Here is a 57,671-nt window from a genome sequence, read left to right as displayed (position 1 = left end):
ACGGCCTCGTCAAGGCCGCCGGCCTGCCCGACCTCGGCCACAGCGAGCAGCTCAAGCTCCTCGGCAACCAGATCCTGCCCTTCTTCGACCAGGACGGCGTCCACGAGATCTACCGCTCGTGGCGCAAGGTCCTCGACGAGTACGCCGGCGACCGCATCGGCGTCGCCGAGGCCTGGACCCCGAGCGCCGAGCGCACCGCGCTCTACCTGCGCCCCGACGAGCTGCACCAGGCCTTCAACTTCCACTACCTGGGCACCGGCTGGGACGCCGAGGCGCTGCGCGCCGCGATCGACGACTCGCTGGACGCCATGCGCCCGGTCGGCGCCCCCACCACCTGGGTGCTCTCCAACCACGACGTCGTACGCCATGTCACGCGGTACGGCGACGGCGCACAGGGCCTCGCCCGTGCCCGGGCCGCCGCGCTGCTGATGCTGGCGCTGCCCGGCTCCGCCTACATCTACCAGGGCGAGGAGCTCGGCCTGCCCGAGGTCACCGACCTGCCCGACGAGGTGCGCCAGGACCCGTCCTTCTTCAAGGAGAACGGCCAGGAGGGCCTGCGCGACGGCTGCCGGGTGCCCATCCCGTGGACCGCCGAAGGCCCCTCGTACGGCTTCGGCGACGGCGGCAGCTGGCTCCCGCAGCCCGCGACCTGGGCCGAGCTGAGCGTCGAGGCGCAGACCGGCGACCCCACGTCGACCCTGGAGCTCTACCGCGGCGCGCTCGCGCTGCGCCGCGAGATACCGGGCCTCGGCGCGGGCGAGGCGGTGGAGTGGCTGGACGCGCCCGAGGGTGTGCTCGCCTTCCGCCGGGACGGCTTCGTCTGCACGGTCAACACCACGGAGAAGGCCGTACGGCTGCCCGCGCCCGGCCGGCTCCTGCTGGCCAGCGCGCACCTCGCGTCCGAGGACGGCCCCGACGGCACTGTCGAGGTGCCCGCCGACACCGCCGCATGGTGGGCGGTGTGACCTTTCCCAGGCCGCGGGGCGCCGAACAGAGCGCCCCGCGGCTCGCGGACATCGCCGCGCAGGCCCATGTCAGCGAGGCCACGGTCAGCCGCGTCCTCAACGGCAAGGCCGGCGTGGCCGCCGCCACCCGCCACCGCGTCCTCGCCGCACTCGACGTGCTCGGCTACGAACGTCCCGTACGGCTGCGCAGACGCAGCGCCGGTCTGGTCGGTCTGGTGATCCCGGAGCTGACCAACCCCATCTTTCCGGCGTTCGCCCAGGTCATCGAGCAGAGCCTGGCCGGGCACGGCTACACCCCGGTCCTGTGCACCCAGATGCCGGGCGGCGCCACCGAGGACGAGCTCGTCGAGCAGCTGGAGGAGCGCGGTGTCACCGGCATCGTCTTCCTGTCGGGGCTGCACGCCGACACCTCCGCCGACCCCACGCGGTACGTCGAACTCGCCGCCCGCAAGGTGCCGTTCGTCCTCATCAACGGCTACAACGAGCACGTCGCCGCCCCCTTCGTCTCACCGGACGACCGGTCGGCGGCCCGGATGGCCGTACGGCACCTGGTCGAGCTGGGCCATGAACGCATCGGCCTGGCCATCGGGCCGACCCGCTACGTGCCCTCGCGCCGCAAGGCCGAGGGGTTCGTCGCGGCGCTGCACGCATCCCTCGGCATCGCCCATGACGAGGCCGAACTGCTGGTGAAACCCACCCTGTTCACGGTCGAGGGCGGCCAGGCCGCGGCCGGCGCCCTGCTCGACCAGGGCTGCACCGGCATCGTCTGCGGCAGCGACATGATGGCCCTCGGCGCGATCCGCGCGGTGCGCGCGAGGGGCCTCGACGTGCCGCGCGACGTCTCCGTCGTCGGCTTCGACGACTCGCAGCTGATCGCCTTCACCGACCCGCCGCTGACCACGGTGCGCCAGCCGGTGCAGGCGATGGCGACCGCGGCGGTCGGCGCCCTGCTCGAGGAGATCGACGGAAACCCCGTGCAGCGCACGGAGTTCGTCTTCCAGCCCGAGCTGGTGGTGCGCGGCTCGACCGGGCAGGTACGCCGGGCGTAGGCCCGGCCGTCCCGGGCGGGACAGGGGGCGCGGAAAGGGTTGACCGCCGGGCGGGGCGCTCGTACGGTCTGCAAGAAGTTTCTGCGTTGTTTCAGCAAGAACTCTCAGACGTTTCCTGAACGGGCCTTGTGGACCGGGCGAGCCGCCCCGCACAAGGCCTATCCCTCCCCCTCACTCAGGAGGCTCCTCATGGCCCGCAGAAGTGCCAGAGCCCGCCGACCACGCATCGCGCCCCTCGCCCTGGCGGCGGGGGTGCTGTGCAGTGTGATGGTGTACGCCCCACAGGCGCAGGCCGATCCCCCCGGCGACAAGGACGTCACCGCCGTCCTCTTCGAGTGGAAGTTCGACTCGGTCGCCCGGGCCTGCACCGACACCCTCGGCCCCGCCGGATACGGCTACGTCCAGGTCTCCCCGCCCCAGGAACACATCCAGGGCAGCCAGTGGTGGACCTCGTACCAGCCCGTCAGCTACAAGATCGCCGGCCGCCTCGGCGACCGCACCTCCTTCAAGAACATGGTCGACACCTGCCACGCGGCAGGGGTGAAGGTCGTCGCCGACGCCGTCATCAACCACATGGCCGCCGGGCCCGGCACCGGCACCGGCGGATCCAGCTACGACAAGTACGGCTACCCCGGCGTCTACTCCGGCGCCGACATGGACGACTGCCGCTCCCAGATCACCAACTACCAGGACCGCGGCAACGTCCAGAACTGCGAACTCGTCGGCCTCGCCGACCTCGACACCGGCGAGGCGTACGTACGCGACCGCATCGCCGCCTACCTGAACGACCTGCTCTCGCTGGGCGTCGACGGCTTCCGTATAGACGCCGCCAAGCACATGCCCGCCGCCGACCTCGCCGCCGTGAAGTCGCGCCTGAGCAACCCGTCCGTGTACTGGAAGCAGGAGGCGATATACGGCGCCGGGGAGGCGGTCTCGCCCACCGAGTACCTCGGCAACGGCGACGTCCAGGAGTTCCGGTACGCCCGCGACCTCAAGCGGGTCTTCCAGAACGAGAACCTCGCCTACCTGAAGAACTACGGCGAGGGCTGGGGCTACATGCAGTCCGCGAAGGCCGGCGTCTTCGTCGACAACCACGACACCGAGCGCGGCGGCGACACCCTCAACTACAAGAACGGCGCCGACTACACCCTCGCCAACGTCTTCATGCTGGCCTGGCCCTACGGCTCGCCCGACGTCCACTCCGGCTACGAGTGGTCCGACAAGGACGCCGGCCCGCCGAACGGCGGCACGGTCAACTCCTGCTACACCGACGGCTGGAAGTGCCAGCACGCCTGGCGGGAGATCGCCTCGATGGTCGCCCTGCGCAACGTCTCGGCCGGCCAGGCCGTCACCAACTGGTGGGACAACGGCGCGGACGCGATCGCCTTCGGCCGGGGCACGAAGGCCTACGTAGCCCTCAACCACGAGCCCTCCGCCCTGACCCGGACGTTCCAGACGTCGCTGCCGGCCGGCGACTACTGCGACGTCCAGAGCGGGCGGGGTGTGACGGTGAACGCCTCCGGCCAGTTCACGGCGACCCTGCCGGCGAACACGGCGGTCGCCCTGCACGCGGGCGCCCGTTCGTGCGGCTCGTCCACCGCGACGGGCGCCTCGTTCGCCGTCCACGCCACCACCGTCCCCGGCGAGAACATCTACGTCACCGGCGACCGTCCGGAGCTCGGCAACTGGGCCCCGGCCGCCGCCCTGAAGCTGGACCCCTCGTCCTACCCGCTCTGGAAGCTGGAGCGGTCCCTGCCCGCGGGCACGTCCTTCGCGTACAAGTACCTGCGCAAGGACACCGCGGGCCATGTGACATGGGAGTCCGGAGCCAACCGCACCGCGACCGTGCCGTCCTCCGGCACCGTCGCCCTCACCGACACCTGGCGCTCGTAGGAAGCCGGTGTCCCCCTGACGGCCGCTCCGCGCGCTCATCCCCGCTGCGCGCGGAGCGGCGACTCCCCTTCCCGTACCGGATCAGGAGAACCTCGTGACACAGCCCCCGCGCGGCCGCCGCAGAGCCGTCGCGGCCACGCTGGCCGCCGCCCTCTGCGCGGCGCTCGCGCCCGCCGTGCCGGCCGCCGCCGCCAAGCCGCCCGCCCCGCCCTCCGACCGGGCCATGGCCAAGGCCCCGACGCGGCACGACGCCAGCCGGGAGCAGTTCTACTTCGTGCTGCCCGACCGGTTCGCCAACGGCGACACCGCCAACGACCGCGGCGGACTCACCGGCAGCCGGCTCGACCACGGCCACGACCCCGCCGACAAGGGCTTCTACCAGGGCGGCGACCTCAAGGGGCTCACCCAGCGGCTCGACTACATCAAGGGCCTCGGCACCACCGCCATCTGGATGGCGCCGATCTTCAAGAACCGGCCCGTGCAGGGCACCGGCAAGGACGCCTCCGCCGGGTACCACGGCTACTGGATCACCGACTTCACCCAGGTCGACCCGCACTTCGGGACCAACAAGGACCTGGAGATTCTGATCGACAAGGCCCATGCCAAGGGCATGAAGGTCTACTTCGACGTCATCACCAACCACACCGCCGACACCGTCGACTACGCCGAGAAGGCCTACGGCTACCGCCCCAAGGGCTCCCACCCGTACCTCGACAAGGACGGCCGCCCCTTCGACGACCGCGCCGGGATCGGGAAGGTCGACGAGGACTCCTTCCCGTACACGCCGAAGGAATCCGGCGGCAAGGTCCCCGCCTGGCTCAACGACCCGACGATGTACCACAACCGCGGCGACTCCACCTGGGCCGGCGAGAGCGCCGAGTACGGAGACTTCGCCGGCCTCGACGACCTGTGGACCGAACGCCCCGAGGTCGTCGACGGCATGAAGAAGATCTACGAGAAGTGGGTCCGCGACTTCAAGATCGACGGCTTCCGGATCGACACCGTCAAACACGTCGACCTCGACTTCTGGACGCAGTGGGCCACCGCCCTCGACGCCTACGCCGCCAAGCGGGGCCGCGACGACTTCTTCATGTTCGGCGAGGTGTACTCCGCCGACACCGCCGTCACCTCCCCGTACGTCACCCGCGGCCGCCTCGACGCCACCCTCGACTTCCCCTTCCAGGACGCCGTCCGCGCCTACGTCTCGCAGGGCGCCGGCGCCGACCGTCTCGCCCGCGTCTTCGCCGACGACCACCGCTACACCACCGACAAGGCCAACGCCTACGGCCAGGTGACCTTCCTCGGCAACCACGACATGGGCCGCGTCGGCACCTTCCTCAAGCAGGACAACCCCAAGGCCGACGACGCCGAACTCCTGCGCCGCGCCCGGCTCGCCAACGAGGTGATGTTCCTCAGCCGCGGCAACCCCGTCGTCTACTACGGCGACGAGCAGGGCTTCACCGGCTCCGGCGGCGACAAGGACGCCCGCCAGACCCTCTTCGCGTCGAAGACCGCCGACTACCTCGACGACGACCAGCTCGGCACGGACCGCACGCACGCCGACGACGCCTACGACACCGGCCACCCGCTGTACCGCTCGATCGCCGCGCTCTCCAAGCTCACCCGCGAGCACCCGGCGCTGCGTGACGGCGTCCAGCAGCAGCGCCACGCCAAGGACTCCGTCCACGCCTTCTCGCGTAAGGACGCGAAGGCCGGGACCGAATACCTGGTCGCGACGAACAACGCCACCACCGACAAGACGGTGACCGTCCCCACCGACTCCGGTGACGCCGCCGCCTTCCATGTCCTGTACGGCGGTTCGGGCACCGTCCGCGCCGTCGACGGGCAGGTCACGCTCACCGTCCCCGCGCTCTCCTCGCTCGTCCTGCGCGCCACCCGGCCGCTGCCCGCGGCCACCACGGCGCCGTCCCTGACGCTCACCGCGCCCGCCGCCGGAGCCACCGGCACCGTCGAGATCTCCGCCACCCCGGCCGGCGGCCGGCTCAACCGGGTCGTCTTCGCCGCCCAGGTCGGCAACGGCAAGTGGCAGACCCTCGGCACCGCCGACCACGCGCCGTACAAGGTGACACAGCACCTCACCGCCCCGGCCGGTACGCCGCTGCGCTACAAGGCCGTCGTCATCGACAGCTCAGGCCGGACCGCGAGCGCGCACGCCACCACCACGGCGGGCCAGACCCCGCCGCCCGGCAAGCCCACCGCCGTCGAGCGCACCTACGCCGTCGTCCACTACAAGCGGCCCGCCGGCGACTACGACGGCTGGCAGCTCAAGGCCGACGGCGGCCTGACCGGACGGTTCACCGGACGGGACGCCTACGGCGCGTTCGCCTGGGTCCGCCTCCCCGAGGGCGCCTCCACCTTCTCGTACACCGTCGAGAAGGACGGCACCGCCGACGGGCCGCGGCGCACCGTCACCCTCGCCCGCACCGGCGAGGTCTGGATCGAGCAGGGCAAGGACGGCCAGGCCGACACCGCCCCCGACGGCGCCCGCCCGCCGCAGGACACCGCCAAGGCCGTCGTGCACTACCAGCGCCCCGACGGCGACTACGACGGCTGGGGCCTGCACACCTGGACCGGCGCCGCCCAGCCGACCGACTGGGCCAGGCCGCTGACGCCCGTCCGCCAGGACGCGTACGGCGTCACCTTCGAGGTGCCGCTCGCCGCCGGCGCCACCTCCCTCAGCTACATCCTCCACAAGGGCGACCAGAAGGACCTGCCCCAGGACCAGTCGCTGAGCTTCGCCAGCCACGGCCGGGAGGTCTGGCTGCTCGCCGGGCAGCCCGCCTACCTCCTGCCGCAGACCGGCGCCGCCCCCACCCTCGACCTCACCAAGTCCGAGGCCCACTTCATCGACCGCACCACCGTCGTCTGGAAGGTGAAGGCGACCGACGCCACCAGCCAGCAGCTGGTGTACGCCCCCGGCGGCGGCATCCGGGTCGTCGACGGCGCCCTGTCCGACGAAGGACAGTGGCTGCGGCTCACCCCCGCCGCCCTCACCGACGCCCAGAAGGCCAAGCACCCCCACCTCAAGGACTACCCGGCCTTCACCGTCGACCCGCGCGACCGCGACCGGGTCACGGCCGCCCTGCGCGGCCAGATCGTCGCCACCCAGCGGGCCGCCAACGGCGCCCTGCTCGCCGCCACCGGCGTCCAGATCCCCGGCGCCCTCGACGACCTGTACGCCCCCAAGGCCACCGGCGCCGCCCTCGGCCCGGTCTTCACCAAGGGACGCCCGACCCTGTCCGTCTGGGCCCCCACCGCCCGCACCGTCTCCCTCGACCTCGACGGCAAGGCCGTGCCGATGCGCCGCGACGACGCCTCCGGCGTCTGGTCGGTCACCGGCCCGGCGAGCTGGCGCGGCAAGCCCTACCGGTACAACGTCACCGTGTACGCGCCCAGCGTCCAGCGGCTCGTCACCAACCAGGTCACCGACCCCTACGCCACCGCCCTCACCACCGACTCGGCCCGCAGCCTGATCGTCGACCTGCGCGACCCCGCGCTCGCCCCCAAGGGCTGGTCCACGCTGAAGAAGCCGGCCGCCGTCCCGCTCAAGGACGCCCAGATCCAGGAGCTGCACATCCGCGACTTCTCACTCGCGGACCGCACCTCCCGGCACCCCGGCGGCTACCTCGCCTTCACCGACCGCGACTCGGCCGGGATGAAGCACCTCACCGCCCTCGCCCGCGGCGGCACCTCCTACGTCCATCTGCTGCCCGCCTTCGACATCGGCACCATCCCCGAGAAGAAGTCCGACCAGACCGCCCCGGCCTGCGACCTCAAGGTCTACGCCCCCGACTCCGACGAACAGCAGGCGTGCGTCGCGGCCGCCGCAGCCAAGGACGCCTACAACTGGGGCTACGACCCGCTGCACTACACCGTCCCCGAGGGCTCGTACGCCTCCGACCCGGACGGCACCCGCCGCACGGTCGAGTTCCGGCAGATGGTCCAGGGCCTCGGCGACGCCGGACTGCGCACGGTCATGGACGTCGTCTACAACCACACCGTCGCCAGCGGCCAGGACTCCAAGTCCGTCCTGGACCGGATCGTGCCCGGCTACTACCAGCGCCTCCTCGCCGACGGCTCCGTCGCCACCTCCACCTGCTGCGCCAACACCGCGCCCGAGCACGCCATGATGGGCAAGCTCGTCGTCGACTCGGTCGTCACCTGGGCGCGCGAGTACAAGGTGGACGGCTTCCGCTTCGACCTCATGGGCCACCACCCCAAGGCGAACATCCTCGCCGTCCGCGAGGCCCTCGACGCGCTCACCGTCGAGAAGGACGGCGTCGACGGCAAGAAGATCATCCTGTACGGGGAGGGCTGGAACTTCGGCGAGATCGCCGACGACGCCCGCTTCGTCCAGGCCACCCAGAAGAACATGGCCGGCACCGGCATCGCGACCTTCTCCGACCGGGCCCGGGACGCCGTCCGCGGCGGCGGCCCCTTCGACGAGGACCCGGGCGTCCAGGGCTTCGCCTCCGGCCTGTTCACCGACCCCGGCCCCTCCAAGGCGAACGGCACCCCGGCCGAGCAGAAGGCCCGCCTCCTGCACTACCAGGACCTGATCAAGGTCGGCCTCTCCGGCAACCTCGCCTCGTACACCTTCACCGACACCCGCGGCCGTACGGTCAAGGGCTCCGAGGTCGACTACAACGGCGCCCCGGCCGGCTACGCCGCCGCCCCCGGCGACGCACTCGCCTACGCCGACGCCCACGACAACGAAACCCTCTACGACGCGCTCGCCTTCAAACTGCCGCCCACCACGTCGCCCGCCGACCGGGCCAGGATGCAGCTGCTCGCCATGGCCACGGCCACCCTCTCCCAGGGCCCGGCGCTCTCCCAGGCCGGTTCCGACCTGCTGCGCTCCAAGTCCCTGGACCGCAACTCCTACGACAGCGGCGACTGGTTCAACGCGATCCACTGGGACTGCCGCGACGGCAACGGCTTCGGCCGGGGCCTGCCGCCGGCCCCCGACAACCGCCCCAAGTGGCCGTACGCCAAGCCGCTGCTCACCCAGACCGCGCTGACCGTCGGCTGCCCGCAGATCGACGGTACGGCCGCCGCCTACCGCGACCTGCAGAAGATCCGCACCACCGAACCGGCCTTCGGCCTCGCCACCGCCGGTGACGTGCAGTCCCAGCTGTCGTTCCCGCTCTCCGGACCGGAGGAGACCCCCGGCGTGATCACCATGATCCTCGGTGACCTCGTCGTGGTCTTCAACGCCACCCCCGAGCGGCACACCCAGCGCATCGCGGACCTCGCCGGCGCTCCGTACGCCCTGCACCCGGTGCAGGCGTCCGGCGCGGACACCACCGTCAAGTCCGCCTCCTACGAGGCGACTTCGGGCACCTTCACGGTCCCGGCGCGCACCGTGGCGGTCTTCCGCCGCGGCTGACCGGTGAGGGCGGGCCCGGCCGGGACACCCCGGCCGGGCCCGTCCCCCTTTTCACCCGAGCTCCTTCTCCAGCAGCGTCACGCCGTACCGGCTGCCGTCCGCCGCCACCTTCCCCGGCTGCTCGCCGACGACCCGGTACCCCGCGTCCTCGTAGTACGTCCGCAGCCGCGGATTGCTCGACAGGCAGTCCAGCCGGGCCAGCCGCCGCCCGCCCCGCGCGATCCGCCGCTCCGCGTGCGCCAGCAGCGCCCGCCCCGATCCGGCGGGCGCGGCCGCCCGGTCCGTCATCAGCCGGTGTACATATCCGGCCACCGGCGGCTGTGCCCCCCAGGCCGGTTCGTCGTCCCACCACAGCTCGTACGCCCCTACGGCCCGCCCCGCACCGTCGGCCGCCAGCCACAGCTCACCCTCCCGCATCCTGCGCCGGAAGTGCTCCGCGTCCTTCTCGCCCGGCTTCCACTGCGCGATGCCCATGGTCCGCATCCAGGACGCGGCCCCGTCGTACAGGTCCACGAACCTGCCGATGTCGTTCTCTTCGGCCGTCCGGAAGGTGAGTTGTGCGGTCATGACGATCACCATAAGGGTGAGCTCAGACGTCCGTACGACCGCACCGTGACCGGGAGTGCCACATGCCGCAGATCACCGTCGACTACTCCGCGTCCCTCGACGACACCTTCGACCGCCGGGGATTCGCGCTCGCCCTGCACCCGGTCGTCGGCGAGACGATCAGCACCCACATCGACAACTGCAAGTCCCGTTTCCGCCGGGCCGAGGAGACGGTCTGCGGGGACGGATCCAGCGACGACGCGGTCGTCCACGTCACCATCGCGATCATGGCGGGCCGGGCACCGGAGGCCAAGACACGCCTCGCCGAGGCCGTGGTCGCCCTCGTGCCCCGGCACCTCAAGTCGCCGGAGGGCGTACGGATCTCCGCCGAGGTACGCGACCTCGAACCCGCCTACCGCAGGCGCTGAGCCGGTACGTGCGCCCCGGCACCGGAGGTCACGGCGGGCGCCAGCGCCAGCAGCCGGCCGACCAGGTCACCGAAGGGACCGTCGGCCGGTTCGTCGGCGAGCATGGCCAGCAGGATCGACGCCATCTCCGCGTCGTACGCGGCGCTCACGGCGCCCAGCGCCGCGAAGTCGTGCACCAGCTGCAACTCCAGCTCGGCACGCGGCACCCGGCGCCCGTCCAGCCAGATCAGCGCGGTCGACTCGGCGAGCGACACCCACGACCGCACGACCAGCTCCAGCCGGGCCGGCGGGTCGGCGATCCCCAGGTGCGCGATGATCTGCTCGTACGCGGCCTGCCGCACCCCGTCGATCATCGCGTGGGTCGTCGACGAACCGACCGCCGGGCCGCCCCGCATCAGCGCCGAGAAGCCCGGACCGTGCTCCTCCACGAAGTCGAAGAAACGGCCCATCACCCTCAGCAGCCGCGCCCCGAGCGGCCCTTGGTGCGGCTCCAGGAACCGGGCGGCCAGCTCGTCGGCGGCCCGCCGCAGCGCCGCCTCGTACAGGCTCTGCTTGCCGGGGAAGTAGTGGTAGACCAGCGGCCGTGAGATCCCGGCGGCCGCGGCGATCTCGTCGATCGACACCTCGTCGGGGGAGCGGTGGCTGAACAGCTCCAGTGCCACCCCGATCAGCTGCTGCCTGCGCTCCTCGACGCCCATCCTGCGGCGTACCCCGGTCGTCATGCGAACAGCCTAACCGTCGTCCGTTACGCTCCCACGACATGAGCGCTTCTGACCAGGACACGCCGCAGGCAGCGGCCGAGGGCCTGACCCCCGGGCAGGCCCGCCGGCTGCGGATCGTCGTCGCCTCCGTGCTGCTGGTGGCCCTGGCCACGGTCCTCGCGGTACGGCTGGCCAGCCGCACCTCCGTGCTCGTCGTCGGCGTGTACGGACTGGCCATGATCCTGTGCGGTGTGGTGATCGAGCTCTCCCGCAACGGCCGTACCCGCCTGGGCACCTGGCTGCTCGCGGGCGGGCTGCTCACCGCGCTCGCCGCCGACTGGTTCCTGCTGCCGTAGGACCCATCCGGGGGGAGGGCTACAGGTCCAGGACCAGCCGGGGGCCCGTGCAGCGCGAGACGCAGATCAGCATCGAGTCGCCCCGCTCGGAGTCGGTGAGCAGCTCGTCGCGGTGGTCGATCTCGCCCTCCAGGACCCGCTGTTGGCAGGTGCCGCAGAAGCCCTGTTCGCAGGAGTACGACACATGGGGCAGCTCGGCGCGGACGGCGGCCAGCACCGACTGGTCCGCGGCGACCGCCACCGTACGTCCCGAGCGGCGCAGTTCGACCTCGAAGGCGCCGCCGGGGGCGGTGGCGCCCGGCGCGAACCGTTCGAGCCGGGGCTCCCTGCCGTCCGGGAGCGCGACGGTGACGGCGTCCATCAGGCCGTCGGGGCCGCAGCAGTACACGGCCGTCTCGGCCGGCACCCCGGCCAGGAAGGACAGATCGGGCAGGCCGTCCTCGTCCTCGGCGACGACCGTCACGCGCGTGCCGGCGCCGTCGAGTTTCCGGATCTCGTCGAGGTACGGCATCGTCGCCCGGGCGCGCCCGCAGTACAGCAGCCGCCAGTCGGCTCCGGCCGCGTCGGCCGCGCGCAGCATGGGCAGGACGGGCGTGATGCCGATGCCTCCGGCGACGAAGAGGTAGGCCGGGGCGTCGACCAGCGGGAAGCGGTTGCGCGGCCCGCGGAGTTCGACCTCGGTGCCCTCGTGGAGCTGCTCGTGCACCTCGACCGAGCCGCCGCGGCCGCCGTCCTCCGGCCCGATCAGGCGGGTGGCGACGGTGTACGCGCCGGTGTCGGCCGGGTCGCCGCAGAGCGAGTACTGCCGTACGAGCCCCGACGGCAGGACCAGGTCCACGTGCGCGCCAGGCTCCCAGGACGGCAGGCCGGTGGCCTCCAGCCGGAGCTGGACGACGCCTTCGGCGGGCGTGGTCCGCTCGGTGACCAGGGCCCGGAGGGTGGTCGTGGAGTGGCGGCCCCGGCCGGAGACGGGCTCGTCCAGGGCGGGCATCGGCCACAGCGGGGACGCCTCGATCCGGCGGCCCATGGCGCGCTTGGCGCGGGCGGCGACCAGCGCGGCCCCGGCCACCAGGACGACGGTGGTGAGTCGTTTCATCAGCGGCCTCCGTTGGCGCCGGGGGAGTTCGCGAGATAGGCGACGGCCTGTGCGGTGGAGCCCTCCTGGGAGGGGTGGTAGCCGCGGCTCAGATAGCGCGGGATGGAGCGCAGCATGTCCGGGGTGGAGGGCAGCAGACCCTGGCGCCCCTTGCGGACGAACTGCCCCACCGACGCCCGGCCGTCGGCCAGGGTCGGGTCGTTCTCCATGAAGAAGCGGGCGCCGCGCTGCCAGAAGAAGACCAGCGCGGTGAAGGCCGCCGCCCAGGTGCGCACGCGCCGCCGGTAGCCGCCGTCCAGGTGCATGAACAGCTCGAAGGCGACCGAGCGGTGCTCGACCTCCTCCGCGCCGTGCCAGCGCAGCAGGTCGAGCATGGCGGGGTCGGCGCCGCGCCGGTCGAGCTCCTCGGCGTTGAGGACCCAGTTGCCGAGGAACGCGGTGTAGTGCTCGATCGCGGCGATCAGCGCGACCCGCTCCATCAGCCACCACCGCCGGGGCCGGCCGGGCGGCAGTGTCCGGTCGCCGAGCAGCTTCTCGAAGAACCAGTCCACCTGCGCGGTGTACGGGGTGGGGTCGAGCCCCAGCTCCTTGAGGTGGGGCAGGACGTCGTCATGGGCCTGCGAGTGGACGGCCTCCTGCCCGATGAACCCGATGACGTCCTCGCGCAACCGGTCGTCGGTGATGAGCGGCAGCACCTGCTTGTAGACGTGGATGAACCAGCGTTCGCCCGCGGGGAGCAGCAGATGGAGCACGTTGATCGTGTGCGTGGTGAACGGGTCGCCGGGAACCCAGTGGAGCGGGGTCTCCTGCCAGTCGAAGGAGACCTTCCGGGCCTTGAGGGGTATGTGCTCCGACGCCCCCGGTGCAGGCTGCGTATTAGACATGGCGTCAATGTACTGACGGGTAAGCACGTGCGACAGGGGCGTGCACGGGGAATTTCGGCCAGGGCCCCCGAGCCGGGCCCCGAAGCCAGGGCCCGCGACCCAGGGCCCCGGTGTCGCGGGCCGGGTGTTGCGGTCGGGCGTCAGCGCAGAGCGCCCACCTGGGTGCCGTCCTGTGTGCGGCCCGTCAGCTGGGCCCGGGCGCCCGGCGTGGTCCTGGCTGCCAGCAGGCGGCCCTCCGCGTGCGCCCGGACGCCGCCCGAGGTGTCCAGCGACGTGATGGAGGGGCCGCCGGCGGCCAGGACGTACCACTGGCCGCCCCGCGCCTTCCACAACACCCCCGCCAGCACCCGCGGATCACGCGGCCCGCAGACCGGTGACTCCTCCGCCTTCGCCGCCACCGCGCCCGGCGCCCCCGGCTCCGCGGACGGCGCCTGGAACTGGGCCAGCACCCGCACGCCCGTACCCCGCCAGGTCTCCGCGCGCGTACACAGCCACACCGCACTGCCGCCGCCCTCCGGCAGCCGCTGCCGCGCGAACTGCCAGGAGTTCACCGCCCGCACCCCGTGCCCCCGGACCGACGGCAGCAGACACGCCGTCCGCGCCCACGCGGCCCGCGCCGCCTCGGACGCCACCTCGCCGGGCGCCGCCGGGGGACCCCAGGTGAGCCGGGCCGGAGTCAGCTCACCCAGGTCCGTAAGGAGCCGCACCGCCACCCCGTCGCCGACCTCCAGCACGTCCCAGGACCGGCAGTGCCGGGCCTGCGCCGGGCTCGGCACCGGATCGGTCACCCCGTGCGCGTCCCGCCGCAGCGGCCTCGGCGCCCCGTCCGGTACGAGCAGATCCCGTACCCCGGCCGTCCGTACCCAAGGCGCCGTCAGATAGCGGACGTTGCCCGCCGCCCGCCCCACCACCAGCGCCCCGGACGCGGCCATGTCCGCGCCGTCCGTCCGCGCGAAGTCCAGCACCGCGCCACCCGCCCCCTCCACCGGCTCCGCATAGCGCACCACCCGCAGACCGTCGTGGAACAGCACCACCCGCGCCGCGTCGACCCGCCCCGCGAACAGCAGCTGCGGCGCCCCCATCGGCGGACCCGGCGGGGTGCCCGGCGTCGCCGACGCCAGCACCGTACGGCCCGGCCGCGCCCACACCGCGAGCGCCCGCCGCAGCAGTGCACTGTCACCGGTCAGGTCACCCCGCACCGGCCACACCGTGAAATCCGTCCGCGCCGAGCGCTGCCACACCGCCGGAGCCACCCGCCGCAGCCGCCCCGGGTCGAGCGCCGCCTCCGACGCCGGATTGCGCGCGTACGACGGCGCCGCCGCCCCGCCTGGCCCCCAGCCCTCACCCGGCAGCCCCAGCAGCGCCCCGCACACGGCCACCGCCGCCGCGGCCGCCACCGCCGCCCGGGCGTGCTGCCGCCGCCGCATCAGATCCGGCGGCCGCGCCTGCAGCGAACACGGATCGAACTCCGCCGAGCCGAGCAGCGCGTACATCGCCCCGACCCCGTCCGCCTCCGCCAGCGCCGCGTCCGGCTCCGCCACCCCCGCGACGGCCAGCACCCGCCGTACCTCCGCATCGCCCTGCCGCTCCAGGCCACGCAGCACATACGCCGCCCGCCCCGCCCCCGAGAGCGCCGACAGCCGCTGGTCGAGGGCGAGTTCGTCGGCGCCGCCCGCCCTCGGGAACACCCTCAGCCCCCACACCATCGGCAGCAGCGGCGGGAACTGCGCCCGGCTCGGCCAGGCGAGCCGCCGCAGCGGGCGCCCCGCCAGCAGCGCCTGCCGCAGCACCTCCCCGCGGACGTATGCGTACCCCGGATCGACCGCGTCCTCCGGGCGGCCCGGCCCGGGCGCGCCGGGCCCGCCGCCGCCCGTGCGCCGCCGGGGCAGCGACCGCTGGACCACCGCGTGCGCGGTCACCACCCGCCGGTTGCGCCCGAGCGAGGGGGGAAGCACGAGATACGCGATCCGCACCAGCCGTGGATAGTGCTCGACCAGCGCCGCTTCGGCCTGCTCGACATCGATGGGCGCGGTCGTGGGGGAGGGGGCGAGTTCCTGGTTCTCCTGGGTGCTCACATTCAGCAGAACGAGCGAATCATGCGATGGTCACCTCGCTGCTCGGGCTACGCGGACGCCGTGACGAGCCGTTCGCGGATACGCTCCACCACCTCGTCCGCGACGCCCAGCCCCTCCCGTACGTACTTCTCCATCGACCCGTGCCGCACCGCCACCTCGTCCAGCGCCGCCGCCAGATAGGCAGGCACCACCCCGACCAGTGACAGTGCGAGGTCAGGATCTCCGCCCTGCGCCGCGAACCCCTTGATGAGCGGCGCGAACGCCTCCCGCACCGCCGGATTCACCGAGAGGTACTCGGCCAGGACGGTCTCCTCGTCCGCGCCCAGCAGCGTCAGCACGATCGTCGCGGCCCAGCCGGTCCGGTCCTTGCCCGCCGTACAGTGGAACAGCAGCGGGGTCGAGCCGGGATCGCCGAGCTCGGTGAGGAACGCCCCGTACGACAGCCGCGCCGACTCCGCCGTGACGAAGGCCCGGTAGGTCCGCTCGAACACGGCATGCGCCCGGCCGCCGCCCAGCTCCTGCTCGGCGAGGGCGGGCTCGGCGAGCAGCGTCTTCAGCTTGGCGGCCGGCGGCAGCCCGCTGGTCGCCAGCCAGTCCGCCAGCACGTCGGCGACGAGGAGCCGGCCGCCCAGGGGCACATGGTCGGGACGCTCGGCCCGCTCGGCGGCCGTACGGAAGTCGACGACGGTACGGATGCCGAGACCGGCCACCGCCGGGTCGGCCGCCGGGTCCAGCCGGTCCAGCCGCGCCGACCGGAAGACGAGCCCGGATCGGACCGCGCGCCCGCCCGGCAGGGGAGTGGAGCCCAGGTCGCGCAGATTGGCGACGGTGGTGGCGGGGATGGCGGGCATGGGCGACTCCAGGAGAAAACGGGTGTTTCAGTGCAAACCGTAACCGAGGGGGAGGTCTCCCCAGAGGTTCGTACGACTCCTGGCGTTCGCCAGCGGTCCGTGTGACCGAAGGGGCAGGATGGGCACATGCGTACGGAGCGAACCGTGGCGGCGGCCGTCCTTGCCGCCCTCATGCTGGTGACCGGTTGTGACAGCGCGCCCGAGGCGCCCGAGGAGGCCACCGGCACCCTGGAGGAGCTCGCCGCGAAGGCGGAGTGCGAGCCCAACATCCAGACCGACGCCGAAGAGCTCCGGCAGGCCAACTGCCGTACCGCAGACGGGAACTACATTCTGACCACGTTCGCGACCGACCGCGGTCAGCGGGAGTGGATCAACGAGTCGAAGGACTACGGCGGTTCCTATCTGGTCGGCCGTAAGTGGGTCGTGGCCGGCGAGGCCAAGGTCGTGACAGCGGTGCGCGGCCGGCTCGGCGGAACGGTCGAGACCGCCCCGCCGCACCAGCCGCACCGGCCGGACGCGTCGCACAGCGGTGCCCCGCACGGTGAGACGCCGAAGGGTCACACGTCACACGGTGCGGGGCAGCACTGAGGTTCAGGCGCAGCGACGCCCGTCGTTGATGCAGCTCACCACCCTCTTCATGAGCCGGCTGTCGAAGACGTTGATGAAGTCGCCGTGATCGGTGATCGGCTTGTGGAGCTGCTCGGGAAAGGAGTCGACGGCGAACCGGGGCCCTCCGGCGGAGGGCGGCGGCACGTCGTAGACGATCCGCTGGACCAGCTGCGGAATGGCCCGGAAGCCGTTCGGGCACCGCCCGGCGGCGTCGGCGAAGGCGACATGGGTGCGGTGGTTGGCGCTGTCGGTGTTCCGCCCGTCCCAGCAGCTCTGGAACTTGAAGGTGCGCACCACCTGGCTGCCCTGCGGGCAGATCGGATATTTGTCCTTCAGCTGCCGGTTCTCGAATCCGGTGCAGCTCCAGGACGCGTTCGCGTTCGCGTCGCCGTTGGTGAACGCCTTGGCGTCACCGGTGATGATCCGCAGGAAACGCGGCATGGCCGTCACCTTCGAGACCGGGCTGCCGACGAAATTCAGGGTGACCTGCGAGGGCGTCTGGATCTCTCCGACGTTCTGGTCCTTTCCGCCGCCGTCGGCATTGGCGTCGTTCTCGTTCTGCCCGTTCTGCAGCCGGAGCACGGGCCAGTAGTAGGTGGATTTGTCGCCCTGATTACGGCAGGTGGTGCGGCCGCGGGCGAGATCGTCGTCGCTGGCGAAGGCGTCGTTGGCCTGGTTGCCGACATAGTCGTGCATATGGTGGGCGCCGTTGCTCACGCCGGGCGCGACGATGACATTGTCCGGATTGAACTTTCCGTTCTCGTTCCGTCCGCAATTGGTGATGAAAGTGCCCCGCGAAGCGCCGCCGCGCTGCCGGGGATTGCTGACATTGGGCTGTACGTTCCGGATGTCGACGAAGTCGGAGGCGACGGGCCCGTTGCCCGCCTGACCCTGACCCTGACCTTGGCCCTGGCCCTGGTCCTGGTCCTGGCCTTGGCCCTGGTCCTGGCCCTGGCCCTGGCCTTGGTCCTGGCCCTGGCCCTGGTTCAGGGTCTGGTTGGCCTCGTCGTCGGCGCGCAGGGTGCAGGGCGCCATGGCCTCAAGACCCTGCGGGCGCGGCGCCTCCCGGTCGATCATGGCCACGATCCGCTGGAGAATGACCAGCCGTTCGTTTCTCAAGGGCGCCAGGATCTGCTGCTCGCCGTAGGCGGGGTCCTGCGCGATCCGCTGCTTGTTCTCGGCGAATCGCTGATAGGCGGTGGTGATCTGGGTGTCGAGCGTGGCGAGTTCACGGTCCACCTCGCCCCGCACGCCCTGGGGAACCTGCGGCAGCCCGTTGGCGACCTCGGGGCAGTCGATCGTGGACATCAGCTGCTGCTGGGTCTGCCGCTGTCCCTGCTGCTGCCATGGGCCGGACCAGCCTTCGCCCGCGGATGCGTAGACATTCACGGCCACCAGCCCACCCCCGCCCAGAATCAGTGCGGCGGAGGCGACGATCGCGCGGCCGGCCAGCGTCGAACGTTTTCGTGTGCGTCCCATGGAACTCCAATCCCGGGGAGGGAAGTAGCGCTCCGTTCCATACGGATGGGACGCGTGATGCGTTCAGCCTCGATCGAGAAAAGCGAGAACGGCCAGGACACGGCGATTGTCGTCGTCCGACACCTCAAGCCCCAGCTTCGCGAAAATGTTCGAGGTGTGTTTGGCGATGGCCCGTTCCGTGACGACGAGTTGCCCCGCGATGGCCGTATTGGACCGGCCCTGGGCCATCAGTTCCAGGACCTCCCTTTCGCGGGGGGTGAGACCGCCGAGCGGCTTGTCCTGCGAACGCCGCGACAGCAGCTGGGAAATCACCTGCGGATCCATCGCGGTCCCGCCCGCCGCCACCCGCCGTACCGCGTCCACGAACTGGTCCGCGTCGAAGACCCGGTCCTTGAGCAGATAGCCGACGCCACCGTTGCCGTCCGCGAGGAGCTCACGCGCGTACAACTGCTCGACATGCTGGGACAGGACGAGCACGGGCAGCCCGGGCCGCGCCCGGCGGGCGGCGAGCGCGCACTGCAGCCCCTCGTCCGTGTGCGACGGCGGCAGCCGCACGTCCACGACCGCGACGTCCGGCTCCAGCTCGGCGAGCGCCTTGGACAGTTCCGGCCCCGACTCCACGGCGGCGAGGATCTCGCAGCCGTACGCCTGGAGGAGCCGCACCAGCCCGTCGCGCAGCAGGAAGAGGTCTTCGGCTAGGACAACGCGCAAGGGATCTCCATGGTGACCATGGTGGGACCGCCCGCGGGGCTGCTGACGGCCAGGACACCGTCGAATGTACCGAGCCTGCGTTCGATCCCACTGAGGCCCGAACCGCCGCCGACCGCCGCCTCGCCCCGGCCGTTGTCACCGACCGACACGCGCAGCGCCCCCGCCGCGTACGACATGTCCACCCAGATCGCGTCCGCCTGCGCGTGCTTGACCGCGTTGGTCAGCAGCTCGCTGACCGCGAAGTACGCCGCCGACTCCACCGGCGCCTCGGCCCGTACGGCGCCCTCGGGCAGGTCCACGTCCACCTGCACCGGCACCGGCAGGCGCAGCGCCAACGCCCGTACCGCGTCGGGAAGTCCGCGCTCGGCGAGCACCGGCGGATGGATCCCGCGGACCAGGTCGCGCAGCTCGGTCAGCGCCTCCGCGGAGTTCTGCCGGGCCATCGAGATCAGCTGCTTCGCCTGGGCCGGGTCCTTCTCGATCAGCGCCTCGATCGTGCTCAGATGCATGCCCATGGCGACCAGCCGGGCCTGCGCCCCGTCGTGCAGGTCCCGCTCGATCCGGCGCAGCTCGGCGGCCGAGGTGTCCACCGCGTCGTGCCGGGTCTCGGTCAGCCGGTCGATCCGCTCGGAGAGTTCCGCCTCCAGCGGCCGGTCAAGCAGCGCCTTGGCGAGGGCGAAGTGCCCGCGGAGCAATGTGCTGTTGTACCGCAGCCCCACGGCGAGAATCACAAGACCGAGCGCCAGCGCCGCGAGAGCGCTCGCCTGGCTGTCGACGGGCACGAAGCCGTACCAGTTCGGATCCTCGGTGAACACCCGCCACAGGCCCGCCGCGAGCACCGCCCCCTCCACGGGGTAGAGCACGAGCACCGCCGGCAGCAGCGCGACGAGATACCCCGCGGTCATGTCGACCGGCAGCCAGCGCAGGTCCCGCCAGGTCGCCGGGTCCTTCAGCAGCAGCAGACACCGCTCGACGTGCCCGGCGATCCCGCCGCGCCCGTCGGCGGGCAGTGGCCGGTATGTGCGCGCGATCCTGATGTCCGTCCACCGCCCGGCCAGCAGCCGCCGCCGGTCGGCATGGGCCCGGACGGCGGCCAGCACCAGCGGGGTGGTGAGCACCCCCACCCCGAGGGGGACCAGCGCGATCGAGACGACACTGAAGCAGAACAGCACGGTCGACGCCACGATGCAGAGGAAGGAGAGCGCGAACCCCCGTACGGCGGAGATCAGTTGGCCGCGCAGATACTCTGCCGGTCTGGTCATGGTCGCGAATCTCTCCCCCTGTGTGGACACCACCGTGCACGGTCACATTGCTCCCGGCCGGTGCTCTCCATCCATGATCGCCGTCGGCGACCGCACGGGTCACGGGGTTTCCCACCCGGCCAGGGGTGTATCTGGCACCACCCTGCCCCCCGCCGAGCCGCGCGGGGCCGTCACGCCCCGGGAGCGCCGCCCCTGTGACAGGGGCGGTGACAGGAGTGCCGCCCCCGTCACCGCCCCAGCAGCTTCGCCTCCACCTCCGGGGAGAGTCCGACCGACGGCCGGTCCGGCCGCTGCGGCGCCACCCCGCCCAGCGACACCAGCCACGCCCAGGTCTCGGCGACCGTCTCCGCCACCGGCCGGCACCGCAGCCCGGCCGCGACCGCCTTGGACACGTCCCCGGCGTGCATCGCGTCGTGCATCTCGCCCGGCGGAAGCCACACCGGCAGGTCGCTCCACGGCTCCACCCCCGCCGCGAGGATCGCCTCCGGCTCGGTCCAGCGCAGCTCCGCCGCCGAGCCCGTGACCTCCGCACAGCTCTCCAGGAGCTCGCCCATGGTGGCGTGGCCGGGCGGGCACACCACGTTGTACGGTCCGGACAGCTCGGCCTCGGCCGCGTCGAGCGTCCACTCGGCGAGGTCTCTTACGTCCACGTACTGCACCGCGAGCTCACGCGGGCCCGGAGCGAGGACGGGACCGCCGCGCGCTATCCGGTTCAGCCACCAGGGCAGCCGGCCCACGTTCTCGTACGCCCCGATGATGAGCCCCGCCCGCACCAGCAGCGTGCGGTCCGCGCCGAACGCGTCGAGGGCCGCGAGCTCGCCGCCCCGCTTGGCCTCCGCGTACGGCACGTCCCCCGCGTCCATGGACCCCTCGACCAGCGGGCCGTCCTCGTCGAGACCGGCGGCCACCGGCCACGCGTACACGGACCTGCTCGACATGTACACATAGCGCCCGACCCGGTCCGCGAGCAGCCGCGCCGCGTCCCGTACCGCCGAGGGCGCCGCCGACCAGGTGTCGACGACGACGTCCCAGCTGCCCTCGGCGAGCGCCGCGAGCCCGTCCGGCGCCGTCCGGTCGCCTGTCAGCGTCCGCACCCCGGCCGGCGGCTCATGACGGCCCCGGTGGAAGACCGTCACCTCCCAGCCACGGGCCAGCGCCGCGTCCACCACCGCGCGCCCCACGAATTCCGTCCCACCCAGCATCAGAAGTCTCATGAGGCGACTGTGCCCCCATGGGGCCGCGCGGTGGCGGGATTTGGCTGTCAGGGGAATCGCCAGGAGCGGAAAGATCGCCAAGGTGGTGCGGGGGAGGTGCGGGAGAGGTGCGGGGGAGATACGTGTACGGCACCGGAGGGGCCGGGGCTCCCGTGGCCGGAACCGCAGTGGCACGATGTGCGCACCATGACGGATACCCGCTCGCCGATACGCGCCCTGCGAGCCGCACTTTTCGCGGCGGTGTGCGTCATATTGGCCGCGATGGGGCATTCGTCCATGTCTGGGCATGAGATCCCGCCCGGCGCGCTCCTCCTCGCCTTCGCCGTCACCTGCGCCCTGGCCTGGCTCGCCTCCGGCCGCCGCCGCGGCACCCTACCCATCGCCACCGGCCTCCTCGCCGTACAGAGCGCACTCCACCTGATCTTCTCCAGCGGCCAGAGCCACGCCGCCATGCCCGACCACCACCCGGCCGCGACGCACGCGAACCCGGCCATGGACCCCTCCATGACGATGGAGATGTCCCCGGACGCGCACCTGGCGGCGATGGCGGGCCACGGCTCCACCGGCATGCTCGCCGCCCACGTCCTGGCCGCCGCCGTCTGCGGCCTGTGGCTCGCCCGCGGCGAGGCCGCGTTCTTCACCCTCGCCCACGCCGTCGCCCGGTCCGCCTTCACCCCGCTGCGACTGCTGCTCACGGCCGTCCGCCCGCCCGCCGCCCCCCGGCCGCCGCGCCCCCGTACCCGTACCGTCCGACGCCACCAGGGCGTCGTCCTCGCTCACACCCTCTCCCGCCGCGGCCCGCCCGTCCCCTCCGTCACCCACGCCACGGTCCTCGGAGCGCACGTCTGACCTCTGGGGGCCTCTTTCCCCATGTCTACGCCGACACCTAGGACCACCATGGCCATCGACGACCCCGTACGGGCAGCCGACACCAGGACCGAGACGGAACAGGAGGCCGCCGAGGCGGCCCGGACCGGCCGGCCCTCCACCTGGAGCGCCCTGCGCCCGCTCCTGCTGCGCCTCCACTTCTACGCGGGCCTGCTCATCGCCCCGCTGCTGCTCATAGCCGCCACGAGCGGCCTCCTCTACGCCCTCTCCTTCCAGGCCGAGAAGATCATCTACAGCCATGAGCTGGAGGTGCCCGTCGGCGACCGCGCCCTGCCCCTCTCCGAGCAGGTCGAGGCCGCCCGCAAGGCCAACCCCGACGGCACCGTGACCGCCGTCTGGCCCTCCGCCGAGGACGGCGCCACCACCCGCGTCCTGATGGCCGACCCCGACGTCGAGGAGGGCAAGTCCCTCGCCGTCTTCGTCGACCCGTACACCGCCGAGGTACGCGGCCGACTCCCCAGCTACGGCAGCTCCGGCGCCCTGCCGCTGCGCACCTGGCTCGACGAACTCCACCGCGACCTGCACCTCGGTGACCTCGGCCGCAACTACAGCGAGCTCGCCGCCAGCTGGCTGTGGGTCGTCGCCCTGGGCGGCCTGCTCCTGTGGCTCGGCCGCAGGCGCTCGGCCACGCGCCGCCTCTTCGTCCCCGAGCGCGGCCCCAAGTCCCGCCGCCGCACCCTCTCCTGGCACGGCACCGTCGGCCTGTGGTCGGTGGCCGGTCTCCTCATCCTCTCCGCGACCGGCCTGACCTGGTCGAAGTACGCGGGCGAGAACATCGACGCGGTCCGCGGCCAGCTCGGCGGCGCCACCCCCACGGTCTCGGCGAGCATCGGCGGGGACACCGGCGCCTCCGAGCACGAGGGCCACGGCGGCGGCCACCACACGCCCGCCCCCAAGGGACCGGACGTCGGCATCGACAAGGCCGTCGAGGCGGCCCGCGCCGTCGGTGTCGACGGACAGCTGTCCGTCGTCCTGCCCAGCGAGGGCAAGGGCTACGTCGTCAAGGAGACGGACGCCACCTTCCCCGTCCACCTCGACTCGGCGGCGATCGACCCGGCCGACGGCAAGGTCATGGACACCCTGCGGTTCGCCGACTACCCGCTGCTCGCCCAGCTCACCCGCTTCGGCATCGACGCCCACATGGGCGTCTTCCTGGGCCTGTTCAACCAGCTCGCGCTGGCCGCGCTCGCCCTCGCCCTGATCCTGCTGATCGTCTGGGGCTACCGCATGTGGTGGCTGCGCCGCCCGACCAAGGAGCGCACCTTCGGCGTCGGCCGGCCGGTGGCCCGCGGCGCGTGGCGCAAGATCCCCGTCACGGCCCTGCTGCCGCTGGCGGCGGTGACGGCCCTGATCGGCTGGTTCATCCCGATGCTGGGCGTCAGCCTGCTGGTGTTCCTGGCGGGCGACATCGCCCTGGGCCTGGTGGCCAGGGCCCGCGCCAAGGCGTGAGGGACACGGCGTGACGAAGGGGGTGGCCGGTGATCACCGGCCACCCCCTTCAAACCTGGTCAGGGCGCGTACTTGTAGCCGACCCGCCGTACGGTCTGGATCGTGTGGCGGTGCTCGGCGCCGAGCTTGCGCCGCAGCCGGGCCACATGGACGTCGACGGTCCGCCCGTCGCCCACGTGTCCGTACCCCCACACCGTGGTGACCAGCTGGTCGCGGGTGTGCACGCGGTGCGGGTGCGCCACGAGATGGGCGAGCAGCTCGAACTCCAGGTACGTGAGATCCAGCGGCCGCCCGTCCACGACGGCGGTCCGCCGCGCGCTGTCGATCGCCACGGGCCCGCCCTGGGCGACCGGCGCCCCGGCCACCGGCGCGGCCGGTACGGGCGGCTGCTGATCGGCGGGTACGAGCACCAGGTAGCCGATCATCGGCGGCTGCCCCGGCAGGGTGGGCAGGGTGTGCTGCGGCGCGGGCAGCCAGGTCGCGCCGGGCGGAAGGAAGTCGGTGACGTCCACCACCTCGTCACGGTCGACGGCACGCAGCCGGTGCCGGCCGACGGGGGGCAGGGTGGTGGCGGGGGCGGGGAAGGGACGGGCATTGGCCATGAGAGGTCAGCTCTTTCGCGCGGAGGGACGGACGTGGGTACGTCTTGCGCGTCGGCCGAAGGCCGCGGGATCGACGGTGCCGATCGGGCTTTAGAGGGCCGGCGCGTTCATCGCGCGGCAACACACCCGGTCGAAGTCGTGGTGCTGACGGGAAGGCCAGAACGGCTCGAGGTCGCTGCGACCCGTCGCGGTGTTGTCCTGGAGGCTTGCCATGTCCCCATTCAATCAGACACCCGCCCGCTCCAGCAGGGCCCTCCGGGCCATGGGCCCGGTCTTGGCAGGAACTTGACGCTCCGTCGGCTAGCGGGCTTGCCATGGAGGAGGATCCGACATGCCCGACAAACAACCGAGTGACGGAAATCTACTCTTGATTTGGTAGGTTAATATGCTCGGTCGTGACCAGTCCCACCAGCCTCGACGCCGCTGCGATACGCGCCGAAGGCAACCACAAGGGGCCCGCCCGGACCCACCGGTCCCAGGGCATACGCCGAACCCGAAGATGGATGCTCCCGGCCCTGATCGCCGTGGCCTATGTCCTCCTCCAGATCGTCGGCAAGCCCACGCTGCCACCGGCCAACGACGCATACCGCTACGCGCGCGCCACCCTGGAGATCCTCGGCGACTCCCGCGAGCAGGCACAGCACACCGCACTCAAGGCGTACTGCCGCGACAAGGTGCACTGGGACCTTCGATATCAAGGCCTGGATCCGCAGAACCTGCGCGAGGACGCACCGGCCGGCCCGGACCGCGCCAAGCGGTACAAGGGCTGCCTGATCAACTCGGCAAAGGGCCTGGAGCCGACGAGCCCTCGGTACGAGCGCATCTTCGACGTGCGCCCCGGGTTCGCGGTCCTCGCCGTACCGGCCGTCGCCGTCCTCGGCGCGGGGCCTGGGCTGCTCGTCACCTCGGTCCTGTTCACCGTGCTCGGCGGCGTCCTGGTGTACCTCCTCCTGCGCGCCGTCGGAACGGGCCGCGGGACCGCCGCGATCGGCCAGGCCTTCTACTACGCCAGCCCCATCGGCTGGTGGGGCGGCCTTCCCCTGACGGAAGGCCCCGTTCTCGCCCTCACCATCGGCGCTCTTCTCGGTTCCTGGTGGCTCCTGAACCACAGAACGACCGCCGGATCGCTGATGCTGGCCGGATCGCTCCTGGTCGGCACCGCCGTCAAGTACTCCACGTTCCTGCTTGTCGCCGGTGCGCTCGGGGCAGCCGCGCTCGTCTGCCTGCTGATCGTGGCCGGCACCAGGCACCGGGGCACATACCTGCTCGCCGCGCTCAACACGGCTGCGGTGATCGGCATCGGCGTCCTCAGCATCCGATACAGCCTGCCGGGCAGTTCCGAAACCCTCCAGGACACCTTCACCAACCACTTCGCCCAGCCCGACGTCGACGCCCCCTGGCCGATGCTCGGCGAGCTCAACGCCAACTACTGGACCCACTGGCTCCAGGAGCAGGCCCGCAGCCCCTGGCTGATCGCGGCCGTCGGCCTCGGAGCGTGGGGACTCTTCCGGCACAACCGCGCGCTCGCGTGGCCGGTCCTCGCCGTCGGCATGACCGGTCTCGCCGCGGAAATCGCGCACCCGGTCTACAGCCAGGGGGACCGGCTCATGGTGAACGTGTGGATCGTGGCCGTCCTCGGCCTGCCGCTCCTGCTCGACCAGGTCACCCGGCGCAGAGGCGCGCAGGTCCCCGGACCCAGCTGAAAGCCGTGTGGGGCACTCCGGCCGGAGTGCCCCACACGGTGGATCGCGCATCGGCGCCGCTCAGCGTCTTCCCGCGAGCGCCTTCACCCTGCTCCCCACACCCCACGCCGTGACCCGCCACAGCGCCTCCGCCACGATCGCCCGGCTCATCTTGCTGTCGCCGCGCTCCCGCTCCACGAACGTGATCGGCACCTCCACCACCCGGAAGCCCGCCTTCACCGTGCGCCACGCCAGGTCGACCTGGAAGCAGTAGCCCTGCGAGGCGACCTCGTCCATGCCGAGTCCCTCCAGCGTCTCCCGGCGGAACGCCCGGAAGCCGCCCGTCACATCCCGGATCGGCACGCCCAGCATGAGGCGCGAGTACAGGCTGCCGCCCCGCGACAGGAACTCCCGCGACTTGGGCCAGTTCACGACACTGCCCCCCGGCACCCAGCGCGACCCGAGCACCAGATCGGCCCCCGGCAGCGCGTCGAGCAGCCGCGGCAGCTCCTCGGGCCGGTGCGACCCGTCCGCGTCCATCTCCACGAGCACCGCGTACCCACGGTCGATCCCCCACCGGAATCCGGCGAGATAGGCCGCCCCCAGGCCCTCCTTGCCCTTCCGGTGCAGCACGTGGACGTGGTCGTCGGCGCCCGCGAGCTCGTCGGCGATCTTCCCCGTACCGTCCGGGCTGTTGTCGTCGGCGACGAGAACGTGCGCCTCGGGCACCGACGCCCGGACCCGAGAAATGATCGACTCGATGTTCTCGGCTTCGTTGTACGTCGGAATGATCACCAACACGGTGCCCAGAGGGCCCGTGTCCCGCCGACCGGCTTCTACCACTGCTGCATCACCTCGCGTGCCCACCGATCAGGTGAGCGAAGGCCGTACTGGTCCCCGAGAGCATACGGGCCGCGATGCGGGCGGCCATGCGAGGGATCTGCGCCCCCTGCACGCGGATGCCCGTCCCCGGGCTTCTCCCAGGGACGGGCATCCGGGGTGAGGAAACGGCTCGCGAACCTCAGCTGAGGGCCTGGAAATTCGACCAGCTGCCTATGCCCACGACGACTCCACTACCGGACAGGTCGGAGTAGCTGTAGAGCTTGCTGTCCCCTCCCGTGGCCCACAGATCGGCTTTGCCGTCCCCATCGGCGTCGGGAACGGCCGTGAGAAGCGGACGATTGGCCGCGGTCCAGCTCCGGCCGATCACGACGGAGGCGGGACCGTCGCCCAGCCCCTCACCACTCGGCCCTGTGCCCGAGTAGAGACGAAGATCGCCGGTGATCTTGTGGCGCGCCACGAGATCGACGCGGCCGTTGCCGTCACGGTCGCCGGGCGCCGCGAGGTTGTAGTTCGTCCACGACGTACCGACGAGCACCGGGGGACGTCGGGAGTCGAGCCGGAAGTCGTCCGAACCGAAGTACAGCCACAGCAGATCCCCCTCCTTGACCAGGAGGTCGGGGAAGCCTCGTACATCGGGCGTGCCATCGCCGTTCGTGTCCAGCGGGCCGTCGACGTCGCCGATGGCCAGGACCTGCTCGGCGTTGGCCCAGTGGTTGTTCGCCGGGTCGTAGACCTCCAGGTCCTGTTCGTCGTACAGGCAGCTCCTGGAGGCTCCGTCGGCGGCCTCGTTACGGGCGGTGCAGGCCCACCCGAAGCCGTTGTTGGGAAACACGTGGAGCGACTTGCCGCGCTCGCCGGGCACTGCGGCGACCAGGTCCTCGTAGCCGTCGCCGGTCCAGTCCCCGCGATGCGTGATCGACGCACCGTCGAAGTTCGTGTTGCTGACCACGGTGTAGGTGCCGACCCGGCCGTTGCCGTGCCCCGTGTAGAGCCACAGCTCGCCGCTGTCGCCACGCACGCCGTAGAAGTCGGCGTTGCCGTCACCGTTGAGGTCGCCGGGCTTGTCCGGCGTCGCCGGACCATTGGCGTAGAAGAGATGGTCGGCGCGGTCGGAGCGGTTGCCGGCCCCGTCGACGCTGCGCACGAACAGACGCATGGAACCCGCGGCAGGGGGCGTGAGCGTCAGTTCTGCGAGGTCCGCGTCGATCTCCTCCTTGATGGTCGTCTTCTTCAGTGCGGCCGGCCGCACGGTCGCGTCCCAGTCGGTCCAGTACTCGTACGACTTCACATCGGTGACTCCGCCATTGGTCAGCTTGAAGACGCCCGGGGTCCTGGACCGGCCGGTTGCCGCAGGCCAGCCGTCGGAGCCGTCGGGGAAGTCGGTCGAGGCGATGCCGGGTGGGGTGCTGGGACGTGTGGGGTCGAAGTCGAAGCGGCACGTCGCACCGACGGGCACCCACACCGACGTGGACGACGAGTCCAGGGTCTGAACCATCCAGGCGTAATTTCCACGGGCGGCAGCGAGGTACTTCACCAGCGTCTCCTTGGGCACCTTGGCCTTGGCGACCGTGCCGGAGGTGGCGTAGACGACCTGGTTGAAGATCTGAGCTCCGCCGGACAGGTCATTACTGCCCCAGAGCCGGAACTGGGCCCGTACGGTCCCGCCGTCCGGGTCGCTCACCTTCGCCGTCAGATAGACGTCCGTGTTGCCGATCGAGGTGTACGGCGCTGCTGTGTCGCACCCGCCGGAGGAGGGGATCGTGCCGAGGGCCGACGGCGCGGCTGGTCTGCTGTTGTACTCCGTGGACATCACCGCCGACGTGGCGGCGAACTTCTTCCACCCGAGCCGGTCGCCCTCCAGCGAGGCCGGTACACGCATGCCCAACGTGATGTTCGTCCACCGTTTGGCGGCGGCGTCACGTGCTGCGGACGTGACGTCGAAGGCGAGATTCCCGGCGGGGCAGGAAGAGCCCCATCCCTTGGAGTCGTTGACCGAGTCGAGTGTGCGAATCCACGTCGGCTGGTTGTTCCAGGTGGTCGAGGTGGAGATCGCACCGGTCAGGCCGACCTCGACCGTTCTCGGCGTGCAGGAGTAGGACCACGTGTTCTTGATCCGGAATGTGGAGCTGATGACCTGCTTGTCCCGAAGGCCGGTGGTCTTCATGCCGAAGTACGACCTGGACAGTCCGTCCGTCCAGTCCTCGTAGCCCACCCGCGCCAGATCCGTGCCGGTCGACCCGTCCGGATTCCTCCAGCCGGCACCGTTGTAGAAGTTCTGGTTCTTCGATCCCTTGTACGCGATGGTCCAGGCTTGCATGACCCCACCGAAGGAGGGGTCGATGTAGACCGGGTAGGTCGTCTTCGCCCCGGTCAGCAGTGATCGGTCCGGAGTCAGCGTGAGCTTCCCCGGGGTGACGGAGACGGGCATCGCCGACTGCTTCGCGCCGTGACTCGGTTCGAACGCGCCCATGCGGGAGGCCGCGGAGGTGCCGGCACGGGCCGAGGGGCCGGCAGGGGAGGCGCCGGAGCTGTCCCACATGAGCGGCGTCGGCGCGGTGAAGACCTTCTGCCCGGCGGGGTCAACGGCGATCAGATTGCCCCGCTTGTCCGACGACAGCGTGACGCCGTTCGTGGAGAGCTTCAGGCCCACGGACTTCAGCGCCGGATTGGCCGCCGCCTTCGCCGTCTTCACGATCAACAGCTGGCTGAAGCCCGAGGCAGAGGCCCGCAGCTTCAGGTCGACTCCCGGCATGATCTCCGGATACGTGGCCGAGTCCCCCTCGACCTCCGGGGCCGGCAGCGGCGACGGCCAAGTCAGCGACATGCTGCGGCCGTCCCGGGTCAGCGTGGCCAGCGGACCGCGGCCGCCGCTTGAGAAGGCGATGCCCAGCGCGGCTGACTTGGGGGAGAGCAGGCCGTCGGCGGCAGTCTTCAAGGTGGTGTCGATGGGCACCAACTTATTTCCCTGACGCACCCGTTGGGGTGTCGTGTACCGCTCTTCGGTGAACGTCCCCGACGGGTTCGCGAACACTTGGGACGTTTCGGTTCGCTGCGCCAGTACCTCGACGCGCTTGCCGATCTTGCGTGCCTTTGACAGCGCCTGGTTCTCGGCGGAGCCGGCCTCCCCCATCGCTGCGGTGGAGGCGCCGTGTGCCGCCGAGGCATCTGGTGTGGCGAACGCCTGCTGCGGAAGCAGAGTGGCACATACGGCGCTTGTCACCGCCGCGGCAACGGCGGTCCCCCACCATCTCTGTCTCACCTTGACCGTTGGAGATCTCATCGTGGCAATTCCCCTCCCGATTTGAATCGCCTTGCACCTTAGATCGTTTGGCGGGATTTCGGGGATGGGTTTCGTCGGCGGGCCTTTTCCTGTGTTCCTCCCAAATGGGGAATGGCTTGAAAAGGCCGCCATGAGCCCCTCATGGGCGTTCCCTGCGGCGAGGGGCTCGACGGGCGCGCCGTTGACCTGTCCAAAAAGTAGATGCTGAATGAAATATTCCGGCTGTTGTCCCTTGGGGCTGCTGCTACCTTCCGTGCCCAACTGTGATCTTTCTGTCAGGGTGGGGGAGTTGTAGGCATGTCTCAGGTGAGGGGCGGCGGCATAAGACGCGGGGCCGCATGGGCCGTATGGACGCGGCAGACAGCCGCGGTTCTGGCCGGGCTGCTGCTGACCGGTCTACTGGGCGGCCCGGTCGCGGCCGCGGCGGCACTGGAGGAGCTTGGGCTGAGGAACCCGGCTCCGGTGCCGACGAAAGAGGTAGAACCGAAGGCGTCGGGCCTCACGGATTTCGCGGCACGGAACGCCTGGAAGGGCGCACCGAAGGTGGCCTGGCCCAAGGCGGGCACGGCGACGGTCGACGTGCTCACCGAAGGCCGGAACGCCGGACCGGTGCGTCTGGTGAAGGTGCCCACGGCCAAGGCGACGAGTCCGTCGGGGAAGGCTTCCGGCGGATCCGGGACGAGCAGCGGAGTCACCTCCGCCGCAGGTCCTGAGCAGGCCCAGGTCCGGATCCTCGACCGGAAGGCGAGCGAGGCCCTGGGCGTAGACGGTCTGGTCGTCGCCCTGCGTGCCACGAGGGGCTCCAAGGGCAAGGTCGGCGTCGAAGTCGACTACAGGCCCTTCCGCGACGCCTATGGGGGCGACTGGGGAAGCCGCCTGAAACTCCGGCAGCTGCCCGCCTGCGCCCTGACCACCCCTCGCGTCAAAGGCTGTGGAGGGGGCCAGGACGTCCCCTCCACCAACGACGCGAAGGCCGGCACACTCAAAGCCAGGGTGGAGCTTCCGGGGGCCGCGCCCATCGCTCCGAAAACCTCCGCAGGGAAAGCGGCGCCCCGGACCACTGCTCTCGCGGACGGCTCCGGCACCGCGCTGTTCGCCGTGACCGCCGGCGCGTCCGGCTCTGCGGGCGACTTCAAGGCGACCTCGCTCGCCGCATCGGCGTCCTGGACCGCGGGCGGCTCCAACGGCGGCTTCACCTGGAACTACGACATCCACACGCCCGACGTCCCGGGAGATGTGGCCCCCAAGCTGCAATTGGCCTACTCCTCCCAGTCGGTGGACGGCCGTACCGCCGCGACGAACAACCAGGCCAACTGGATCGGCGAGGGCTGGTCCATGGACCCCGGCTACATCGAGCGGCAGTACATTCCCTGCACCGATGACAAAGCCGGCAGTAACAACACCGCCGCGAAGGTCGGCGACCTGTGCTGGAAGAAGGACAACGCCGTCCTCAATCTGGGAGGCCGGACCAACACCCTCGTGAAGGACACGGCCAGCGGCGAATGGCACCTGGAGAGCGACGACGGCACCCAGATCGTCAAGGTCGCCGATTCGGGCCGCGGCAACGAGGACGCCGACGGCGAGTACTGGAAGGTGACCACCCCGGACGGCACCCAGTACTACTTCGGCTACAACCGGCTCCCCGGCTGGGTGTCCGGCAAGCCTGAGACCGACTCCGCCTGGACCGTCCCGGTGTTCGGCAACCACGCCGGAGAGCCGTGCTACAGCAGTTCGTTCAGCGGTTCGTGGTGCAGGCAGGCCTGGCGGTGGAATCTCGACTATGTCGTGGATCCGCACGGTGACGCGATGGCCTACTACTGGAACAAGGAGCTCAACTACTACGGCCGGAACGTGAACGCGTCGACCGGCGCTTCCACCGCGACCGTGTACGCACGCGGCGGCACCCTCGACCGCATCGAGTACGGACTGCGTGGCACCGACATGTACGGGGCCAAGCCGGCCGCCAAGGTGGACTTCACCGTCGCCGAGCGCTGCCTCACCAACTGCTCCGCATTCGACAAGGGGCACGCCGCCAACTGGCCGGACGTCCCCTTCGATCAGTACTGCGCGTCAGGAACGGAGTGCAAGGACCGTTATTCTCCGTCCTTCTGGTCCAGGATGCGGCTGACCAAGATCGCCACCTCGGTGCTTGTCGGCAGCGTCTACAAGCCCGTCGACAGTTGGACGCTCGGCCAGCAGTTCCCCGCCAGCGGGGACGGCATGAAGCCGGCGCTCTGGCTCGCCTCCATCACACGCACCGGCCACACCGGCGCCGGTGATGTCACCATGCCCGCCGTGACGTTCAAGGCGCTGCCGCTCCCCAACCGCGTGGAGGGCGCGACGACCGGCGGCGACCCCGACCCCGTACCGCCCCTGTGGCGTCACCGCGTGTACGGCATCGAGACCGAGACGGGCGGCGTCATCGGTGTGACCTACTCGGCGCGGGACTGCAAGGCCGGAGACGTGCCGTCACCCGCCACGAATACCCGGCGGTGCTATCCGGTCATCTGGTCCCCGCCGGACGCCCCGGCCGACGACTACGAGCCCTACCTCGACTGGTTCCACTCCTACGTGGTCACCCAGGTGCTGGAGACCGACCAGACCGGCGGAGCGCCGGCCAAGCGAACGGATTACGCGTACCTGGACGGAATGGCCTGGGGCAAGTCGAAGGACGACGAGTTCACCAAGGCCAAGCACCTGACCTACAGCGACCGCAAGGGTTACGGCCGGATCCAGATTCGCACCGGTGACGACAGCGCCCGCAAGACGCTCAAGGAGTACCGCTACTTCCGGGGCATCGAGGGTGCTGCCGTCAAGGACTCCGAAGGTGTGGCGATTACCGACTGGGAACCCTTCGCCGGAATGACCCGTGAAGAAGCCACGTACAACGGCGACGGCGGAAAGCTGGAGTCCGTCACCAGCTACGAACCATGGCTCTCGGCGGCCACCGCCACCGAGACCCGCGCGGAAGGCTTGCCCGCGCGCAAGGCACACGCGACCGGCGGCAAAGCCGAGAAATCGCGTACCGCTGTCGGCGCCGGCTGGCGCACCACGCAGACGACTCGCACCTTCGACGCCGTCGGCCAGGTGCTCACCGAGTCCAAGCTCGGTGACACCGCCAAGGCCGGCGACGAGGAGTGCGTCACCAACACCTACGCCCGCAACACCGCCAAGAACATCCTCACGTTGTTGGCCGAGGCCAAGACCGTCGCCAAGCCCTGCACCACCGTGCCGACACTGCCCGCGGACCTGATCTCCGTCGAGCGCCGGTACTACGACGGAGCGACCAGCCTCACCGCGGCTCCCGTCGAGGGCGACGTGACCCGGCTGGAGGAACAGGACGAAACTGGCAACGGCTTCCTGACCACGGCAAGGCACACCTACGACCAGCACGGCCGCGAACTGACCGAGACCGACGCGCTCGGCCACACCACGACCACGGCCTACACCCCCGCGACGGTCCTCGCGCCCACCGCGAAGACCGAGACGAACGCACTCGGCCACACCATGACAACCACCTACGAACCGGCTCGCGGTGTCGCCACCTCCGTGGTGGACGCCAACGGCAAGCGCACCGACGCCGTCCACGACGGCCTCGGCCGCGTGCTGAAGGTGTGGCAGCCGGGCTGGTCCAAGGCGGACCACAGCACACAGCCTTCCGAGGAGTACAGCTACCGGATCTCCCGCACCGAGGCGAACTCCGTCACCACCAAGTCCCTGAAGCACAACGGCGAGTACCGCACGTCATACGCGCTCTTCGACGGTCAACTGCGCGAGCGGCAGACCCAGAGCCCCGCCATCGGCACGCAACAGACGGTCGTGACCGAGACGCACTACGACAGTCACGGACGGGCCTGGAGGAGCTTCGGCGCCTACATCGCCGACATCGCACCCTCGACCACCCTGTTCACCGCCAAGTCCGTCAACCAGGTGCCGGTCGCGACCGAGAACGTCTTCGACGGCATGGGGCGCGTCACGGCCTCGCTCTCTTTGAAGTTCGGCGACGAGCAGTGGCGCACGACCACCACGTACGGCGGCGACCGCGTGACGCTGATCCCGCCGCGGGGAGGCACGGCGACCACCAAGGTCACCGATGCGGACGGCCGCACGACCGAGCTCCTGCAGTACGCGGGCGCGGACCTCACCCAGCCGCAGAAGACGACGTACACCTATGGCAAGTACGACGAACCGCAGACCGTCACCGACCCCGCAGGCAACACCTGGACGTACACCTTCGACAGCCGGGGCCAGAAGACCCAGGTCGACGACCCCGACAAGGGCCTGTCCAAGCTCACCTACGACAGGGCCGGTCGCGTCGCCACCACGACCGACGCCCGCGGGGCCATTCTCACCACCGTCTACGACGAGCTCGGCCGCAAGGCGGAGGTGAAGAACGGCCCTATCCTCCTCGCCAAGTGGACCTATGACACCGTGGCGAAGGGGCAGCTGACCAGCGCCACTCGTTACGTGGACGGCGCCGCTTACACCACATCCACCGGCGGCTACACCGACCGGTACCAGCCCACCTCCACGAGCTTCACCGCACCGACGGCGGCCGGTGCACTGGCGGGCACCTACGCCTGGAGATACGGCTACAACGCCGAGACCGGTGCCCTGGAATGGACGCTCAACCCCGCGGTCGGCAACGTGCCCTCCGAGCGCGTGACCACCAACTACAACAGTGACGACTTGCCCTTCCGCACCAGCCGCGACGGCATCGCGCTCGTCGCCAACACCCTGTACGACGCCTTCGCACGGCCCGGTGTCACCGAGTTCGGCGACCCCCTGGGCAAGAGCGTCAGGCAGGCAAGAAGCTACGACGAACACACCGGCCGCCTGACCCGGCAGACCACCGACCGAAGCATCGCCCCGCAACGTATCGACGACACCACGTACGCCTACGACCCGGCGGGCAACATCAGAGGCGTGACGACCGTAAGCGGTCAGGACGCCACAAAGTCCACGGACACTCAGTGCTTCACCACCGACCCCCTGGGCCGGCTCACCGAGGCCTGGACCGCCAAGGCGGACTGCGCGGCAGCCCCCTCGGCGAGCAGCGTAGGCGGCCCGGACGCGTACTGGCACACCTACGGCTACGACGCGGCCGGCAACCGCACCCAGCTCGTCGAGCACGGCACCGGAGCCCTCGCCGGATCGGACGCCACCACCACCTACACCCACCCGGCCCCCAAGGGGAACCTGCCTCACGCCGTGCAGCAGGCGGTGGTGAAGGGCGGCGCCAACGACGGACGCAAGAGCACCTTCACCTACGACGAGACAGGGAACACGAAGAAGCGCACCATCGGCACCCGCGTCCAGGACCTGACCTGGAACACGGAGGGCCACCTGGCCACGCTCGTCGAGAGCGGCAAGACGACCAGCTACCTGTACGACGCGGACGGCGGCCGGATGGTCACCAGGAACGCGGACGGAAGCAGCATCCTCACGCTCCCGAACGGCGACGAGCTCAAGGTCTCCGCCGGCGGCGCGAAGACCGGCACCCGCTACTACACGCACAACGGCGAGACGGTCGCCGTCCGCCAAGGCGCCGAGACCGCCTACCTGTTCGGCGACCACCAGGGCACGGCCATGGCAGCCGTCGCCCTCGGCACGCTCGCGATCACCCGTCGCAAGCAGCTCCCCTTCGGAGGACTGCGGTCGGAGCAGTCGACCGACTTCGGCCCCCGCGGCTTCGTCGGCGGCACGAACGACCCGACGGGCCTCACCCACCTCGGAGCCCGCGAATACGACCCCACTCTGGGCCGCTTCCTGTCGGTGGACCCGATCATCGACCACGACGACCCGGCCCAGATGAACGCCTACAGCTACGCCCACAACAACCCGGTCACCAAGTCCGACCCGGACGGCCTCCGCCCGGACGGCCCGGTCGGCGGCAACGGCGTCGCCGACTACTTCTGGGCCAAGGAACGGGGCATGAGCGCCGGCTACACGTACAAGAGCGGCCGGTGGATCTGGCACCAGACCCCGAGGAAGGACGCGGACTCGCAGAAGCGGTACAGGGCGTACCGGGCGAACCCGAGTCACTACAAGGTGTACCACTACAACGCGAAGGCGGTGGCGGCGGCCAAGGCCCAGGCGGTGAAGCGGGCCAAGGAACGAGCTGCTCGGGCTGAGGCAGAGCGGCGCAAGAAGGAGAATGGCATCCTGGCCAGCATTGCGAAAGGGAATTTCAAGGATGCCTTCGATAACAGTCTAGGTAGCCGATACTGGTGGACGCATACGGGCGTAGACCTTGGTATAAAATTCCTGGCAACGGTCGGAACGACTGCATGCATAGCCTCAGCGATTTGCGGCGCGGGTCTATTCGCAGTTGGGGCCCTGTCTCTGTTCGCCGTCGGGCTCGGTGCTCATATAGCACTGGCGGATGAGGTGGACGCGAAAAATCCGGAAAAGTTCATCTTGCCCACAGCGATCTCGCAGGTTGAGGGGATGGTGGCTGGCGCGACATTTGGCCGTGGCGCCGGAATGGCAGCTATCCGGGGCCCCAAGGCGCCCAAGTACCATTCAGCCTTGTCTAATGGTAGAGGCGGATCAGATCCACTCTTCTCCGGAGTCCCACAGAAGCAATGGGGATCTGCCCTCAAGGGGTGGCTCCGGAATCTGATGTGATCAAGCATGGCATAGGCGCCGCCCAGTGGGCGTCGGGCATCAGCGACTGACGCTGCGGTGGACTCAAAGGCAAGGGGGCTCGAGTGGAGAACGAAGATCTGGTTCGATCCGGTGATGACGATGACAGTGCCCGTCGATACCGCAGTGACCTGCAAGCCGACCGTGAAGCCGTGCGGGACTCGTTGAGGGTAGACCTACCCGCAGCGCACATGGGCGCGGCGCTGAGCCTCGTCGCCACCGTGGTTCTAGGCGCTGTATTCGAACTCCGGTGGGCGGTGGTCCTCGTGGCCGTGCTGGGCGGATGGTTCTCAATCGCCTTGTTGGTCGTTCTGCTCGGGGGAGGCCGGGGGGTGGACGCTCTCCAACGCGCCTACCGTGCAACCTTCGGCTGGGGTAACTGGTTTTAACGGCCCGAAGCCGGTGCATCTGGCGAACTGAGGCGAACTGAGATCCGAGGCGCTGCCGTGGAGGCTGAAGGGGCGCCCCGCCGGAAACCCGGCGGAGCGCCCCTCACCGACGAAAACCGACCGATCAGACCTGGCCGGCCTTCTCCAGCGCCTCGCAGCACGTGTCCACCAGCAGACGCGTCACCACATACGGGTCCACGTTCGCGTTCGGGCGGCGGTCCTCGATGTAACCCTTGCCGTCCTGCTCGACCTGCCACGGGATACGGACCGACGCACCGCGGTCCGAGACGCCGTAGCTGTACTGGTCCCACGGGGCCGTCTCGTGCAGGCCCGTCAGGCGGTCGTCGATGCCCGCGCCGTAGTTCTTGACGTGGTCCAGCGGCTTCGAGCCCTCACCCAGCGACTCGCACGCCGTGATGATCGCGTCGTAACCCTCGCGCATCGCCTTCGTGGAGAAGTTGGTGTGCGCGCCCGCGCCGTTCCAGTCGCCCTTCACCGGCTTCGGGTCCAGCGTCGCGGAGACGTTGAAGTCCTCCGCCGTGCGGTACAGCAGCCAGCGGGCCACCCACAGCTGGTCGGCGACCTCCAGCGGCGCCAGCGGGCCCACCTGGAACTCCCACTGGCCCGGCATGACCTCGGCGTTGATGCCGGAGATGCCCAGGCCCGCCTTCAGGCAGTTCTCCAGGTGCGCCTCGACCACGTCACGGCCGAAGATCTCGTCCGAGCCGACACCGCAGTAGTAGCCGCCCTGCGGGGCCGGGAAGCCGCCCACCGGGAAGCCGAGCGGACGCTCGCCGTCGAAGAAGGTGTACTCCTGCTCGATACCGAAGATCGGCTCCTGCGCGGCGTACTTCTCGTAGACCTCGGCCAGCGCGGCCCGCGTGTTCGACTCGTGCGGCGTCATGTCCGTGTTGAGGACCTCGCACAGCACCAGCACGTCGTCGCCGCCACGGATCGGGTCCGGGCAGGTGAAGACCGGCTTCAGCACGCGGTCGGAGGCGTGGCCCTTGGCCTGGTTCGTGCTGGAACCGTCGAAGCCCCAGATCGGCAGCTCCGCGCCGTCGGCGAGGATCTTCGTCTTGGAGCGAAGCTTCGCGGTCGGCTCGGTGCCGTCGATCCAGATGTACTCAGCCTTGAAGGTCACGGGGCCTCATCCTTTGCGGTGCTGCGGGGTACCGCGCCGGTGCGTACGGTGCGGGTACGCGACGGTGCGCGGCGGGTACGCGGTATGGGCGCAGCTTGGCAACACGGGATTTCCCGGCCGTTGCCCGACTGTGAACCCCGTGTTACTCAGCTTTCCTGTGATTCCCGTGTGCGCCGTGCGACCACGTGCGCGTCCAGCAGCGAGCCGAAGCCCGCCGCCCGGATCCGCCGCACCACCTCGGCATAGCTGCTGCCCAGAGCCTGCGCCGTCCGTCCCAGATGCCAGTCGTGATCCGCCAGACTCTGCAGCAGATACCCCCGCCGGACCTGGTTCTCCGACAGCCGGAACGTCTTCAGATACGCCGCCCGGCCCTTCCGGTCCGTGATCATCTCACCGATGTGCTGCTCCCGTCCGCCCCGCTGGAACGGCGGCAGGAAGCGGTACAACGTGAAATCCGCCGCCGCCCCCCCCGGACGCCCCCCATCCGGTACACCCGCTCGAAGGCGTACGGCGTCTCCAGCAGATCCCGCGCCATCACCGAGTCGTGCGCCGCCGCCCAGGCCCGGCCCTGCTCCTCGGCCGCCGCCCGCAGACCGTCGAGCGAGCGCACGTACGTGTCCCGGATCCGGGCCGTGAACTCCGGCACCGGCGCCCCGAACCACGCGTACTGATGCACCAGCTCCCCGTACAGGTCCTGCACCAGCGTCGGATGCAGCACGCGGTAGTCCTCCGGGTGCGGGACCACGAACGCCGCCGCCAGCGCGTCACCGGCGTACACCATCACACCGCACTGCCCCGGATGGATCTCGAAGACCCGCAGCGCCTCCCCGAGGCCCCGCACCTCCCACCCCGCGTACGCGTCCTCCGCGCGCGGCGAAAGACCCTGGCGCAGCGCCTGCCGCGACCACTCCTCCCAGACCATGGACGGGCCGCCGAAGTGCAGCGCCAGATACCCCTCCAGCGCCAGATGCAGGGGAAGGAACCGCAGCCGGGACTCGGCCCGCTTCGTACGGGCCTGCTTCGCACGGGCCCGCTTCGCCATCCGGTGGTGGCGGCGCACCGGCACACAGTGGTGTGACATGTCACCGAGCCGCGTGCCGTACGCCGCCGACTCGCCCCCGGCCTTGCTCCCGCCCCCGCCCCCGTCCCCGTTCTCGGCATGCGACCAGTCGGCGACGAACCCATGCGGAATGTACGAGGCGTACGACGTGCCGTCCCCCACATCCACCACCCCGAGCCCGCCGCCCACGCCGCCCACGCCGCCGTACACCTCCCGGTGCAGGCGCAGCCCCGCCACCGGCTCCTCCCGCACCAGCGGCACCAACCGGACCCCGCCCCACACCTGCGCCGGCAGCACCCGCAGCCCGGTCAGATCGATCCGGCTCACACCGCCACCCCCTTCACGAACAGCTCCACCCGCCGGTCCAGATACGCCCGCAGCTCCCCGAGCCCCGTCCGGCCCTCCGCGAACTGCGCGATCTCCACCAGCGCCGGCAGATCCTCCGCATCACGGATCCCGGCTGTCGGCACACTCGGCGCGAGCCGCCGCACATCAAAACCGGCCGCGTCGTATACCGGGTTCATATGCACCACGCTGGTCCGCCGCTCCTGGTCCAGCTGCGTGCGCCACACCCGCAGCACCTCGCCCGCCAGCCCCGGCGGGGCGTTGTCCCAGCCGTCGGAGACGATCACCAGCCGCTCGGGCGCCGCCTCCAGCGCGTCCACGATCCGCACCCCCAGCGGCGTCGGCCCCCACGGCCGGACCAGCAGCGGATCGCGCGCACCCGACGTCCACAGCGGAACGTACGACCCCGCCAGTGCCTCCAGCAGAAAATGACACCCCAAAGCCACCGCCAGCGGCCGCCGCCGCTTCACCCCCGACCCCGACGCCGAATAGCTGTCGTCCAGGACGGCCGCGACCCGGCCCCACGTCCCGGCGTACGGCCCCGCCGCCCGGCGCGCGGCCGCCCGCAGCGCCCCCGTCAGCTCGGCCCGCCGCGCCACCCGCTCCTCGAACCCCAGCGACAGCACGTACAGCGCCAGCCGCGTCAGCGGCATCACCGCCAGGTCCGCATCGGCCGCCCGACCCGAGCGCAACCGCTCCAGCCGCGTCATCCGAGGCGCGATCCGCTCCAGGAAGACCTTCCGCTCCACCCCGTGCCGCGCCGCGAACCCCTCGGCGACCGTGAACGGCAGCTCGTAGAGGGCCGCCTGCTCGTAGTGGGCCCGGCGGTACGCGTCCAGGAACCGGTGCTCGTACCGCACACGCCGCCCCGGAGCGAACAGAAAGTCCCCCAACTCGCCCCGGTCGAGCGGCAGGTGGGCGTGGCGGGCCGCCGCCTTCAGGCCCGGCCGGTACTTCACCGCGTCATGCGCCAGATCCGGCCGCGCGGCGAGCCAGTCACGGACGATCGCCCGCGTCCGGCGGTTGTTCACCCCCGCCGCCCGCAGCTCACGGAAGATCCGGTAGACCCGCTGCGGCGGCAGCACCGCCAGCCGCGCCGCGATCAGCCGGCCCTCCACCCGCTTCTGCTCCGCGTCGGCCTCACCGGCCGTCCGCAGCAGCTGCGTCACGATCCGCGCCGCGTTGTGGTCGTTGATGTCGAGCGCCAGCGAAGCGGCATACACGGAGCGGTAGTTGACCCGTACGTACTCGTGCACGAACGCCAGCGACAGCCGCTGCTCATAGGCGTCCGAACGGAACTCACGCTGCCCCGTGGACGTGACGGCGGAGTTCACGAAGAGCAGGACGTCCTCGGCCGCGATCAGATCGGCGTACGTCTCGGTCATGATGCCGCGCCCCCGTATGCACCCCACGAAACATGGAGCCGGCCGGGGAATGGGGGCGCGAACAGCGAAATCACTGCGTCAGAAGCAAGTCCCGGAAGTCGCGCCGGAGTCCCGCGGCCGGCCGGAAAAACGTAACACCACACATGCCACGGCCCGCCACCGCATTTCCGCGGTGCCGGGCCGCGTGCCATGTCACCGTACGGGCCGTGCCATGTCACGTACGCGCGGTGCCATGTCACCGTACGCGCCGGTGGTCACCGATCACTTGATCAGCGCGTTCGCCACGGCGATACCCAGGCCGACCGCCGCGTCCACCGCTCCCATCAGCACCGCTGTCCAGCGCCGATAGCCCACCCGCAGCGCCGCGAACGTTCCCCAGACGGCCAGCAGTGCGATGTTGATCGCCAGCCCGACCGTGGTCACCGACTCCTCGGGCCACCCCGCGAGCCCGGCCACGCACAGCAGCAGCACCGTCGGCAGACAGGCCACCACCAACGGCCACTCGTCGGCCAATTCACGAGTCAACCGCCGCCACGGATGAGCGCCGGAGGCCTCGTGGGTGGACATGTAACGGGCATAGCCATGCACAAGGGCAGCGGTGGCGGCCGTCACCAGAATCCAGGCCGCGTCGTAGTAGGGCGTGTAACGGTCACCCTCGCTGTGCAGAGCGGCCAGCAGGGCGCTCGCGAGGACGGTGCCGTACACGCCGCCGAACATCCATTGGCGCACACGCCCACCATACGGGCGCAAAGCGCCCAATCCCTCCTCAAAGGGGACGAGAGGTCCGGGGAGGAATCAGCCCCTAGTAGGACAACCCCATCGCCCGGAATCCCGTCCCCCCGTCGGCGGCCCCCTGCCCCGCCCTCGCGCGTCGGCGGGCTACCCGACCCGCTCGATCCGGGCCTTACGGATCAGGAACTTCCCCGGCTCGCGGACCTGCTCGAACGCCGCGTTGTTCAGCAGCACGCAGCTCCCCGACACCGACGTGACCTCCACCGTCGTCGACTTCGCGTTGTCGAGATTGGTCACCTTCAGCCGCGTCCCGACGGGGAACTGGTTGCTCGACGCCGCCGGGGCGCCACCCTCGCCGGAGAGCGTGACCGTCGACCCCGCACACACCACGTCGCCGGAGACATCACCCCCCGCGCCGCCACCACCCGTACCACCTGCCCCCGGGTCCGGCTGCCCCGCCGGCGGCTGCGCCGAGGCCGGCGGATCCACCACCACCGGTGGCTCAGCGCCAGGCCCGGCTCCGGCCCCGGCGTCAGCGCCACCTCCCGCTCCCACCGCGCACCCCGACGCCGCCTGCTTACGCCGGATCTCCTCGATCACCGCCTGCCGGTTCGCGATCCGCGCCTCCGACAGCGCATCCGGATTCGCACGCTGATCAGCGATGAACCGCTCGTTGTTCGCCAGTGCCGTGGCCAGGCCGTCACACGCCACCGACGCCTGGCTCGTCCCGGTCATCAGCACCGCCGTACCGCCCGCCAGCACTGCACCCCCCACCAGCAGCGCGATCTTCTTCTTCCGGCTCAACATCCTCTTGCGTGACACGTGTGGCTCCTGTCCCCGGCGCGATAAGCGGCCGGATCGGTTCCGTGTGCCCCTACGTACGGGTAGCAAGCCGGATCGTCTCAACTGCCCCCCAAATCACACGGGTTACAGCGCCTCCCGTAGTACGTCACACAGCACGTCCACCGCCTCCGCATACAGATACTCCGGCGGCGTCGCATACCCCACCACCAGCCCGTCCGGGCCCACACCCACCGCAGCCGGATGCCGAAACGCCCCCAGCCCCTCCACCGCGAGCCCACGCGCCGCGGCCAGCTCCACCACCCGCCCCTCGCTCCCCGCCGGCAACTCCACCACCGCATGCAGCCCCGCCGCGATCCCCGTCACCCGCGCCCCCGGCACCCGCACCCGCTCCGCCAACGCCCCCACCAGCACATCCCGCCGCCGCCGATACCCCTGCCGCATCCGCCGCACATGCCGGTCGTACGCCCCCGACTCCACGAAATCCGCCAACGTCAGCTGATCCACCACCGACGCGTACTGCTCCCGCGCCCCCTTCGCCGCCACCACCTCATCCACCCACTCCTCCGGCAACACCATCCACCCCAGCCGCAGCGCCGTCCCCAGGCTCTTGCTCACCGAACCCATCAGCACCACCCGCTCCGGAGACAACGCCTGCACCGCCCCCACCGGCTGCCGGTCGTACCGGAACTCCCCGTCGTAGTCGTCCTCCAGCACCAGCCCGCCCGACCGCCCCGCCCAGGCGACCACCGCCGCCCGCCGCTCCGGCCCCAGCGGCCCACCCGTCGGAAACTGATGCGCCGGCGTCAACAACACCGCACGCCCACGCACCTCACCGACCCGCGCGCCCTCCTCATCCACCCCCACCGGCACCGTCGCCACACCCGCCTCAGCGAGCAACGACCGATGGAACGGCAGCCCGTACGCCTCCACCGACCACCGCCCGCCCACCACCCGCGCCAGCAACCGCAGCGCATGCGCCGTACCCGAACAGACCACGATCCGCTCCGGAGCCGTACGCACCCCACGCACCCGCGCCAAATACCCCGCCAGCGCCCGCCGCAGCTCCACCCGCCCCCGGGGATCACCCGGACCGAACGCCTCCGCAGGCGCCACAGCCAGCGCCCGCCGCGCCGACGCCAACCACGCCGTACGCGGAAACGACGACGGATCCGGCTTCCCCTGCACCAGATCGAACCGAACCCCGGCCCCCCGTGCCGGGCCGCCCGGCCCCTCCGTACTCCCAGGCCCCACCACCGCCGGACCGCGCGGGCTCAGCGGAGCCACCCGCTCCGCAACCCGCGTCCCCGACCCCTGCCGCGCCGTCAGCCACCCCTCGGCGACCAGCTCCGCATACGCGTCGGCGACCGTGTTCCGCGCGATCCCCAGATCGGCCGCGAGCGAACGGTACGGCGGCAACCGCGTCCCCGGCGCCAGCCGCCCACTGCTCACCGCCTCCCGCAGCGCCCGCATCAGCACCGCCCGCCGGCTGCCCGACCCCGTCAGCTCCAGATGCAGATCGGCGCCCAGCGCCTCAGCCACATCGATCCACGTACCTGCCACGCCAGGATTCGTATCAGAACAGCCGCTCCCGCAACCCCACCCAGGCAGCCAGCTCGGCCCGCACGGCCGGATCCCGCACCCTCCCCAGATGTGGCGCGGCCGCCTCCACCACCACCCGCACCCGCCGCGACAACCGCATGGCCTCCAGGTTCTCCCGGGCCAGTACGGTCGTCCCCCGCGTCGGCACCTGCGACGGCGTCGCCACCGGCATCGCCGCCAGACAGGCCCGTACGGCCTCGTCCGCGTCGAACACCCCGTCCGCGTACAACCGATGTGTCACATACGACAGCTCCATCGCCGCCTCCTCGGCGCCCACAACCCCGTACGCACCCCCAGACCGCGCCAACCACAGCCGCAGCTTCAGCCACTTCCCGCGCTCCTGCGGCCCCCCGCGCTCCATCAACTCCTCGCAGACACCGCCCAGCACCCTCCACCACCACTCCGGCCGCTCCGGATCCCCCACCCGGCGCTCCAGCCAGCGCCTGCGCCCAGAGCCGTCCACATCCAGCAGAAACGCGAGCGAACCCTTCATCGCCTGCCGCGACCAGCGCGGCCCGTAGGACGGGGGAGTACCCCCTCCGGAGAACAGCGAGTACACCTCCGCGCCGTCCTCCCAGCCAGTGACCTGAATCCCGCTCTCGGCACGCAGATAGCGGACCCAGCCGGACTCACCGCCCTGGAACTCCAGCGGACACCCCGCCGCCTCCGCCGCCCGCAACAGCACCGCCATCGACAGCGGCTCCTCCAGCCGGAACGGCTTGACGCTGAAATACAGCCCGTCGTCCTCCGGCCGCCGCCACCAGAACTCGACGATCCCGTCGGAGCCGTACGACCGGAACCGATGGTCCTCCGTCACATCCTCGAAGGAGTCCTCCCCGAGCAACACGGTCACATCGTCAGGCGTACAGGCCGCCTCGGCGCCCCGGACCGTACCCGAGCCGATGATGTCGACGTACTCCTCCGGAAACCGCAGCCGCCCCAGCCCGTTCACGGTGCCGCTCGCCATGCCACTCGTCTCGCCGCCACTCGCCGCATTTCCCCCACTACGTGTTGTCCTTCGAACCCGCCATGATGCCCAGCACGCCCGACAGGAAGCGCCGCACAGCGGCGACCTCACTGTCGTCGAAGCCCTTCAGCATCGCGTCCGTACCGCCGATGAGCGGGCCGAAGTACGCCCAGCCCAGCTCCTTGGCCCGGTCCTCCACTCGCAGCAGGACCCGCCGCCGGTCGCGCCCGTCGCGCACCCGCGCGATATGGCCGAGCCGCTCCAGACGGTCGATCACAGCCGTCGTACCGGCCGAATTCACTCCCAGCTGCCCGCCCAGCCACCCGGCAGTGGCCTCGACACCGGCCCGCTCGGCGTCCAGAAGGCAGATCAACGCACGTACGTCCGTGGCGTGCATGCCGTTGTCGCTCGCGAACTCGGCCTGGCGCAGCCCGTACTCGACCGTGACGGCCCGGAGCAGATGAAAGATCTCCCGCTCGGGCCCCTCCTCGGATCCGCGTTCCCGTCCCTCGGACAAAAGACCCGCCTCCTCTCCACTCATGCCCGTAACATCTCGCTCGGCGAGATTATCGCTCCACGAGTCATCTCACCTGGGAGGCCCACCATGCCCGCGACGCCCACCAGCGACTTCTTCACCGCATACGACGCCGTCCTCGCCAAATGGCCCCACGGAACCACCCACCACGACATCGCCACCCCCTACGGCACCACCCATGTCCACAGCTACGGCCCCCACAACGGCCCGCCCGTCCTCCTGCTGCCCGGCGGCGGCGCCACCTCCACCGTCTGGTACGCCACCGCCGCCCATCTCGGCCACACCCACCGCGTCCACGCCACCGACCTCATCGGCGAACCCGGCCGCAGCGTCCCCGGCGACCGGCCCCTGAAGACCGCCGCCGACCTGACCCACTGGCTCGACACTCTCCTCGACGGCCTTGGCCTGCACACCGCAGCCCTCGTCGGCCACTCGTACGGAGCCTGGATCGCCCTCCGCCACGCGCTCACGGCCCCCGACCGTGTCCACCGGCTCGTCCTCCTCGACCCGACGAACTGCTTCACCGGCTTCAGCCCCCGCTACCTGCTCCGCGCCCTGCCGATGCTGCTGCGCCCCACCCCCGGCCGGAACCGCTCCTTCATGGAATGGGAGACCGACGGCACGCCCCTCGACCCAGACTGGGTACGCCTCGACGGCCTCACCGCCGACTTCCCGACCACCCGCCCGGTGACCGGTCCTCGCCCGACCCCGGCCGAGCTGCGCGGTCTGACACCGCCCACCTTGCTGCTCCTCGCGGAACGGAGCAAAGCCCATGACATCCGGAAGCTCGCGACCCGGGCGCGCGCCCTCGCCCCGAAGCTGGAAACGGCGACGCTGCCGGACGCCACGCACCACACGCTGCCGATCGCGGCACCGGAGGAGATGAACGCCCGGATCGCCCAGTTCCTGGACGGATGGCGCCCGGCAGATGGCGGCTGACCGATGACAACCGACCGATGACAACTGACAGGCGCCGCACACCGTCAGCGGGACAACGCGTCCCGCACGGCCTCCTCCGTCCGCGCCACGACCGCCGTGCCGTCGTCCGCGGTGATGATCGGCCGCTGGATCAGCTTCGGATGCGCGGCCAGCGCGCCGATCCAGCGCTCACGGGAGGCGGCCTCCCGCGGCCACTCCTTCAGCCCGAGCTCCTTCGCGGCCGCCTCCTGGGTCCGGGTGATGTCCCATGGCTCCAGCCCGAGCCGGTCCAGGACCTCCCGGATCTCGTCGGTCGACGGTACGTCCTCCAGATAGCGGCGAACGGTGTACTCGGCGCCCTCCGCGTCGAGCAGGTTCACCGCGCTGCGGCACTTCGAACAGGCGGGATTGATCCAGATCTCCATGCCCGCCACCGTACCCCCGGCCTCGCCCCCGCGCTCGGTGCCGGACCGCTCAAAGCCCGTCTGGCCAGGGGCGATTGTCAGTGCCGGCCACTAAAATCGTAGATGAAGGTGAGGGTCCCGGGGAGGGCTCCCACCCCCTTGCACCAGGAGGTCGCCGATGGCTGTTGCCGCGCTCACGACGCTGTCCCTCGAACCCTGGAAGCCGCTGACGAAGAAGCCACTGCCGGCAGGTCTGCCGCGCGAGTGGTACATCAACCACAACCGCCGCCTCAAGGCCATGCGCCTGGCGATCGCCCTGCTCGACTCGGGCGTCTACGACACCGCCCGAGCCCACAACCGGGCCATACGCGACACGGCGGAGCGCCTCGGTATTCACCCGCCGTCCGACACCACCTGCCGCATGGTCCGCGCCCTGATCCGCTACGGCCGCTGACCCACCCGGCGAACACGGGAACGGCACAGCACCGGAACGCGAAACCCCGCCGCTCTCCGAAGAGAGCGGCGGGGCTTCGTCGTCACGCCGGTGCGACCTGCCGGTCCGCTTAGAGGTCGAAGTACAGCTCGAACTCGTGCGGGTGCGGGCGCAGCTGGATCGGGGCGATCTCGTGGGTGCGCTTGTAGTCGATCCACGTCTCGATCAGGTCGGACGTGAAGACGCCACCGGCCTGGAGGTACTCGTTGTCGTCCTCCAGGGCCGCGAGGACGGCCTCGAGGTTCGTCGGGACCTGCGCGACGCCCGCGTGCTCCTCGGGGGCCAGCTCGTAGAGGTCCTTGTCGATCGGCTCGGCCGGCTCGATCTTGTTCTTGATGCCGTCGAGGCCGGCCAGCAGCAGCGCCGAGAAGGCCAGGTACGGGTTGGAGGACGGGTCCGGCGCGCGGAACTCGACGCGCTTGGCCTTCGGGTTGGAGCCCGTGATCGGGATACGCATGGCCGCGGAGCGGTTGCGCTGCGAGTAGACCAGGTTGACCGGGGCCTCGAAGCCGGGGACCAGGCGGTGGTAGGAGTTCACCGTCGGGTTGGTGAAGGCCAGCAGCGACGGGGCGTGCTTGAGGATGCCGCCGATGTAGTAGCGGGCGGTGTCCGAGAGGCCCGCGTAGCCGGTCTCGTCGTAGAAGAGCGGGTCGCCGTTCGACCACAGCGACTGGTGGACGTGCATGCCCGAGCCGTTGTCACCGAAGATCGGCTTCGGCATGAAGGTCGCGGTCTTGCCGTTGCGCCAGGCGACGTTCTTCACGATGTACTTGAAGAGCATCAGGTCGTCGGCCGCAGCGAGCAGCGTGTTGAACTTGTAGTTGATCTCGGCCTGGCCGGCGGTGCCGACCTCGTGGTGCTGGCGCTCGACCTGGAGGCCGGCCGCCTCGAGCTCCAGGGAGATCTCCGCGCGCAGGTCGGCGAAGTGGTCGACCGGCGGGGCCGGGAAGTAGCCGCCCTTGTAGCGGACCTTGTAGCCACGGTTGTCCTCGAGCGCGCCGGTGTTCCAGGCGCCGGCCTCGGAGTCGATGTGGTAGAAGCCCTGGTTCGCCGAGGTCTCGAAGCGCACCGAGTCGAAGACGTAGAACTCGGCCTCGGGGCCGAAGTACGCGGTGTCCGCGATGCCGGTGGAGGCGAGGTAGGCCTCGGCCTTCTTGGCGATGTTGCGCGGGTCGCGGCTGTACTGCTCGCCCGTGATCGGGTCGTGGATGAAGAAGTTGATGTTCAGCGTCTTGTCGCGGCGGAAGGGGTCCACCCGCGCGGTCGACAGGTCGGCACGCAGCGCCATGTCGGACTCGTGGATCGCCTGGAAGCCGCGGATCGACGAACCGTCGAAGGCGAGCTCCTCGGCGGGGTCGAACGCCGTGGCCGGGATCGTGAAGTGCTGCATCACGCCGGGAAGGTCGCAGAACCGGACGTCGACCATCTTGACGTCGTTGTCCGCGATGTACTTCTTGACGTCGTCGGCGTTCTGGAACATCCAACTCCTCCTACTCCCGCCCGGGCCGGGCGGGGCTGTAGCTCGGTCGTGCGGCCAGTGCGGTGGCACACGCTGGTCCCGACCTTAGGCAGGCGGGATTTCTCAAGCGTGACCCATTTGTTTCGCCCAAGTTAACCGGGCTGGGCGCCCGGCGCAGCCCGCGACCCGGCCACGGGGCCCGTAGCCGACCCGGGTCGAAGTGATCAAAAACGGGCGCAGTACCGTGGTCCGGTGGACAACAGGCAAGCAATCGGATCATGGCTCTCCGGGCCCCGCGCGGCCGCCGAAGAAGCGGGTGTCGACTTCGGTTACCGGGGCCAGCAGCTCGGTCTGCCCGAGGAGGGCCCCGGCTCGATCGCCCGCCCCGGCCGGCGTATCGGTGCCATCGCCGTCGACTGGGCCCTGTGCATGCTCATCGCATACGGCCTGGTCACCCATGGCTACAACCAGGCCACCGGCAACTGGGCGCTGCTCATCTTCCTGGTACTGAGCGTACTCACCGTCGGCACCATCGGCTGCACCCCGGGCAAGCGCCTCTTCGGCCTGCGGGTGATCTCCGTGGACGGCGGCCGCCTCGGCATCGTCCGGGTCCTGGCCCGCAGCGCGCTCGTCTGTGTCGCCGTCCCGGCGCTGATCTGGGACCGCGACGGCCGCGGCCTGCACGACCGCCTCTCGCGCGCCGTTCAGGTCCGGATCTAGTCCGCGCCGTCCAGGTCCGGATCCAGCTCCCAGAGTCACGGCATCCGGCCAGATACGAGAAGGGGCTCCCCGGTCCGACCGGGGAGCCCCTTCTCGTACGTACTGGCGCCTCAGCGCATCTTTCCGCCGCGCGGCATCCGCATGCCCTTGGGCATGGGGCCCTTCGGCAGCGGCATGTTGCTCATCAGGTCGCCCATCGCGCGCAGCCGGTCGTTGGCCGCCGTGACCTGCGGGCCGGACAGGACGCGGGGCAGCTTCAGCATGGTCGCGCGGACCTTCTTCAGCGGCACCTGGCCCTCGTCGTTGCCGACGACGATGTCGTGCACCGGCACGTCCACCACGATCCGGGCCATCTTCTTCTTCTCCGCGGCCAGCAGCGGCTTCAGCCGGTTGGGGTTGCCCTCGGCGACCAGGACGATGCCCGCCCGGCCGACCGCCCGGTGCACCACGTCCTGGCTGCGGTTCATCGCCACCGCCGGGGTGGTCGTCCAGCCGCGTCCCACGTTCTGCAGGACCGCGGCGGCCGCGCCCGGCTGCCCCTCCATCTGTCCGAAGGCGGCCTTCTCGGCACGGCGGCCGAACACGATCGCCATCGCGAGCAGGGCCAGGATGAAGCCCAGGATGCCCAGATAGACGGGATGGTCGATCGCGAAACCGATCCCGAGGAAGACGCCGAGAGTGACGATGCCGACACCCGCGACGACAAGACCCACCTTCGGGTCGGCCCGTCGGGTCATCTTGTACGTCAGGGCGATCTGCTTCAGTCGCCCGGGGTTCGCATCAGCGTCAACGCTGTCTGTGTTTGCCTTCCTCGCCATGTCCTGAAGTTTACGTGGCCCGCGAAGCGCGGCCAGCCACGGCCTCCATCACATGCTGAGCCTCGACCCGGTCCTTGGCCCGGCGGCGGTCCTCGAGGACGGACGTCCAGGCGTTACGGCGGGCCGTGCGCTGTCCGCCGCGCAGAAGGAACGATTCGACGGCGCGGAGCGCGCCGGTGACGGACGGGATCGCACTGGCGCGTACATGGGTCGCGGCCTGCATGGTGGAGGTCCTCCCTCAGGTGGATGAGACGAGGTGGGGGGTGCGCGGTTGCGCCGCGGCGGTCGGTCGCGTTCGTCGCGTTCAGTCAGCCCAGGCTCACTGATTGGTGTTACCAGGACGTGACCGACCGGTCAAACACCAATGAAGCCTTGATACGCGGCCCCCGCACGCCGACGCGGCCCATACGGGCCCCGGACCTGCGGGGGACGTATGGACCGCGTCGAATCGGCCGTTACTGGCCGGTAATGCCTTGTGCGGGAATTCACACGGCGCGGGGCCGCCCCGAGCTACGCGACGGTCTCGCCGCGCCGCTCCATGGCCTGCTGGTACAGGCGGCCGGCGCGGTACGAGGAGCGGACCAGCGGGCCCGACATCACTCCGGAGAAGCCGATCTCGTCGGCCTCCTCCTTCAGCTCCACGAACTCCTGCGGCTTCACCCAGCGCTCCACGGGGTGGTGCCGCACCGACGGGCGCAGGTACTGCGTGATGGTGATCAGCTCGCAGCCCGCCTCGTGCAGGTGCTGGAGCGCCTCGCTGATCTCCTCGCGGGTCTCGCCCATGCCGAGGATCAGGTTCGACTTCGTCACCAGGCCGTAGTCGCGCGCCTTGGTGATGACCTCGAGGGAGCGCTCGTAACGGAAGCCGGGGCGGATCCGCTTGAAGATCCGCGGCACGGTCTCGACGTTGTGCGCGAAGACCTCGGGGCGGGAGGCGAAGACCTCTTCGAGGAGCTCCGGGACCGCGTTGAAGTCGGGGGCGAGCAGCTCGACCTTCGTACGGCCGTCGGCGCGGCCCGCGGTCTGCTCGTGGATCTGGCGCACGGTCTCCGCGTACAGCCAGGCGCCGCCGTCCGCCAGGTCGTCGCGGGCGACGCCGGTGATGGTGGCGTAGTTCAGGTCCATCGTGACGACCGACTCGCCGACGCGGCGGGGCTCGTCACGGTCCAGGGCCTCGGGCTTGCCCGTGTCGATCTGGCAGAAGTCGCAGCGCCGGGTGCACTGGTCACCGCCGATGAGGAAGGTCGCCTCGCGGTCCTCCCAGCATTCGAAGATGTTCGGACAGCCCGCTTCCTGGCAGACCGTGTGCAGACCCTCGGTCTTCACCAGGCTCTGCATCTTGGTGTACTCGGGGCCCATCTTCGCCCGGGTCTTGATCCACTCGGGCTTGCGCTCGATGGGGGTCTGGCTGTTCCGGACCTCCAGGCGCAGCATCTTGCGTCCGTCGGGTGCGACTGCGGACACATCGGCTCCTGTAGCTTCGATTCTTCGGCGTACACCAGGGTACGCCCGTTGCTTCGCATGCCTTACGCCTGGCCAACCTCTGGCCATGACCGGGCATTCCCTAGGCGGTGGCCGTCTCCGCCTCGCGTTCGGCCGTGACTACGCCCTGGCCTGCGGATTCCGTGGCGGACCGGGTGTCGGCGCCGGCCTCGGCGGGGCGCTCGACCAGGCGCGGCTTGAGCTCCGCGTTCTCCAGGACATCGAGCAGATGCCGCTCCGCTACCGGCAGGACCTCGGCGATGGTGATCTCCCGGCCCAGCTCGTTGGAGAGCGAGGTCACGCCCGCGTCCCGGATGCCGCACGGCACGATCCGGTCGAACCAGGTGTTGTCCGGGTTCACGTTCAGCGCGAAGCCGTGCATGGTGACGCCCTTGGCGACCCGGATGCCGATGGCCGCCAGCTTGCGGTCCTCGCGGCGCTGGCCGGCGTTGGAGGGCGCGTACTCCGGGCCGTTGAGCCGCGGGTCGAACTCCTCGTCGTGCAGCCGCGGGTCGAAGTCCAGCGACAGCCCGCCGAGCGCCGGCCGCTGCTCGACGGGGTCGCCGAGGACCCAGACGCCGCTGCGCCCCTCGACCCGGGTGGTCTCCAGGCCGAACTCGGCGGCCGTACGGATCAGGGCCTCCTCGAGGCGGCGGACGTGCGCCACGACGTCGACCGGGCGGGGCAGCTTGAGGATCGGGTAGCCGACGAGCTGGCCCGGGCCGTGCCAGGTGATCTTGCCGCCGCGGTCCACGTCGACGACGGGCGTCCCGTCCAGGGGGCGCTCGCTGTCCTCAGTGCGCCGTCCCGCCGTGTAGACGGGCGGGTGCTCCAGGAGGAGGCAGGTGTCGGGGATCTCGTCGGCGAACCTGGCCGCGTGCACCTCGCGCTGCTTGTCCCAGGCCGTCCGGTACTCGACGGCTTGTTCGCCGAAGCCCAGACGGGCGAATCGCAGCTCACTCACGGCAACGCCTCCCTAGCAACTGCATGGTGCACATGTCGCGCCCCCGCCACTGTACGGCGGCGCTCGCGCCGAGGGTCGGGCAGGGCGGTCGGGCCCGGCCTCCGGCGACGGATTCCGCGGTCCCCGTCAGCGCCGCCCCCAATCCTCACACGATCGGATGAATGTGGGGCGAAGGTGGCGGTACGGACGTCGGGGGCCGCTAAATTCACGCCGTTCCATGAGGGCCGCAGCCCGGGCCCGGAAGGCAGGAGACCGCACAGCTGATGACGGAACGACCCCCGCAGCGCATCCCGAACCGCCAGCTCGCCGCGCTCATCGCCGAGGCCGGGTTCTCCAACGCGGGCCTGGCCAGAAGGGTGGACCAGCTCGGCCTGGAGCACGGGCTCGACCTCCGGTACGACAAGACGTCGGTGACCCGCTGGCTGCGCGGGCAGCAGCCGCGCGGCACGACACCCGCACTGATCGCCGAGGTGTTCACCCGGCGCCTCGGCCGTCGGCTCTCCGCCCAGGACCTCGGTCTCGACGCCTGCGCCCCGGTCTACGCGGGCCTCGAATTCGCCGCGACCCCCGAAGAGGCGGTCGACATCGTCGGGGGCCTGTGGCGCAAGGACTCCGGCAGCCACGCCGAACTGCGCAAGATCGCCTTCACCCCGGCCGGGCTGGTCGTGCCGAGCCGTGACTGGCTGATCGGCCGGCCCGACGACCGGGTGGGGCGCGGGGACCCCGGCCCGGCCGGCCTGCGGGTGCCGGCCCAGGGCCGCCCCTCCGTACCGCGCCAGCGCACCACCGACCGCGGCCCCGGCCAGCGGGTCTCCGGCGGTGACATCGCCGCCCTGCGCTCCGTCGGCGAGCTCTTCCGCACCCTCGACCACGCCTACGGCGGTGGTCACGCCCGCCAGGCCCTCGTCCGCTACCTGGAACACGAGGCCGAGCCGATGCTGCGGGGTACGTACGGCGAGACGGTCGGGCGCAGGCTGTTCGCCGCGGCCGCCGATCTGACCCGGCTGGCCGGCTGGACCTCGTACGACATCGCCGCGCACGGCCTCGCGCAGCGCTACTTCGTCCAGGCGCTGCGGCTCTCCCAGGCCGCGGGGGACCGGGCGTACGGCTCGTATGTCCTGATCACCATGAGCCGCCAGGCGGTCTACCTCGGGCACGGGCGGGAGGCGGTGCAGCTGGCCCGGGTCGCCCAGCAGGGCGTCGGGTCGGCCGCCCCGCCCGTGGTGCAGGCGCTGCTGCACGGCGTGGAGGCGCGGGGGCACGCGGTGCTCGGTGAGGTACGGGCGTGCAGCGCGTCCCTGGCTCGCGCGGAGCGGGCCCTGGAGGCGGCGCGGCCCGGTGACGAGGTGCCGTACTGGGCGCGGAACTTCGACGAGGGGCAGCTCGCCGACGAGTTCGGCCACTGCCACCGCGATCTGCAGCAGTTCCGGGCGGCGGCGCAGCACGCGGAGCGGTCCCTCCAGCTGCGCTCACCCGCCTATGCGCGCAGCCGCCTCTTCTGCCGGATCGTGCTCGCCACCGCCCGGCTCGGCCTCGGTGAGCTGGACCAGGCGTGCGCCCTGGGCGCGGAGGCGGCCCAGCAGGCCTCCGAGATGCGCTCGGCGCGCGCGGTGGAGTACGTCCGGGACTTCGAGCGCCGCCTGGAGCCGTACCGCGACGCGGCGGCCGTCCGCAGCTACCGGGACCGGGTGGCCGCCATCGGCTGACGGGGGTCGGCGGACGGCGGTCGGGGGGCGTGGGCCGCTCGGTCACCGTGGCCGGCTGACTGGTGACCGATGACAGCTGACCGCTGACGGGTGAGGGCTGACGGCTGACAGCTGATGACTGACGACTGACGACTGACAACGGTCAGATTTTGACAGCGATCGGGGAGCGGGCCGCGCGGGCCCGCTCCCCGGTTCCCCGGCCGCCTGGCAGGTACCCCGGGCGGGACGCCGTCCGGGGCACCCGTGCGTCATGCCGCCGCTTCCGCCGCCTCCAGGGGGATCGCCCCGTACCCCGCGCGGATGCCGAAGTCGCGCAGGACCGCGTGGGCCGCGCGGCGGGCCGAGAAGAGGGCGCCCTGGACGGTGCTGGTGTCGCGGTGGTCGCCGCAGACGTAGAGACCGTCGAGGAGACGGACCGGGCGGCGGGGGTCGTGCGGCGGGAGCATCGCCGGGACCGCCTCCGGGGCGTGATGGACGTCCAGGAGCTCCCAGTCGTCGGTGGGGGAGCCGTACAGCCGGGCGAGCTGGGTGCGTACCCGGTGGTCCAGGTCCGGCGGGGGCGTCCCCAGCACCGTCGAGGTGATCAAGGCCCGGCCCCCCGGGGCGCGCGTCGGGTCGACGGCGCTCATCACCGCCGTGTGGCTCACCGGCTCGGACGGATCTGACGAAAGCAGCAGCGCCGGCTCGGACAGCGGCGCGACCGGTGCCGTGTGATGCACCACCGTCACCGGGCGGAACGACGGCACCCGCAGCCCCGGCAGCAGCTCGGCGGCGGCGCGCGCGCCCGTCGCAAGGACCACCGACCGGCAGCCGAACTCGCCGTGCTCCTCCGTCGCCACCGAACTGATCGACGCCTCCCGCACCCGTACGCCCGTCCGCACCGTGCCCGGCGGCAGCGCCCGCGCGAGGAGCTCGGGCAGGGTCGCGGCGCCGCCCTCCGGTACGCACAGCCGGCCGCGCGCGAAGCCGCGCAGCGCGAGATCGGCGCACCGGCTGGACGTGGACAGGTCCGGGTCGCACAGCAGCGCCGCAAGCAGGGGCCGCAGGAACCCCTGGACCGTACGGGCCGGGAGCCGGGCGGACAGAGCCTCCCGGGCGGTCCGTTCGGGCCGGGCGAGCAGCCGCGCGGGCGGGATCGCCGCGAGCCGGGCCAGCGAGGCGCCGAGGCGGGCCTGGTCGAGCGAGCGCGGCGAGCCCGCGAGGGCGCGGGCCACGGTGTAGGCGCCGCCCCGCAGCCCGTGCGGGGAGCCCCAGCGCGCCCCGCCGACCTCGCCGGTCCTGACGAGCCGTCCGTCGGCGCGCACCAGCACGCCGGGCGAGAACGTCCGCAGTGCCGCGCCGTCCAGGCCCGGCAGGCGCAGCAGTTCCGGGTACGAGGTGTTGAGCAGCTGAGTGGTCCGGTCGAGCCGGAAGCCGTCCACCACTTCCGTTGCCATCCGCCCGCCCACCCGGGGCGCGGCCTCCAGGACGGTGACGGTGACGCCGGCGCTGGTCAGCTGATGAGCGGCCGACAGCCCCGCGATTCCGGCTCCGACAATGACGACGTCCGTATGACGTGAGGTACTGAGCACGTGCCCCTCCCCGAGGTCGGCCCGGCTGGTGGGAGGCTCATGCCCCCAACAGGCCCCCGGAATGCCCGAGTTCGGATCGAGGGTAGAAAGGGGCGCCGGGTGTGGGGGTCGCGCGTACCCGGGTCACCGGAGCACGGGGTCGCACGGGCGTACGGTTTCGGTCGTCGGGGGCGGCCGGATCCGGTCGTGGGGGCGGTTCAGGTCGCCGGCGGTGTCCGGATGATGCTGCTGTGCGACGGCGCGGAGTGGGGTCAGGCGTGTGCCGCCGCGCGGATCGCGTCGTCGATCCGCGGGAACGCGAAGCTGAACCCGGACTCCAGGAGGCGTCCCGGCAGGACCCGCTGACTGCCCAGCACATCCTGCGCGAAGTCACCGAGCGCGAGCCGCAGGGCGAACGGCGGGATCGTGAAGAGGGTCGGGCGGCGCAGGACGCGGCCCATGGCCGCGGTCACCTCGCGGTTGGTGACGGGTTCCGGGCCGGTGAGGTTCACGGGACCGGAGAGACTGTCGGTGTCGAGGATGTGGCGCAGCGCGGCGACCTCGTCATGCAGCGCGATGAAGCTCCAGTACTGCTCCCCGGAGCCCATCCGGCCTCCGACGCCTGCCCGGAAGACGGGGAAGAGCCGCCCCCAGGCGCCGCCCTCGCGGGCCACGACGAGGCCCGTACGGGCATACGCGACGCGGATGCCGGCCGCCTCGGCCGGGGCGGCGGCCGCCTCCCACTCCACGCAGACCGACGGCAGGAAGCCGTCGCCGGCCGGGGCGTCCTCGTCGACGGCGCGGCTGCCGGTGTCGCCGTAGTAGCCGAGCGCCGAGCCGCAGATCAGGACCTTCGGCGGGTCGGCGAGCGAGGCGGCGGCCCGGGCGATCGCGCGGGTGCCGAGGACCCGGCTGTCGCGGATCTCCCGCTTGTACGCCTCGGTCCAGCGCCGCTCCCCGACGCCCGCGCCGGCCAGATGCACCACGGCGTCGCAGCCGGCCAGCCCCGCAGCGTCGACATGACCGCGCCGGGGATCCCACTCCACCTCGTCGCCGCCGCGCGCCGGCCGGCGTACCAGCCGCACCACGGAATGGCCGTCGGCGCGCAGGGAGCGCACGAGAGCGGAGCCGATGAGTCCGGACGATCCGGTGACCGCGATACGCGAAGGCTGCATGGCCCCATCCTGCCCGGTGCGCCATCTCCGGCGCACGGGGGCCGGACTGCCCGCCGCCCGGGCCCCGTGTGCGGAGCGCGCGCCGCGCGGACGTCGGGTCG

General features: G+C 71.1%; 44 protein-coding genes and 1 pseudogene (1 of these 45 cut by a window edge). 15 read left to right on the top strand and 30 right to left on the bottom strand.

Annotation, left to right across the window (positions count from 1 at the left end):
* The 4 genes from IEZ01_RS09015 to pulA all read left to right on the top strand — a co-directional run.
* A protein-coding gene (locus tag IEZ01_RS09015; protein ID WP_019885743.1) for a glycoside hydrolase family 13 protein crosses the window boundary here: on the top strand, positions 1 to 965 show its 3' portion. It extends 694 nt beyond the left edge of the window; 965 of the gene's 1,659 nt are visible here — the last part of the coding sequence; the start codon falls outside the window, past its left edge; its stop codon occupies positions 963 to 965.
* Entirely contained in the window at positions 953 to 2,014 is a 1,062-nt protein-coding gene (locus IEZ01_RS09010; protein ID WP_028797451.1) for a LacI family DNA-binding transcriptional regulator, read from the top strand. Before IEZ01_RS09015 ends, IEZ01_RS09010 begins: the two co-directional genes overlap by 13 nt.
* Before the next feature lie 189 nt (positions 2,015 to 2,203).
* Positions 2,204 to 3,907, top strand: a complete 1,704-nt coding sequence (locus tag IEZ01_RS09005; protein ID WP_040875117.1) for a carbohydrate-binding module family 20 domain-containing protein — start codon at positions 2,204 to 2,206, stop codon at positions 3,905 to 3,907.
* 94 nt (positions 3,908 to 4,001) lie between these two features.
* Positions 4,002 to 9,317 (top strand): pullulanase-type alpha-1,6-glucosidase, encoded by a 5,316-nt coding sequence (pulA, locus tag IEZ01_RS09000; protein ID WP_189200893.1) that lies wholly within the window; start codon positions 4,002 to 4,004, stop codon positions 9,315 to 9,317.
* Positions 9,318 to 9,368: 51 nt separating this feature from the next.
* Here pulA and IEZ01_RS08995 read toward each other — a convergent pair whose 3' ends face one another.
* A complete protein-coding gene (locus IEZ01_RS08995) occupies positions 9,369 to 9,884 on the bottom strand; it encodes a GNAT family N-acetyltransferase (RefSeq protein WP_189200891.1) in 516 nt (171 codons plus the stop codon).
* A 62-nt stretch (positions 9,885 to 9,946) separates the two neighbouring features.
* Here IEZ01_RS08995 and IEZ01_RS08990 point away from each other — a divergent pair, with 62 nt between their 5' ends.
* The gene (locus IEZ01_RS08990; protein WP_019885736.1) at positions 9,947 to 10,291 is read left to right on the top strand and encodes a 5-carboxymethyl-2-hydroxymuconate Delta-isomerase; all 345 of its coding nucleotides are present in this window, start codon (positions 9,947 to 9,949) and stop codon (positions 10,289 to 10,291) included.
* Here the strand turns inward: IEZ01_RS08990 and IEZ01_RS08985 are convergent.
* Positions 10,276 to 11,013: a TetR/AcrR family transcriptional regulator gene (locus IEZ01_RS08985; protein WP_028797449.1), complete on the bottom strand. Its 738-nt coding sequence runs from the start codon at positions 11,011 to 11,013 to the stop codon at positions 10,276 to 10,278. The genes IEZ01_RS08990 and IEZ01_RS08985 overlap by 16 nt on opposite strands.
* Before the next feature lie 38 nt (positions 11,014 to 11,051).
* Here IEZ01_RS08985 and IEZ01_RS08980 point away from each other — a divergent pair, with 38 nt between their 5' ends.
* A complete protein-coding gene (locus IEZ01_RS08980) occupies positions 11,052 to 11,348 on the top strand; it encodes a hypothetical protein (protein ID WP_019885733.1) in 297 nt (98 codons plus the stop codon).
* Positions 11,349 to 11,367: 19 nt separating this feature from the next.
* Here IEZ01_RS08980 and IEZ01_RS08975 read toward each other — a convergent pair whose 3' ends face one another.
* The 4 genes from IEZ01_RS08975 to IEZ01_RS08960 all read right to left on the bottom strand — a co-directional run bounded on the left by IEZ01_RS08975 (position 11,368) and on the right by IEZ01_RS08960 (position 16,254).
* A complete protein-coding gene (locus IEZ01_RS08975) occupies positions 11,368 to 12,444 on the bottom strand; it encodes a PDR/VanB family oxidoreductase (protein WP_189200889.1) in 1,077 nt (358 codons plus the stop codon).
* The gene (locus tag IEZ01_RS08970) at positions 12,444 to 13,328 is read right to left on the bottom strand and encodes a metal-dependent hydrolase (RefSeq protein ID WP_189200887.1); all 885 of its coding nucleotides are present in this window, start codon (positions 13,326 to 13,328) and stop codon (positions 12,444 to 12,446) included. The genes IEZ01_RS08975 and IEZ01_RS08970 overlap by 1 nt, the downstream gene beginning before the upstream one ends.
* 140 nt (positions 13,329 to 13,468) lie before the next feature.
* Complete coding sequence (locus tag IEZ01_RS08965; RefSeq protein WP_189200885.1) at positions 13,469 to 15,403, bottom strand: hypothetical protein; 1,935 nt, start codon at positions 15,401 to 15,403, stop codon at positions 13,469 to 13,471.
* 47 nt (positions 15,404 to 15,450) lie between these two features.
* A complete protein-coding gene (locus IEZ01_RS08960) occupies positions 15,451 to 16,254 on the bottom strand; it encodes a tyrosine-protein phosphatase (protein WP_019885729.1) in 804 nt (267 codons plus the stop codon).
* Positions 16,255 to 16,380: 126 nt separating this feature from the next.
* Between IEZ01_RS08960 and IEZ01_RS08955 the strand changes: the two genes are divergently transcribed.
* Positions 16,381 to 16,842 carry a hypothetical protein gene (locus tag IEZ01_RS08955; RefSeq protein WP_019885728.1) on the top strand — a complete coding sequence of 154 codons (462 nt, stop codon included), beginning with the start codon at positions 16,381 to 16,383 and terminating at the stop codon, positions 16,840 to 16,842.
* A gap of 3 nt (positions 16,843 to 16,845) precedes the next feature.
* On the opposite strand, the gene IEZ01_RS08950 is transcribed toward IEZ01_RS08955, so the two are convergent.
* The 4 genes from IEZ01_RS08950 to IEZ01_RS08935 all read right to left on the bottom strand — a co-directional run bounded on the left by IEZ01_RS08950 (position 16,846) and on the right by IEZ01_RS08935 (position 21,529).
* Entirely contained in the window at positions 16,846 to 18,342 is a 1,497-nt protein-coding gene (locus tag IEZ01_RS08950) for a DUF1996 domain-containing protein (protein ID WP_189200883.1), read from the bottom strand.
* 63 nt (positions 18,343 to 18,405) lie between these two features.
* On the bottom strand, positions 18,406 to 19,053 hold the full coding sequence (locus tag IEZ01_RS08945) for a response regulator transcription factor (protein ID WP_019885726.1): 648 nt from the start codon (positions 19,051 to 19,053) through the stop codon (positions 18,406 to 18,408).
* Positions 19,038 to 20,315: a sensor histidine kinase gene (locus IEZ01_RS08940; protein WP_189200881.1), complete on the bottom strand. Its 1,278-nt coding sequence runs from the start codon at positions 20,313 to 20,315 to the stop codon at positions 19,038 to 19,040. Before IEZ01_RS08940 ends, IEZ01_RS08945 begins: the two co-directional genes overlap by 16 nt.
* A 227-nt stretch (positions 20,316 to 20,542) precedes the next feature.
* Positions 20,543 to 21,529: an NAD-dependent epimerase/dehydratase family protein gene (locus IEZ01_RS08935; protein WP_189200879.1), complete on the bottom strand. Its 987-nt coding sequence runs from the start codon at positions 21,527 to 21,529 to the stop codon at positions 20,543 to 20,545.
* A gap of 276 nt (positions 21,530 to 21,805) precedes the next feature.
* On the opposite strand from IEZ01_RS08935, the gene IEZ01_RS08930 reads away from it, so the two are divergent.
* Together IEZ01_RS08930 and IEZ01_RS08925 are read left to right on the top strand one after the other, a co-directional pair.
* Positions 21,806 to 22,378, top strand: coding sequence for a hypothetical protein (locus tag IEZ01_RS08930; protein WP_229832808.1), 573 nt, complete (start codon positions 21,806 to 21,808; stop codon positions 22,376 to 22,378).
* Positions 22,379 to 22,426: 48 nt separating this feature from the next.
* Complete coding sequence (locus IEZ01_RS08925; protein WP_189200875.1) at positions 22,427 to 23,866, top strand: PepSY-associated TM helix domain-containing protein; 1,440 nt, start codon at positions 22,427 to 22,429, stop codon at positions 23,864 to 23,866.
* 59 nt (positions 23,867 to 23,925) lie between these two features.
* Here the strand turns inward: IEZ01_RS08925 and IEZ01_RS08920 are convergent, their stop codons facing one another.
* Positions 23,926 to 24,468 (bottom strand): winged helix-turn-helix domain-containing protein, encoded by a 543-nt coding sequence (locus IEZ01_RS08920; RefSeq protein ID WP_189200873.1) that lies wholly within the window; start codon positions 24,466 to 24,468, stop codon positions 23,926 to 23,928.
* Positions 24,469 to 24,558: 90 nt separating this feature from the next.
* Entirely contained in the window at positions 24,559 to 24,681 is a 123-nt protein-coding gene (locus tag IEZ01_RS35610; protein WP_267907254.1) for a hypothetical protein, read from the bottom strand.
* A 182-nt stretch (positions 24,682 to 24,863) separates the two neighbouring features.
* Here IEZ01_RS35610 and IEZ01_RS08915 point away from each other — a divergent pair, with 182 nt between their 5' ends.
* The gene (locus tag IEZ01_RS08915) at positions 24,864 to 26,171 is read left to right on the top strand and encodes a hypothetical protein (protein WP_229832806.1); all 1,308 of its coding nucleotides are present in this window, start codon (positions 24,864 to 24,866) and stop codon (positions 26,169 to 26,171) included.
* 60 nt (positions 26,172 to 26,231) lie between these two features.
* On the opposite strand, the gene IEZ01_RS08910 is transcribed toward IEZ01_RS08915, so the two are convergent.
* Together IEZ01_RS08910 and IEZ01_RS08905 are read right to left on the bottom strand one after the other, a co-directional pair.
* Positions 26,232 to 26,948: a polyprenol monophosphomannose synthase gene (locus IEZ01_RS08910; RefSeq protein WP_373287584.1), complete on the bottom strand. Its 717-nt coding sequence runs from the start codon at positions 26,946 to 26,948 to the stop codon at positions 26,232 to 26,234.
* A gap of 223 nt (positions 26,949 to 27,171) precedes the next feature.
* Positions 27,172 to 29,946 (bottom strand): FG-GAP-like repeat-containing protein, encoded by a 2,775-nt coding sequence (locus IEZ01_RS08905; protein ID WP_229832804.1) that lies wholly within the window; start codon positions 29,944 to 29,946, stop codon positions 27,172 to 27,174.
* Between the two features lie 624 nt (positions 29,947 to 30,570).
* Between IEZ01_RS08905 and IEZ01_RS08900 the strand changes: the two genes are divergently transcribed.
* The gene (locus IEZ01_RS08900) at positions 30,571 to 36,903 is read left to right on the top strand and encodes an RHS repeat domain-containing protein (protein WP_189200867.1); all 6,333 of its coding nucleotides are present in this window, start codon (positions 30,571 to 30,573) and stop codon (positions 36,901 to 36,903) included.
* A gap of 531 nt (positions 36,904 to 37,434) precedes the next feature.
* On the opposite strand, the gene glnII is transcribed toward IEZ01_RS08900, so the two are convergent.
* From glnII to IEZ01_RS08860, 8 genes and pseudogenes are all read right to left on the bottom strand, one after another.
* The gene (gene glnII, locus IEZ01_RS08895) at positions 37,435 to 38,454 is read right to left on the bottom strand and encodes a glutamine synthetase (protein WP_189200865.1); all 1,020 of its coding nucleotides are present in this window, start codon (positions 38,452 to 38,454) and stop codon (positions 37,435 to 37,437) included.
* A 146-nt stretch (positions 38,455 to 38,600) separates the two neighbouring features.
* A pseudogene (locus IEZ01_RS08890) lies at positions 38,601 to 39,841 on the bottom strand (ARPP-2 domain-containing protein).
* On the bottom strand, positions 39,838 to 41,244 hold the full coding sequence (locus IEZ01_RS08885; protein WP_189200863.1) for a hypothetical protein: 1,407 nt from the start codon (positions 41,242 to 41,244) through the stop codon (positions 39,838 to 39,840). The pseudogene IEZ01_RS08890 and the gene IEZ01_RS08885 overlap by 4 nt, the downstream one beginning before the upstream one ends.
* Before the next feature lie 261 nt (positions 41,245 to 41,505).
* The gene (locus IEZ01_RS08880) at positions 41,506 to 41,973 is read right to left on the bottom strand and encodes a hypothetical protein (protein ID WP_189200861.1); all 468 of its coding nucleotides are present in this window, start codon (positions 41,971 to 41,973) and stop codon (positions 41,506 to 41,508) included.
* A 150-nt stretch (positions 41,974 to 42,123) separates the two neighbouring features.
* Positions 42,124 to 42,798, bottom strand: a complete 675-nt coding sequence (locus tag IEZ01_RS08875; RefSeq protein ID WP_189200859.1) for an SCO2207 family protein — start codon at positions 42,796 to 42,798, stop codon at positions 42,124 to 42,126.
* Positions 42,799 to 42,903: 105 nt separating this feature from the next.
* Positions 42,904 to 44,250, bottom strand: coding sequence for a MocR-like pyridoxine biosynthesis transcription factor PdxR (gene pdxR, locus IEZ01_RS08870; RefSeq protein WP_373287583.1), 1,347 nt, complete (start codon positions 44,248 to 44,250; stop codon positions 42,904 to 42,906).
* 103 nt (positions 44,251 to 44,353) lie between these two features.
* Positions 44,354 to 45,346 (bottom strand): hypothetical protein, encoded by a 993-nt coding sequence (locus IEZ01_RS08865; protein WP_189200854.1) that lies wholly within the window; start codon positions 45,344 to 45,346, stop codon positions 44,354 to 44,356.
* Positions 45,347 to 45,383: 37 nt separating this feature from the next.
* On the bottom strand, positions 45,384 to 45,887 hold the full coding sequence (locus tag IEZ01_RS08860; RefSeq protein WP_189200852.1) for a MarR family transcriptional regulator: 504 nt from the start codon (positions 45,885 to 45,887) through the stop codon (positions 45,384 to 45,386).
* A gap of 63 nt (positions 45,888 to 45,950) precedes the next feature.
* Here IEZ01_RS08860 and IEZ01_RS08855 point away from each other — a divergent pair, with 63 nt between their 5' ends.
* A complete protein-coding gene (locus tag IEZ01_RS08855) occupies positions 45,951 to 46,820 on the top strand; it encodes an alpha/beta fold hydrolase (protein ID WP_189200850.1) in 870 nt (289 codons plus the stop codon).
* 44 nt (positions 46,821 to 46,864) lie between these two features.
* Here the strand turns inward: IEZ01_RS08855 and IEZ01_RS08850 are convergent, their stop codons facing one another.
* Positions 46,865 to 47,224 (bottom strand): arsenate reductase family protein, encoded by a 360-nt coding sequence (locus tag IEZ01_RS08850; protein WP_019885700.1) that lies wholly within the window; start codon positions 47,222 to 47,224, stop codon positions 46,865 to 46,867.
* Between the two features lie 157 nt (positions 47,225 to 47,381).
* Here IEZ01_RS08850 and IEZ01_RS08845 point away from each other — a divergent pair, with 157 nt between their 5' ends.
* The gene (locus IEZ01_RS08845; protein WP_189200848.1) at positions 47,382 to 47,657 is read left to right on the top strand and encodes a hypothetical protein; all 276 of its coding nucleotides are present in this window, start codon (positions 47,382 to 47,384) and stop codon (positions 47,655 to 47,657) included.
* Between the two features lie 109 nt (positions 47,658 to 47,766).
* On the opposite strand, the gene glnA is transcribed toward IEZ01_RS08845, so the two are convergent.
* On the bottom strand, positions 47,767 to 49,176 hold the full coding sequence (gene glnA / locus IEZ01_RS08840) for a type I glutamate--ammonia ligase (RefSeq protein WP_019885697.1): 1,410 nt from the start codon (positions 49,174 to 49,176) through the stop codon (positions 47,767 to 47,769).
* Between the two features lie 231 nt (positions 49,177 to 49,407).
* Here glnA and IEZ01_RS08835 point away from each other — a divergent pair, with 231 nt between their 5' ends.
* A complete protein-coding gene (locus IEZ01_RS08835; protein ID WP_189200846.1) occupies positions 49,408 to 49,875 on the top strand; it encodes an RDD family protein in 468 nt (155 codons plus the stop codon).
* Positions 49,876 to 49,985: 110 nt separating this feature from the next.
* On the opposite strand, the gene IEZ01_RS08830 is transcribed toward IEZ01_RS08835, so the two are convergent.
* From IEZ01_RS08830 to lipB, 4 genes are all read right to left on the bottom strand, one after another.
* Complete coding sequence (locus IEZ01_RS08830) at positions 49,986 to 50,693, bottom strand: DUF4191 domain-containing protein (protein WP_028797443.1); 708 nt, start codon at positions 50,691 to 50,693, stop codon at positions 49,986 to 49,988.
* A gap of 10 nt (positions 50,694 to 50,703) precedes the next feature.
* Positions 50,704 to 50,916 (bottom strand): SCO2195 family GlnR-regulated protein, encoded by a 213-nt coding sequence (locus tag IEZ01_RS08825; RefSeq protein ID WP_019885693.1) that lies wholly within the window; start codon positions 50,914 to 50,916, stop codon positions 50,704 to 50,706.
* Between the two features lie 287 nt (positions 50,917 to 51,203).
* Complete coding sequence (lipA, locus tag IEZ01_RS08820) at positions 51,204 to 52,157, bottom strand: lipoyl synthase (RefSeq protein WP_019885690.1); 954 nt, start codon at positions 52,155 to 52,157, stop codon at positions 51,204 to 51,206.
* Between the two features lie 100 nt (positions 52,158 to 52,257).
* Entirely contained in the window at positions 52,258 to 53,139 is an 882-nt protein-coding gene (gene lipB, locus IEZ01_RS08815) for a lipoyl(octanoyl) transferase LipB (RefSeq protein ID WP_019885689.1), read from the bottom strand.
* Between the two features lie 263 nt (positions 53,140 to 53,402).
* Between lipB and IEZ01_RS08810 the strand changes: the two genes are divergently transcribed.
* Positions 53,403 to 54,845: an NsdA family TPR-like regulatory protein gene (locus IEZ01_RS08810; protein WP_019885687.1), complete on the top strand. Its 1,443-nt coding sequence runs from the start codon at positions 53,403 to 53,405 to the stop codon at positions 54,843 to 54,845.
* Between the two features lie 248 nt (positions 54,846 to 55,093).
* On the opposite strand, the gene IEZ01_RS08805 is transcribed toward IEZ01_RS08810, so the two are convergent.
* Together IEZ01_RS08805 and IEZ01_RS08800 are read right to left on the bottom strand one after the other, a co-directional pair.
* Entirely contained in the window at positions 55,094 to 56,416 is a 1,323-nt protein-coding gene (locus tag IEZ01_RS08805; RefSeq protein ID WP_019885686.1) for an NAD(P)/FAD-dependent oxidoreductase, read from the bottom strand.
* A 251-nt stretch (positions 56,417 to 56,667) separates the two neighbouring features.
* Positions 56,668 to 57,570 (bottom strand): TIGR01777 family oxidoreductase, encoded by a 903-nt coding sequence (locus IEZ01_RS08800; protein WP_019885685.1) that lies wholly within the window; start codon positions 57,568 to 57,570, stop codon positions 56,668 to 56,670.
* Positions 57,571 to 57,671: the final 101 nt, after the last annotated feature.

Origin of the sequence: Streptomyces purpureus (assembly GCF_014648195.1) — a bacterium.
GTDB classification, from domain to species: domain Bacteria; phylum Actinomycetota; class Actinomycetes; order Streptomycetales; family Streptomycetaceae; genus Streptomyces; species Streptomyces purpureus.
This window is presented reverse-complemented; position numbering and strand designations above follow the sequence as displayed.

Excerpts from the sequence above, each read along its gene's own strand:
- IEZ01_RS09005 (WP_040875117.1), top strand. The coding sequence starts at position 2,204 with ATGGCCCGCAGAAGTGCCAGAGCCCGCCGACCACGCATCGCGCCCCTC.
- IEZ01_RS08995 (WP_189200891.1), bottom strand. The coding sequence starts at position 9,884 with ATGACCGCACAACTCACCTTCCGGACGGCCGAAGAGAACGACATCGGC.
- IEZ01_RS08990 (WP_019885736.1), top strand. The coding sequence starts at position 9,947 with ATGCCGCAGATCACCGTCGACTACTCCGCGTCCCTCGACGACACCTTC.
- IEZ01_RS08985 (WP_028797449.1), bottom strand. The coding sequence starts at position 11,013 with ATGACGACCGGGGTACGCCGCAGGATGGGCGTCGAGGAGCGCAGGCAG.
- IEZ01_RS08980 (WP_019885733.1), top strand. The coding sequence starts at position 11,052 with ATGAGCGCTTCTGACCAGGACACGCCGCAGGCAGCGGCCGAGGGCCTG.
- IEZ01_RS08975 (WP_189200889.1), bottom strand. The coding sequence starts at position 12,444 with ATGAAACGACTCACCACCGTCGTCCTGGTGGCCGGGGCCGCGCTGGTC.
- IEZ01_RS08970 (WP_189200887.1), bottom strand. The coding sequence starts at position 13,328 with ATGTCTAATACGCAGCCTGCACCGGGGGCGTCGGAGCACATACCCCTC.
- IEZ01_RS08960 (WP_019885729.1), bottom strand. The coding sequence starts at position 16,254 with ATGCCCGCCATCCCCGCCACCACCGTCGCCAATCTGCGCGACCTGGGC.
- IEZ01_RS08955 (WP_019885728.1), top strand. The coding sequence starts at position 16,381 with ATGCGTACGGAGCGAACCGTGGCGGCGGCCGTCCTTGCCGCCCTCATG.
- IEZ01_RS08950 (WP_189200883.1), bottom strand. The coding sequence starts at position 18,342 with ATGGGACGCACACGAAAACGTTCGACGCTGGCCGGCCGCGCGATCGTC.
- IEZ01_RS08940 (WP_189200881.1), bottom strand. The coding sequence starts at position 20,315 with ATGACCAGACCGGCAGAGTATCTGCGCGGCCAACTGATCTCCGCCGTA.
- IEZ01_RS08935 (WP_189200879.1), bottom strand. The coding sequence starts at position 21,529 with ATGAGACTTCTGATGCTGGGTGGGACGGAATTCGTGGGGCGCGCGGTG.
- IEZ01_RS08930 (WP_229832808.1), top strand. The coding sequence starts at position 21,806 with ATGTCTGGGCATGAGATCCCGCCCGGCGCGCTCCTCCTCGCCTTCGCC.
- IEZ01_RS08925 (WP_189200875.1), top strand. The coding sequence starts at position 22,427 with ATGGCCATCGACGACCCCGTACGGGCAGCCGACACCAGGACCGAGACG.
- IEZ01_RS08920 (WP_189200873.1), bottom strand. The coding sequence starts at position 24,468 with ATGGCCAATGCCCGTCCCTTCCCCGCCCCCGCCACCACCCTGCCCCCC.
- IEZ01_RS35610 (WP_267907254.1), bottom strand. The coding sequence starts at position 24,681 with ATGGCAAGCCTCCAGGACAACACCGCGACGGGTCGCAGCGACCTCGAG.
- IEZ01_RS08900 (WP_189200867.1), top strand. The coding sequence starts at position 30,571 with ATGTCTCAGGTGAGGGGCGGCGGCATAAGACGCGGGGCCGCATGGGCC.
- IEZ01_RS08885 (WP_189200863.1), bottom strand. The coding sequence starts at position 41,244 with ATGACCGAGACGTACGCCGATCTGATCGCGGCCGAGGACGTCCTGCTC.
- pdxR (WP_373287583.1), bottom strand. The coding sequence starts at position 44,250 with ATGCGGGCGCTGCGGGAGGCGGTGAGCAGTGGGCGGCTGGCGCCGGGG.
- IEZ01_RS08865 (WP_189200854.1), bottom strand. The coding sequence starts at position 45,346 with ATGGCGAGCGGCACCGTGAACGGGCTGGGGCGGCTGCGGTTTCCGGAG.
- IEZ01_RS08860 (WP_189200852.1), bottom strand. The coding sequence starts at position 45,887 with ATGAGTGGAGAGGAGGCGGGTCTTTTGTCCGAGGGACGGGAACGCGGA.
- IEZ01_RS08855 (WP_189200850.1), top strand. The coding sequence starts at position 45,951 with ATGCCCGCGACGCCCACCAGCGACTTCTTCACCGCATACGACGCCGTC.
- IEZ01_RS08850 (WP_019885700.1), bottom strand. The coding sequence starts at position 47,224 with ATGGAGATCTGGATCAATCCCGCCTGTTCGAAGTGCCGCAGCGCGGTG.
- IEZ01_RS08845 (WP_189200848.1), top strand. The coding sequence starts at position 47,382 with ATGGCTGTTGCCGCGCTCACGACGCTGTCCCTCGAACCCTGGAAGCCG.
- glnA (WP_019885697.1), bottom strand. The coding sequence starts at position 49,176 with ATGTTCCAGAACGCCGACGACGTCAAGAAGTACATCGCGGACAACGAC.
- IEZ01_RS08830 (WP_028797443.1), bottom strand. The coding sequence starts at position 50,693 with ATGGCGAGGAAGGCAAACACAGACAGCGTTGACGCTGATGCGAACCCC.
- IEZ01_RS08825 (WP_019885693.1), bottom strand. The coding sequence starts at position 50,916 with ATGCAGGCCGCGACCCATGTACGCGCCAGTGCGATCCCGTCCGTCACC.
- IEZ01_RS08810 (WP_019885687.1), top strand. The coding sequence starts at position 53,403 with ATGACGGAACGACCCCCGCAGCGCATCCCGAACCGCCAGCTCGCCGCG.
- IEZ01_RS08800 (WP_019885685.1), bottom strand. The coding sequence starts at position 57,570 with ATGCAGCCTTCGCGTATCGCGGTCACCGGATCGTCCGGACTCATCGGC.